Here is a 56,240-nt window from a genome sequence, read left to right as displayed (position 1 = left end):
TTTAACAATTAAAATAGAACAGCTATTTTAGTGTTTTTGAAAAAACTAATTTATGTAAACAGTTAGACTTCTTTTATGATTGAAGTTTTAGGTTCATAAATAAATTGAACGACTAAAATACTAACAGATATTAAAAGTCCTAAAATAGCAACACCTTGCCAACCAAAGTTTTGCCAAGCATAAGCTCCTAAAAAAGTACCAAAAGCACCACCAATAAAAAAGCCAACCATATACACTGTATTCACTCGGTTTCTTGCTTCTGGATTCTTAGAAAAAATAGTAACTTGGTTGGTAATATGTAATACTTGCATCCCTAAATCTACAATAATTACTCCCAAAGCTAAACCTATTAGTGAATATCCAGAAAAGAAGAAAATAACCCAAGAAACCATTAATAATACGGTAGAGAAGATAATCATACTCTTTCTGGTATATTTATCATTCATCTTTCCTACAACGGTTGCTCCAAGTGCTCCAACAATACCAAAGACACCAAAAGCACCAGCAATATCACTATCGTAATTAAAATGATCTTCCATTAAAAAAACAAAGGTGGTCCAAAAAACACTTAATCCGGCAAAACCAAGTCCGCCACGTAAAGCAGCCAATCGTAACGAGGGTTCTGTTTTAAAATAATGCCCTATAGATTTTAATAAGCTTCCATAACTTCCTTTATAATTTGGTTTAATTTTTGGTAATTTATATTGAAGTAAAATAAAAAGCAACACCATAAGTACGGTTGCAGCAGAAAACATAAATCTCCATCCAAACCATTTGCCAATAACACCACTTATTACACGGCTTCCTAAAATACCAATTAGCAATCCGCTCATTACAATACCGATGGCACGACCACGACCTTTATCGTCTGATAATTGTGCAACCATAGGCACAAATAGTTGAGGTATTGCTGATGAAAAGCCAATAAAAAAACTACTGATTATTAAAAGGTATAAAGTACTAGATAAGGATGCAGCAATAAGTGATAATATCATTAAAGCAAAATCGAACTGTAATATTTTTTTGTTAGAAACCTTATCTCCTAAAGGAACAATAAACAACAATCCAAAAGCATACCCCAGTTGTGTAGCTAAAGGGACTTTACTTATAGCAGATTCACTAACTCCAAATTCTAAAACCATTTGGTGCAGCAGTGGTTGGTTGTAATAGAGGTTTGCCACAACAAGTCCTGCAGATATACTCATTAAATAGAGTACGGAATTGGATAAATTTTTACTCATTTTTATAAAAATTAAATGATTTTTTTTTAGTCATTATTTAATAGAATAGCCTAAAAAGGCGGGATCAAATTTAGATATTATAACACCAAATTTATTCATAGTAACTACATTTTATATTGCTTTTTTTTATATATCTAAAAAATTATTAGATTGGATGTTTAACACCCCAAACAGTCTTTTACATTTAACTTAGAAAGCAAATAGTTTTATATTTGAAGTGTTTAGCTCATAAAATAATTACTTACTACTGGCAAAACTATTATGAATATGCAACTGTTTTATACAATAAAGTACAAGTAAACGGAACAAGATTTTATGAAGTAGTTGGTATTATAAATGTAAGCTAACATAAATACATTGGGTAATATCTATTGAAAAATAGGAGGGTAGTTGTAAAATTATCCGCCTATTTATATTCTTTTAGATTATTATTTTAAGTTAGAAAAATTAGAACTACTAGGCAATTCAAAGATTTGTAAATTAAAATAAGGGACTGCAGCTATTACATGGTCAAAAATATCCGACATTATGTATTCATAGTTTTTCCAGCGTTTATCACTACTAAAAGCATAAATTTCAATAGGGATTCCTTGCGTTCCTGGTGCCATTTGACGCACCATAATCATCATTTCTTTATTCGTACCAGAATGATTTTCTATATATGTTTCAATATATTTTCTAAAAACACCAATATTGGTAAGGTTTCTACCGTTTAGCAGTAATTCTTTATTGATATTATTGGTCTCATTATAGGCGTCAATATCTGCTTGACGGTTTTCTAAATAAGTAGTAATGGATTGAATTTTCTTTAAATCATTAACTTCTTGTGTAGATAGATAATGAATGCTTTCTAAGTTAATATTTAAAGACCTTTTTATACGTCTACCATCAGAATTAGTCATTCCGCGCCAGTTTTTAAAAGAATCTGAAATTAAGGCATAAGTAGGAATTGTGGTAATGGTTTTATCAAAATTTTGGACTTTTACGGTTGATAAATTAATTTCAATAACATCTCCGTCTGCACCATATTTTTCAAAAGTAATCCAATCTCCAATTCTTACCATATCATTGATAGAAACCTGAATACTGGCAACAAACCCTAAAATAGTATCTTTAAATACTAAGATTATAACTGCAGAAGCAGCACCAATGGTGGTAATAAATTTAATAAACTCAATACCTGTAATAATAGCAAAAGCAGATAAAATTCCGAATACCCAAGCAAAAATCATAAATACTTGCGTGTAACTATCTATTGGTTTGTCTTTTAAATTGGGTAAGGTTTTAAAATAATCTTTAAGAGAATTTAATAAACTTCTTACAATCCAAAGTATTAAAACAATGGTAAATACCTCTAAACTTTTCTGAATTATATTTTCTATATATGGAAAATCTAAAAATACAGCAGGCACACATTCTAAAGCAAAAATTAACGGAATAATATGCGCTACGTTCCGTGGTACTTTATTTTTAACTAATAAATCATCAAAATTAGTTTTACTTCTTAAAGCAAACTGAGTAAATAATTGTACTATTATTTTTCTAATAATATAATCGATTAAAAACGTAATAATCAATACTACTATTAGCAAAGCAAACATATTTATATATGCAGCGTACGTTTCTGAGATTCCAGTAGTTATTAAGTAATTGTATAATAAATGTGCAAATTTCATAAATGAAGAGTTTTAAGCCTGTCTATTTGTTTAAAAATAGATGTAGTATGTGTAAATGTTTTTAAAACTAAACCTATTAATAAGTTAGCTTTATAATATCAATTTATTTTGATTTTAAAGTTGAATCGAAAAAGGATATTTTACTTAGAGTAAACGCTCTAAAGCAACTAATTTTGACTAAAAAGTATGTCGCTGCTCTTCTGTGGAAGATGCACTTAATAATTGGTTGAATTTTTTGATAGTATCAAAATTGCTTGAAATTTCATCGGAAACAGCAATTCCAGAAACACCTGTTTCTAAAATAGCCGTAACATCTTCTGTCGTTATTTCTCCAGCTCCAATAATAGGCGTTTCAGTTTTTAAAGCTTCAACAATTAAAGAAAACCCATTTAATCCTAAAGCGGTAGGTAAGTTATCTTGGTTTTTGGTATCTCTAAACGGACTTAAAGTAATATAATCTACCTTTTTGCTAATTAAGGCTTTACAATCTTTTAAGGTGTTTGCAGTTCCGCCAACAATTTGCCAAGTATATAAATGTTCTAATGCTGTTGTTGCACAGAAATCTTTATTTTCTAAATGAACGCCATCTGCTTTTACTTCTTTTGCAATTTTATAGTGATTGCTTAAAATTAATCTTGTTTGAAAGTGAGACGTAATTTCTCTAGCTTCTAATGCTAATTTTAGATATTTTTTTTCAGAAATAGCATTTATATGTAATTGCACTAATTCTGCTCCAGCCGAACACGCTTTCTGAATATTTTCTAGATGTTCTTTTGGAGAATTACCTTGAGATATATAATGTAGTTTAGGTATCATTATGAGTTCGTTTTTTAGAGGAGAGTTAAAGCTTTAAAAGCGTATCTTATTTAAGAGATATTGTTTTTGCGTATTGCATAAAATAAGACTCAAATCGTTTTAAAATTGGGTGCATTTTATCTGAATATAATACATATTGACATTTATGAATACTTTGTGTAATTGCCATTAATGCTGCATACGCCGTTTTTTCAATTAAAAATTCAGCATCATCAATGTTAAAAATCTTTAATTGCGTTGTGTTTATTCCTTCTAATAAAAGCAATTTATTCATAGTTTTAGGCGTAGCAATAAGTACGTCTACACCTTCAAATATTTCTGATTTTAACAATTCTATGTGTTCTCTATCATCACAAGCATAAATACGCAAAGCATCATATTTACTAAGTTTTATAAATTCATCATGTAATGCAAGGGCTTTTTCTGAGTTTTCTACTAAAACCAATGCTCTTGGTGCTGTACCAACTTCTTCACATTTTAATTTGTGTAAGGTAGTAAGTACTAAAGTAGTTGTTTTTCCGGCACCTGTTGGAGCTGTACAAAATACGTTTGCACCACTTTTAATAACAGGTATACTTTTACTTTGTAATAGAGTAGGAGTTGTTATTTCTAGAGATTCTAAAATCTCTTTTATATCTGCATGTAATTTTTTAAAAGGCATATCTAAAAAAAGGTAAATGTTTAATGTAAAAAATAAGGGCAAATATACAACTTAATTGACGTACATATTTTTATGTACAAGGTGTTTTTTAGTAGTTCTAGTATAAAAGGTCTTTTTAACATATTCGTGGTAATACTTTATTATTTTAAGTTTTAAAAGCATCTATAATATGGTTTTTATAATTAATCTATTTCTTTTTTTTAAGGAGAAGTTTAAATTGTATCTTCCTACTAATTATAAAATCAGAAAAAAAAGACAAAATTACTTAGGTAATACAAAAGTTATTTGATTTTTTTGCAGTTCAAACCTCATACTAAATGGATAATCTAATAACCTTTGCAATAACTGTCTTTACAGGCTTTTTTGCTATAACCAACCCCATCTCTAACATGACGGTTTTTGTGTCTTTAACACGAGGATTAGATAAAAAGACAAAAAGAGACATTAATAAGCGTAGTAATATTATTGCTTTTGTAATTGTAACTGTTTTTGTTCTTTTAGGTAAATATATTTTTGAGTTGTTTAATATAAGTATTCCTGCATTTAAAATTACAGGTGGTATTTTAATTTTTTATATTGGATTTGAAATGCTACAATCTAAAAAATCTGATGTAAAAAATATAAAAAATGTAGATGTTGATGAAGATATTGCGGTGTCTCCATTGGCAATTCCTATTTTGGCAGGCCCAGGAACCATTGTAACTGCTATGAATTTTGTGGCGAATGTAGAAACCATACATATCATTTTAGTTATTGCTATATTCGGAACTATGAGTTTAATTACTTTTTATACTTTTAGATTAAGTGATTTAATAGTAAAAGTAGTGGGTAATAACGTAATTTCTGTTATTGGTAAAATAATGGGTTTAATAATTGCCATTATTGGTACAGGTATGGTGATTACAGGTATTAAAATTTCTTTTCAATTAATGTCTTTATAATTCTAGACATATCATCATTCAATATTTGAAGGAAACTTAATTTCCGTAAGTTCATATACTTTAATAGGTTTAGTAATACAGCGTTTAATTCTTTTTAGAGCATTTCTTAATTTTATAAAAGGAAATTTGTTTTTTCACAATCTTCTGGGTACTATGTAACTCAGTTATAGGTAATACATAAATTACTAATTGCAATCTTAACCATGTTATTTAAGGTTGCTTTTTTGTTTGATACATCTATTTTTTACGAAACAACAGCACCTAACTTATTTATAATATTACTGTAGCAAATGTTATATTAGTTGATGTACTTAGTTGTAAATGTAGTTTATCATCAAAAGAAATAAGAAACGTATTTACGGCATTATTGTCAACACTTAAAACTGCTTTTTTATTTTCAATTTAAAGAAGTTATTTATGCTTGTATATTCATGATTATTTAGAATATATATTGCTTTTTTTTTCTAATATTATAAAAAAAGCACTTTTAATTTAATCTAATTTTTAACATTCAATTTCTTAAAAAAATAAGTAATTAATTTAATAATCGTGATATCTTTGAACTTAATATAAAGAATTACAACTTTTGCATTTGTAATTATAAAAAGTAACAAAATAAATAAAGTTAAAATATGACAGGAAGTCTACTTTTTATTGCAATTATATTGTTAGCAGGAGCAATTATTTGCGTGTCTATTGCCAAACGATTAGGTTTAAGTTCTGTATTGGGCTATTTAATAGCAGGTGTTGTAATTGGGCCTTATATGCTAGGAGTTATTGGAGAAGAAGGACAAGATATTATGCATATTTCTGAGTTTGGGGTTGTAATAATGTTGTTTTTAATAGGTCTAGAGATTGAGCCTAAGAATTTTTGGAACATGCGAAAAACCATTTTAGGAATGGGAGGTATACAAGTTTCTGTAACCATGTTATTATCTTATTATCTCTTTATATATTTTGATTACGAATCTAAAGTTGCCTTGGTATTATCTATGGCTGTAGCACTTTCTTCTACTGCAATTGTACTACAGACTATAAAAGAAAAAGGATTGATGAATACCACTTCTGGCGCCTCTGCTTTTTCAATTTTATTGTTTCAAGATATCGTTGTTATTTTTATGATTGGTTCTATACCGTTAATGGCTAGTTCTAATCTAAAAACAGTTAACAATAATCATGGTGGGCACGTAAATTTATTAGATGGTTTGCCAATGGAACTGCAAGCCTTAGCCATTATTGCATCTGTAGTTTTTATTATTGTAGCTGGTCGTTATTTAATTGTACCTATGTTACGTAAAGTTGTAAAATCTGGAGTTAGAGAGCTCTTAATTGCAGCTGCTTTTTTAATTGTTTTTGGTATTTCATTTGTTATGGAGTATGTTGGGTTAAGTCCAGCGTTAGGAGCCTTTTTAGGAGGTGTAGTCTTATCTAATAGTGAGTTTAAGCATGAGCTAGAAAGCACTTTAGAACCCTTTAAAAATCTTATGTTAGGGTTGTTTTTTATTGCTGTTGGTGCTTCTATTAACTTTATTGTAATTGCTAATAGTCCTTTTACTATTGGAGGTATTTTAGTTGCTGTTATTTTTATAAAAGCCATTGTTTTATTTATAGTAGGCCTTATTTTTAAATTAAAAATAGATCAGAATTTATTGTTGACTTTTAATTTATCGCAAGTAGGGGAGTTTGCTTTTGTATTGTTGTCCTTTGCTTTTCAATCTAGTATTTTAGACCAAGAACATCTAGACATTATGCTTGTTGTTACCGCCTTAACTATGGCTATTACACCTATTGCTAGTATGATTAATGAGCGTTTAATTCTTCCTAGAATAGGGACAAAAGAGTCTGTAAAAAGACCCATGGACGAACACACAAAATCTGAAAAAATTATATTGGTTGGTTTTGGACAATTTGGAAGTACTATAGGTCGTTTTTTAAAATCTCATGATATAGAAACCACTATTTTAGACCACGACTCTAATCGAGTAGATTATCTTAGAAAATTAGGTTTTGAAGTGTATTATGGTGATGCAACACGTATGGGATTATTAGAGTCTGCCGGTATTGCAGATGCTAAAATTTTAATTTGTGCAGTAGACAATCCAGATGCTGCCCATGAAATAAGCAAACAGGTTAAGAAAAAATATCCGCATGTAGAATTAATGGTTAGAGCAAGAAATAGATATGATGCCTACGAGTTGGTTAATTTAGGAATAGAAAATATATATCGAGAAACTTTAGAGACTTCCTTAACGTTAGCTTGTGATGTTTTAACTAAAGTTGGTTTTCAAAAAGAAACATTAAAAAAACAAGTTACCAACTTTATTAAGTACGACGAAGAAAGTATAAGACGTTTGGCAGCAGAACCTAAAGGAGACGATAATTATATATTTAAAAAGCGTGAAGAATATAAACAGCAAGTAGCATCTCTTAAAGAAGATATTAAAAGAGATAAAATAGGATCATAAACCTATTGTTTAGTTAATATCTTTTAAGTAACTGTAAGTCAATATTTTAACTTTAATTTTTATTACTTTTTTTATTCATTATAATTATAAAATAATTACAATACGGTTATATGCTTTAGATAAAATATTTAATCCTGCTTCGGCAGGATTTTTTTTAGCCTAAATACAAGTAAAAAGAGGAAACTATCTTAGTAAATAGATTAATAAAGATAATATATACACTTAGAATAAGTGAGTTTAAAAGGCTTTAAAACGGATGAAAATACCTTTTATCAATATAAAAAAGAAGAAAAAATTACAAAGAAGCAGGCAAGAAGATGCTAATTTATAAAAAGAAGAAGATAAAAAAAGTGGTTGTCTAAAGTGAAGTTTTACGTTAACCTGAATTTATTTCAGATTCTTATCAATTATAAATTTTGATAAGTTGAAATACTGAAGCAAATTCAGTATTTCAAAATGCAATACTTTTAGACAACCACTTGTACTTAGGTGATAATACTATTATTTACTAGAACCACTAAATTTATAAGTAACTCCAAAATTTAACCCAAAAGAAGAATAAGGAACTTTTTGAGATAATTTTTTGATATGAGTAGCTTCTCCTGCTTGTGATGCTGCTTTTGCTGTTGCTAATTGCTCAATTGCTTCTGCATGAGATAATTCATCTACATAAGTGGTTGTGTTAAAAACATCATTACCAGCACCAGTAGGTTTTGGCAAGCCACTTTCTAAATTGAAATTAGCAACGACTGTACCATCTGCTAAAGCAACATCTGTATTAAATTCTTTAAATTCAGAATCCTTTCTTTTTAAACTAATTCCGTAGTATTCTGCTTCTACAAAAAGAGCAAAATGTTCATTTAAATCATAAGAATATCCTAATGCACCCACAAAACCTAAAGGAAATTGCCCATGAAAGTCTTCTATATAATTTGTTTCAGAATAAGAACCATTAGGTAATCCTTGGGGCGATGGATTTGCATCTGTATAGAAAGATTTGTTATAAACAACAGCTTCTGTTTTACCACCAACTTTAATTAAAGCACCAATACGTCCGTAAAAGTTAGATGAAAAATTATAAATCATAGAAACAGATCCTCCAAACGCACGTGCTCTTGCAATGGCGTTTACTTCTGCAACACCTGGTATAGATGTTTTATTAATTGTTTGGTCTGCACCATGTAAATATCCCAAACCTAATTCAAGCCCAAATTTTTCATTTAAAAAATAAGTTCCTCTTAACTGAAAATTCGAACCTTCACCATAACTACCATAATTGTTTTCTGTACCTGTTGTAGTTGTTGTAGTTCCTGTAAGCATCCCAGCACTACCCATTGCGTAACCACTACTTGCCGATATTTGAAATTGTGCTAAAGAAGCTGTACTCACTAAAATTGCTGCGACTGCTGTAATTAATTGTTTCATACTATTTAATTTTTGAATTATTTATAAAAAGATAGAAATTTTAGGTTTTACCGTATCTCAAATAAAAAGATTTGATTGCTAACTATTAGAGATCATTTTAAGCGCCATAAATTAAAATCGATGGCAAATATACTTTTTTTTTGATAAGGTTGATAAACCTAATTAAAGGTAAATATTTTCAATTTAATAAGATACTTTTTTAGTGAAAATATTGATAAATACTACTAACTACCTGCTAGACATATAGATAGTAAATACGCTAAAAAGAATTGCTTTTTTAGTTTTATTTAAAACCATAAGAATGTGAGGTTACTAATTATCTAATTATAGGTTAAGTTTCTGTAATTTTAGTACCAATAATGGCTACTTTAAAACTAGTTTTCCTAATTTATTGTTACCAGATAACCAAGCGGTTTTTCTATCTACAAACTGTATCGCATAATACGGTTCTTTACTAACCTCTGTCCAGGTAATACCACCATTATTAGAATATGAAATTCCTGTTACACCAACAGCAAAAACTTCTTTTCCTTTGGTTTTAGGCACATACCGCACACAGCTTTTGTAGTTAGGGTTTTGTCTATCGGAAACTAAAGTCCAAGTGAGTCCGCCGTTATTAGTTATGGCTTTATTTGCATTATTTTCTAAAGGTTTAGAGTAGTCACCACCTATTATAATTCCATTATTTTTATCAACAAAATCAATAGAATAAATACCTTGTGGTCCATTTCCTTGCACAATTGGCGTGTTATAAATTTGCCAAGTATTTCCAAAATCATCCGACTTTAAAATGCGTGCTTTTTTTCCTCCAGATGCTATCCAAACTGTACTTCCAATAGTTTTAATATTGGTGTTACTTGCAGCAAAAAAAGCTTCACCATCTTCAAATTTAGGTAAATTAGCACACGGAATTTTATGCCAAGTATCTCCACTATCTGAAGTTAGAAGAATAGACGCACAATTTTCTGTAGGATCTCCAACCGCAATGCCATGTTGGTTATCATTAAAAAACTGCAAAGCATCATAAAAAACTTTCTCGTGATTCTCTGTGTATTTTAAGGTTGCTTTTCCATCTGAAAGTTGATATAATAAAGCAGGATTACCAATACTTAAAGCAAAAATACCTTTATTATTTGAAGCAATACTTCTAAAATTTGGGCGAATAGAATCTTGATATTTAATTTCTAAAACAATAGGTTTTAACTTAGAATTCTCATTATCAGAAAAGAAACCAATATTTCCATTTGAGCCTGCATATACAACTTCATTTTTATTAATAACCTGAATTGCACGTATGCTAACACTGTCTATTTTAAATTCTTTTACGGTAATAGTCTTGATTTCTCTAGGTTGATAAATGTCTGCACAAGACACAAAAGCTAGGAAACCAAAAATAAATATGATTATTCTCTTCATTTTTGATACTTTTATAGCTCTAAAATAGTTGTTTTTTTAAAACTTATTCGCTTATTTATTGGAGAGGTAAGAATATATTTAAATTAAAAAATATTATTTTAGATTCTGCCGGTGTTCGTCTTGATTGAAAAAGATAGGTGGGAATGACAATTTTAAAGGTATTTACTATAAAAATAGTGAGACTTTTTTTTAAAAATAACAAATCGTTTTTAGATAATGAAAAGAGCATTGGTAATTTCAGGAGGAGGAAGTAAAGGGGCATTTGCAGGCGGAGTTGCGCAATACTTAATGAAAAAAGAGCATAAAGATTACGATATATTTATAGGCACATCTACGGGGAGTTTAATGGTTTCTCACTTAGCTTTGGGCAAATTAGATGAACTAAAAGATCTTTACACCAATGTAAATCAGAAAACTATTTTTAGTAATAATCCTTTTAAAATTAAAAAAGTAGCCGGAGAAAAAGTAGTTAGTATTCGACATTTAAATACTTTTTGGAACTTTTTAAACGGAAGAAAAACTTTTGGAGAAAGTAAAAACTTACGAACTTTAATTAAGAAAAAAATTACTAAAGAAATATATCATGAAATTAGAAATAACAACAAAGAAGTTGTTGTAACAGTTTCTAATTTAACAGCCAATCAAATTGAATATAAATCTATAAACGATTGCACCTATGACGATTTTTGTGATTGGATTTGGGGTTCTTGCAATTATGTACCTTTTATGAGTTTGCTAGAAAAAAATAATTGTCAGTATGCAGATGGAGGTTTTGGTTCTTTAGTACCCATTAGAGAAGCTATTTTAAGAGGAGCCACAGAAATTGATGCTATTATTTTAGAAACAGAAGTTACTCAGTTTAATAAATTACCCGCTACAAACCCATTCTCTTTATTGTTTGATGTGTTCGATTTTATGTTGGCACACGTAGAAAGACACAATATTACCATTGGTAAATTAGCGGCTACAAATAAAGGAATTAAATTAAATTTATATTACACCCCAACTGTTTTAACAACTAATTCTTTAGTTTTTGATCAAACTTTAATGCGTAAATGGTGGAAATCTGGTTATAAATATGCAAAGTCTAAGAGAGAAGAATTAATGAGTGAATTTAGACCCGATGTTTTAACTGATCAAGAAATTGAAGAGGGGATAGACGATTTAGAGGACTTAGACTTATAAATTCATTCGGTTTTTTTATGCCTTCGGATATAAAGTTTATGATATTTTATTGATTATTCGCTAGCGCGAGCGTCTCGCTCGTGAAACAACAAATAAAATACAACAAGCAATTTACAAAAAGCTTATATGAGATATTTGCAATGATTTTTTTTTTAATAAAATAGTTGTGTGGGCACGAGCGGGACGCTCGCGCCAGCAGATAAAAATAATAAACTATATAAATGAGCAGAAAATATAAATTTGGAGAAAAATCAGGAGCTTATTTTATCAGTTTTGCTACTGTAAATTGGATTGATGTGTTTACAAGAGACGCTTATTTTTGGTGCATTATAGCATCTTTAGATTATTGTAGAAAGAATAAAGGAATGGAAATTTATGGATATTGTATTATGCCAAGTCATATCCATTTAATTTTTCGTTCTGCTTTAAATGATCCTTCAGGTTTAATTAGAGACTTTAAGGGGTTTACTTCAAAAAAAATGCTGAAAATTATTGAAGAAAATCCTCAAGAAAGCAGAAAAAAATGGATGCTTTGGATGTTTGAGAGAGCTGGGAGAAAGAATAGTAATATTACTAATAGACAGTTTTGGCAACAACATAATCAGCCAATTGAAATTTGGTCCTTGAAGGTATTTGAGCAAAAACTAAAATATATTCATAATAACCCTATAGAAACCGGTTTTGTAACTGATGCTATAGACTGGAAATATAGTAGTGCTAGAAATTATGGCAATAACGATTCCAGTATCTTAGAAATAGATATGAATTAGATTATTAACAAATAAAGTTACATAACGATTGAATTTACATTCACGCTAGCACGAGCGTCCCGCTCGTAACACAACAATAAAAAGTCAATCTGAAATTTACAAAAAGCTTATATGAGATTTTTGTAATGATTAGTTTTTTAATAAAATAACACGTTATATAAATAGGCACGAGCGAGACGCTCGCGACAGCGGAGTCGTTGAATTTCTATCTGTACAAATAATGGTTACTAACCATCGAACATGTATACATGCTAGCGCGAGCATCTCGCTCGTAACACAACAATAAAAAGTCAACAATCAATTTACAAAAAGCTTACATGAGATATTTGTAATGATTAGTTTTTTAATAAAATAACACATTATATAAATAGGCACGAGGGAGACGCTCGCGACAGCGGAGTCGTTGAATTTCTATCTGTACAAATAATGGTTACTAACCATCTAACGTGTATACATGCTAGCGCGAGCGTCCCGCTCGTGACACAACAATAAAAAGTCAACGATCAATTTACAAAAAGCTTAAATGAGATATTTGTAATGATTAGTTTTTTAATAAAATAACACGTTATATAAATAGGCACGAGGGAGACAATCTAGTCAACAAAGGCAAGGTTTAGTTATTATAGATTTACTTTTTAAATTCCACATACATTTCATTAGCAAAAGGTCTTTGCAATTTAGAATTGGTAATTGGTTCTTTTTTAATAGAAACAGGTGTTTTTGCAGAAGGTATTGTTCCTAATTTAATATAATTTATCGTTCTATTTAATAAAGGCTCTGTTCTGTTTCCTAATATCCCTAAATTTATAGTTCCAGAAATTTGACCATAATCTTCCTCAAACGCAACTTCTGGTGTATAACCATTAGGGTTGTTTTCTCCATTAGCATTAGTTATTTCTAGCACAATAGGTTGCATAGCATAGGTATGATTTGTGTTTAAATTAGCACCGTTTCTCTGTAAATTATCAGAATCATATAGAGTTATAGAACCTACTTGTTTACCAACTGTTTTAGTTCCAACTAATTTTACATCAATATATGCACTTAAAGCATTTATAACTAATTCTGAAGCAGATGCAGTATCTTCTGTTACAATAAAATAGACAGTAGGAAGATTTAAACTATTTATTAGTTCTTTTGTACTTGAAATGTTATCTGTAAAATAATCTATAACATTACTAGCATTATTATTTTCCATTACTTTTTTATTCCACATTTGTTTAGAAAAGACAGTTGTGTTAGATTCTGTCGTAATCATACTTCCCAAATAAGTTGCTGTTTGTACAGATCCACCACCATTGTAACGTAAATCTATAATTAAATCTGTAACTCCGCTTGCTTTAAAAGTAGCAAAAGCAGCATTTAATTCACTATCATAAGAACTTGCAAATTGATTGTATAATAAATAACCAATTTTTTTAGTTCCTTCCGTAAAAACTTCAACTTTTGCAATAGGATTTTCTTGTAATTGAGATTTTGTTAAATTAATAGAATTACCGTTTAATATCGGGTTTCCTCCATTAAAATTGGCTAAATTAATAGTGTAACTAATATTGTCACCAAATAGTAAATTTTGAAGATTTTTGTTTGTAATTTGTGTACCATTAACAGCTTTAAAAACCATACCTCTTAACACCCCTTTAGTATCTGCATCTGATCCTGGTACAACGTATCTTACAACACCATAACCATTGGTATTGCTGTCTTTTTCTGAATATAAAACAAATTCCATTCCATTACTTATAATGATTCCTTGAAAAGAGTTTTCTAAAGCTACATAATCATCCACAATCCAAGAAAAACGGTCGTACCCTTTTTCATTTACATCATACCCATTTTCTTTTGTGTATAATAAATTATCAAATAAATTTTTTGGTGATGAAAAGCCTTCTAAATAACTATTTAATTGATTCTGATTGCTAAAACGCAAATCTGCCAAATCAGGAACATCACTTTGCCATAAATAGTAAGCATTTAAACCTCCCAAAATAAAATTTTCAACTTCTAAATCAGTGGGAATGCCATCTTCACTTTTATCACAATTAATAAAGAGTAGGGAAATTATAAAAAAGACAATTACTTTAGGGAATAATTTAAACGTCATGAATTTATGTTTATAGGATACAACGCAATATAAAAAGAAATAGTATTATTTTTAAAATATGTTGTAACAAAAGATATTGTGCATCGTCTTAATTATGTAAACCGATAATAACAACATAAAATTAGTATCAGTTTACAAGAAAAATCAACCAAACCAAATGAACCAGTCAGACTTTTTAAAAGTTGTTTTACCCTTTAAGGATAAAGTATTCCGTTTAGCAAAAAGACTTTTAGTTTCTACAGAAGAAGCTGAAGATGCTACACAAGAGCTGATCTTTAAATTATGGAAAAGCAAAGAAAAGATTGCTGAATATAAAAATGTTGAAGCGTTTGCTATGACCATGACAAAAAACTATTGTTATGATCGTTTAAAAAGTAAACAAGCAAGTAATTTAACATTAATACACAGTAATTATAAAGAAAAAGATACGTCTTTAGATAAGCAAGTAGAACATAGAGATAGTGTAAACCAAGTACACCAATTGATAGAAAACTTGCCAGAGCAACAAAAAATTATTATTCAATTAAGAGATATTGAGCAATATGATTTTGATGAAATCTGCAAAATGGTAGACATGAAGCCAACAGCAGTAAGAGTTGCGCTATCTAGAGCGAGAAAAACAATAAGAGAACAATTAATTAAAAAACACAACTATGGAGTTAGCTAACATAGAAAAATTAGTAGAAAAATACGAAAACGCAGAAACGTCTTTGCAAGAAGAAACAACCTTAAGAAACTATTTTACAGGAGGGTCTGTTGCACCACATTTGCAAGAATACGAATACATGTTTAACTATTTTGCTACTAGCAAAGATGAAACGTACACAAAAACCATTAAGTTAGAACCTAAGAAATCTAAAAATAGAAACTTAAAATGGTTGTCTGTTGCAGCATCTGTAGTCTTATTATTTAGTGTATTTATTGGTAAAAATGAATACGAAAGATATCAAGCTAAAAAACAATTCGATCAAATAAGTAAAGGGTTAATGCTTTTATCATCTAACCTTCAAAAAGGAGAGCAAGCGGTAGCTACCTTATATACTTATGAAGACACCGTAAAAAAAATATTAAAATAAAAACCAAGTAACAATAGTAAACCAAGTAAACACAGAAATTATGAAAAAAATAGCAATATTAATAGCGTTAGTAATTGCCCCAATGGTAACAAGCGCACAGTCCTTTTTTGATACTTTAGAGGATATGAACGGAGTAGATATGGTAGTAGTAACCAAAGATGCTTTTGAGTTAATCTCTAAATTTAAAAACGTACAAGTAGATGATAATGAAGGAATGAAAGTCTTTCAAATGATTCAAGAGTTAAAAGAGTTTAAAATGTTTTCTACAAAAGATACAAACATTGCAAGTAAAATGGAAGCGATGGCAAATGCTGCAATTAAAAAACAGAATTTAACACAGTTAATGCGTATCAAAGACGATAATTCTCATGTAAAAATTTACGTGCAATCTACACAAAACAAAGATTTTGTTAGTGAAGTATTAATGTTTATTAAAGGAGTTGATAAACAAACAAGTGGACAAGCAGAAGCAATCGTAGTTTCTTTAACAGGAAACATAGATATTAATAAAATGTCTGAATTAGCAGATACTTTTTCTAAAAACAAGTAAATTAATGTCTGTTCGAGTGCTGTCGATAAATTTATCAGTACTAAAAGGATAAAGATAATTTAAAACAGGACTCAAAAAGAGACTACTCATTAACAAAAACTTAAAATAAATCATGAAAAATACAACCAAAATACTTTCTCTTTTATTACTTGTTTTTATGATTACTTCATGTAAAAATGAAAAATCATTACAAGGATATTTAGTGGAAAGTCAAGAGAAATCTGGTTTTATCACCGTAGATATTCCTACAAGTTTTTTACAATTAAAATCAGATGCTGTATCAGACGAAGTTAAAGAAACTTTAAAAAGTATACGAAAAGTAAACGTAGTTGCTTTGCCAATTAAAGGAAATGAAGCTGCGTATGAAGTGGAGAGATTAAAATTAAAAAGTATTTTTAAAGATAATGAAGATTATAAATCTTTAATGTCTCTAAAAGCACAAGGAATGAATGTAAGTCTTTATTATACTGGAGATACAGAATCTATAGACGAAGTAATTGCTTTCGGTTATGGTAATGAAATTGGAGTAGGAGTTGCCCGTTTATTAGGTGATAACATGAACCCTGCTAAAATTATAGAGATGATGAACAGCGTTAAATTTGATGGTGATAATCTTAATTTAGAACAATTTAGTGCTATTTTTAAAGGGAAATAGATTTACAGTATTCAATATAAAGTTGGCAGTTCTAGTATTCAGAAGTAGTTTATCACTGAATACTAGGATTGTCAACTTTTTTTATGTCACAAAAACTCAGGAATTGAAGTTTTTTTTTAATGTAAACAGAATCCGAAAACGGTGAGTAAATAAACCAAAGAGAACGTAATTTTTTTAGCAGAGTTCACAATAGATTTTAATTTTTAGAGAACTATACGATTTTCTTTGTGACTTAGTGGTTAAGCTTTTATTAGTGTAAACTACACTGTAAATTGAATGCTATTTTTAACTGCTAATTAACGAATTACGCTCTAATTATTTATTACTTTTGAAACTTTACGAAAATATATTTTATGATGATTAAAAAAGTGCTGTTTATTGTTTTAGTTTTAGTGAGTTCAATCAGTTTTTCGCAAACTTACACTACTTACAAACCAGAAAGAGATAAAATACACAGTTTAGTACATACCAAATTAAAAGTAGATTTTAATTTTAGCAAGAAACAGTTAAATGGTGAAGCTTGGGTTACCGCAAAACCTCATTTTTATGCAACTAATAAAATTACGTTAGATGCAAAAGCAATGATTATTGAACAGGTTTCTTTAGATAATCAGAAATTAGACTATAAGTATGACGATGCTAGCATTGTTATAGATTTACCAAAAGAATATAAAAAAGACGAAGAATTTACGCTTTATATTAAATACATAGCACGTCCTGAAAAAGTAAAACAAAAAGGTAGTGCGGCAATAACGGATGCAAAAGGTTTATATTTTATTAATGCAGATGGTTCAGACAAAAACAAACCAACTCAAATCTGGACGCAAGGAGAAACTGAAGCAAGCAGTTGTTGGTTTCCTACGATAGACAGTCCGAATCAAAAAACTACACAAGAAATTTATATTACGGTTCCTAAAAAGTTTGTTACACTTTCTAACGGAAAGTTAATAAGCCAAATAGAAAATGGAACAAACAGAACCGATTATTGGAAAATGGATCAAAAGCATGCTCCTTACTTATTTTTTATGGGAGTAGGAGCGTATGAAATTATTAAAGATTCGTATAAAAATATTCCTGTAGATTATTATGTAGAAAAAGAATATGCTCCGTATGCAAAAGATATTTTTGGCTTAACTCCAGAAATGATTGGTTTCTTTTCTGATATTTTAGGAGTAGAATATCCTTGGAATAAATATAGCCAAATTGTAGGAAGAGATTATGTTTCTGGTGCCATGGAAAACACAACAGCTGTAATTCATGGAGAACAAGCATACCAAACTCCAGGGCAATTAATTGACGAAAATGTGCAAGAAAACACCATTGCACACGAGCTTTTTCATCATTGGTTTGGAGACTTAGTAACCTCAGAAAGCTGGTCTAATTTAACTTTAAACGAATCTTTTGCAAATTATAGCGAGTATTTATGGAGAGAACATAAATACGGAAAACTAGACGCAGATATGCATTTGTTTGATGATAGTCAGGCGTATTTAAATGGACAAGATATTGATAAACATTTAGTCCGTTTTAACTATGTAGACAAAGAAGATATGTTCGATTTAGTTAGCTATAACAAAGGTGGCGCTATTTTACACATGTTACGTAATTACCTAGGTGATGAAGCTTTTTTCTTAGGATTAAAAACCTATTTAAATGAAAATAAATACCAAGCTGCAGAAGTACATCAGTTAAGATTGGTTTTTGAAAAAATAACAGGTAAAGACTTAAACTGGTTTTTTAACCAATGGTATTTTGGTGCTGGCCACCCAAGAATAGATGTTTCTTACGATTACAATACGATTCAGAAAAAAGTAACTGTAAATCTTTTACAAACAAATGTAAATGAATTTAAATTTCCTTTAGCAATAGATATTTTTGAAAATGGTAAAAAAATAAGACACAACGTTTTTGTTGACGGAAATGACGCATCTTTTACATTTTCTTATACAAAACAACCAACGTTAATTCAAATAAATGCAGATGGTGTTTTATTATGTGAAATTACAGAAAATAAGGTGTTAAGTGATTATATTTTTCAGTTGAAAAATGCTGAAAATTATCAACATAGAAGAGAAGCTTTATTAGAAGTAGCTAAAAAACAAGAAGAAAAAGAGGCATTTAATGCGGTGGAAGCTGCAATGAGTGATGCTTCTTATAAAATTAGAATACTTGCTCTACAAAAGATAGATTTAATTAATAAATCTTCTAAAAAAGATGCTATTAATAAAATAATGAAAATTGCCAATTCAGATGAAAAAACATTGGTGCAAGCAACTGCAATTGAAACTTTAGGTAAATTAACAGATCCAGCATTGAAGTCTATTTTTGAAAAAGGTTTACAAAGTAAATCTTATTCTGTTATAGGAAAATCTTTGGTTGGCATGTATTATATAGATAAACCAACAGCAATTGCTAAAGCTAAAGAATTACCAGACGAAATTAAAAAGATATTAGCAACGCCTTTAACGCGCATTTACATAGAAGAAAACGACAAAAATGAATTACCTTTTATTGCTAAAAGTGTGGTTTCTGGAATGTTTTTATCGGGTGATGATGCTACAAAAAATCTTTATCAAAAAGCATTTAAGCAAATCTCTGAAAGTAATAATTCTGAAGCAATTCAGAATTTAGTAGATGATATGGTGGTAAAAGGAAATCAATACAAGTCTTTTAATTTTGATAAAGTGGTTATTAATTTAATGAAAACCATGATTAATGATCAAAAAGCAAAAAACACGCCAAATAAAGTTAGAAATACAGAAATTATAAAAGAATCAATGGCAAAATTACTATAATTTTTTTTTCAATGAAATGATGAGTAATTGAATATCTTCTGTTTATACGGACAAAAAAGAGGTTTTATTTATGTGTTACACATAGATAAAACCTCTTTTAATTTTTAGAAAGTAAACCCTTTAATTTTGTGTTTCTTTAGGTATTGTAAAGTAAAATATAGTTCCTTTATCAACCTCACTTTCAACCCAAACTTCTCCTTTGTAAAGCTGAATTACTTTTTTTACAATAGAAAGACCAATACCAGATTTCGTTTCACTATCATCAACACTCTGAAAAAGTTCAAATATTTTTTTAAAATACCTTTCTTCAATTCCTTTTCCGTTATCTTTAATGTGAAACTTCCAAAATTGAGGCGTTTCTGTTACGCCAATTTCTATTTCTCCTTTTTCATCAACAATACTTTTAATTGCATTTTGAAGTAAATTTTGAAAAACTTGAAGAATTCTATGTTTATTTCCTTTTATAGTTGGTAAATTTTGATCAACCTTAATTTCTATAGATTTTGGTATAACCATTAACTTTACAAGCTCGTTTACCAAATTGAGTGTATTAATATCATATTCTTCCATTTCATTATTATCAATGCTAGAATATTTTAAAATACCAGTAATTAAAGATTCCATTCTTTCTAGATTTTCTAGAATTAATTGAGTGTACATTTCACTTTCTTCCGTTAGCTTGTTTTCTTTGTCACTTTCAATCCAATTTACTAAAGTATATACGCTTTGTAACGGTGTTTTTAAATCGTGAGAAACAATATGAGCATAGTTGTTTAATTCGGTGTTTTTATGCTCTAAGTTTTTTAAAAGTTCTTCTCTTGCTTTGTTTGCTTTTAAAATATCATCAGATTGTTTTTCTATTTGTTTTACCAAATTTATAGACTCGTTAATTTCTGAGGAATTTTCTATCGAGTCAATATTTAAAACATTTGCTATGTAATTTAAACTCTTTATAACTTTTTTAAGATTCTTAGACTCTTTTTGTGCGTCTTTACGATCTGTAATATCTGTAACAGCACCTATTACATTAATAATTTCATTTTCTTTATTTAGTAATAATGATACATTTAAATCTCCCCAAATAACCGTTTTATCTTTTCTAATATAACGTTTTTCTATATTATAAGAATCAAATTCTCTTTTAATCAGTTTATCAAACTTCTCAAGATCTGTATTTAAATCATCTAAATGTGTAAAATCTGCAAAGGTCATGTTTGTCATTTCCTCTTCAGAATATCCTAAAATATCTAGAAGTTTTTTATTTGTAAATTCTGGTTTTCCTTTTAAATCGACCAAAGTAATACCAATACCAGCATTGTTAAAAATAGAATAGAACTTTCTTTCTGTTAACTTTAATTCGTCTAATTTAATGTTTAGGTTTTTTTGTGTTTTATTTTTTAATCCCTCTAATTCAATATTTTTTTTCTGAAGTTCTTTGTATTGAATTCGTATTCTGTTATTATAATACTGAATACCAATTAGAATAAAAAGTATTAAAATAGCACTAAGAATAAATGATAACCACTTATAAAAATTATAAATAGATTGAGATTTATAAACCTGCTTTAAATCTATTTTATGAATAAGTATAAGTGTTTTATTCTCTTTATAATTACTATTTTTTAAACTAGTGTTATTAATTGTTAATTTATTAAATACGTAAATAACATCTTTATAAGTATCGCTTCCAGCATTGTTTTGCTGTATGTTTTGCCACAACTGTTTATGTGTGTTTTTTAAAGCTAAACTATCTGAATTAGTAGTAATATGACTAAAATTTTTGTATTTATCTTTAGATATTAAAGAGAAACCCTCAGATGTATTTAATTCAAACGAAGTATATTTAAGATTGCTTTGATTAGATAATTTATTAAAAATATCGCTAATAAAATAATTAACAACTATTAAACCTGTCCACTTATTATTAACATTGTATGTTTTTTTAGCAACTCTAAGTACTGGGTTGTATGGAATTTCAATTTTCCCAAAATCCATATTTAAATCTATATTTGAAAAATAGATTTCGTTTTTCTTTAAATTTTTAGCATTTTTAAAGTAATACCTATTGCTTTTATCTTGTAAGTTAATAGAATCCACAACTTTGGCAGAGTTAACGCTATCAAAATCTACCCGAACAACTTCATGACCAAGAGTGTCTATAAAACGAACTTGATCATAAGTAGTTTGTAGGTTAGAAAAATGAAGAAAAAAGTCTTCTAATTTTTCTCTTTTAGGATGTATGTCTTTATTAAAACCTGTTGTATTAAATTGCCAATCAATAATATCAATATCTGTAGCTAGATATTTATAGATTTCATTAATTAAAATTCCTTTTGCGTTTAAATCATTTTCTGCACTATTTTTTATAATTTCTAACTCGTTTTGGGTAATAATTTTATAATAATTATCGATACCTAAATAAGTAACAAGAACCAAAGGGATAAAAAACAGCAGGAGTTTATTTGTTTTAACAAATTTCATTTGAGTTCTATTTTTTCATAACAAATTGATTTGTAATATTTATTACATCTTTTTGTGTAATTTTTATGGCAGATTTCTTTATTTTTTCTAGAAACACTTCTACTTCTTCAGCACTTCCTGGAGCTCCTAAATTCTGACCATTATTATCATTAGAATCTGTAATAAGCGCTAAGTTGTTATCTAAAATTAACCAAAAGGGTAAGCCAGCTTTATCTCCATCATACTTTTTTAATAAATCTAGAGAACCTGGGTTTTCTAAATTTTTATTTTTTGAAGATTCTAGCACAACAATAGGTACAATTACATAATTATCATCAAAAAACTTTTTAGTCTTTTTAGAATGCATGTCTTTGGTCATTTTATGGCACCAACTACACCAAGAAGCCTCAAATTTTATAAAAATAGATTTCCCTTCTTTTTTTGCTTTCTTTTGTGCTTTTTCTAATAAAACTTTTGTACTTTCTTGTGCTGATGTTTGATAATTAACAGCCAATAAAGCGGTTATAAAAAGTACTAAAAATTTAACTTTCATAGATTGGTTTTTAATGTGTTAAAATACTACTATTTACATAGTCTTAATAGTTTACTAAGATAACTTTTTTAAAGCCTCAATAATCTCATTAGGTTCAGAACGTGTTCTATAATCAACATTTACATAATTCCAAGCAACAACGCCATTTTTACTTAATATAAATGTAGCAGGAATTGGCAATATACTGCCATTACCATTGTTTATCTTTTCTAAATCAAGATTACGATCTACTCGCATGTGCTCTGCCATAAACTCAGGTACTTCCCAAGCAACTCCATATTTAGATGCTACTTTTGCATTTTGGTCAGACAATACTATAAAATCCATTTCATTAATCTCGCTTTTTGTTAAAGAACCATCTGGTACTTGCGGACTAATAGCAACTAATGAAGCTCCCAAAGCTTTAATTTCGTTTAACTTTGCTTGCAAGGCTCTTAGTTGTAAGTTGCAATACGGACACCAATCACCTCTATAAAATGTAATTACAAGAGGACCTTTTTCTAATAAAACATCTAATGAAATTAAATTCCCTTCAGCATTAGGCAACTCAAAACTTGGTGCTTTTTCACCTACTTTAAGCGCATTTTTACCTTCTTCAAAATCTTTTGCTTTTGCTATAATTTCATCAATCCCTTTCATAAAGTTAGGGTTATTCTTTCTTCCTGCTGCAATTTTAGCGTCTGTTTGTGCTCTTAGGTTTTTCATTATTTTCTGTAATTAGTTTTTACTGATATTTCAAATGTAAATATTTATTAGGCTGTTTTAAGGAAAATCAATATTAAAGTTTAAAAAATAAAATTCTTATTTTTTTAAGAGAGTACTTGTTTGATAAATAAAAGTTGTTTACAAGCAAACATCCAGCATTGTATAGAATGTTAGATATTTGTTTTATTAGTTGCTAATTTTTTAAGATAGATTAGCAAGAATTATTGTACTAGGCGAGAAGTAGTCTATAAATTATATACGGTATTGGCAATTGTTATTTAACGCTTTCTCCTAACAAGGTTACTTTATTTAACCACTTTGCTCTAAAAGCAGAAGTTGAATTTTTTATTGAAGCTATATAAGTTGTTTTTACAGGGTTTATTCCACAAAATTTTAGTGTTCCGTTTTTTAACTGGTTTATTGCCGGACTTTTCATTACCAGAAAATCATACCATTTTGGTGTATCTGCGGTAATAATTAAACGTGCAGATTTTCCTTTCAGTAGTTTTTCGGGTAATGCTTTTCCCTTAATCGGTAAATATGTAATTGATGGTAAAAATGTTCTGTCTATAAAGCCTTTCATAAGTGCAGGATAACCATACCACCACATTGGAAACACCCAAACAATATGATCTGCTTTTTTAATTTTTTCAATGGCTAAAACTAAATCAGGCTCCAATTCCATTCTTTTGCGATACCCAAATTGCAGATTAGGATTAAACTCCAATTCTGCAATGTTAATTTTAGAAATTATAGCATTTGTTTTATTTGCTCCTTTTAGGTAAGCTTCTGATAAGGCATAATTAAAACTCTCTTTATCAGGATGTCCATTTATTATTAGTACTTGTTTCATAATTGTTCTTTGTTTTGTGCAAAGAACAATACTTCTGTACTTTTTTAAAAGGACATATGTCTAATTCGTAATTGACTTTCTTATTCTACTTAAATGTCTTTGGGTGATGCCTAAATAGGAAGACAAAAAGTTTAAAGGAATTGCTTGCAAATATTCTGGCTGATTTATAAGTAAATCTTTATATTTTTTTTCTGCAGATTCTTTTTGCAACAAGAAAACTCTTTTTTCCATTTTAATGTATTCTTGCTCCGTAATTAACTTAAAAAATTTTAGCCAATTGGTACTCGATTTCTCTAATAGTAAAATTTCTTCTCTAGATATTGTTAATAATTCTATAGCTGTTAATGCCTGAATATTTTCAATTGTTTTTGTTTGAGACAAGAAAGAAGAGTAGGCGCTAACAAATGAATTAGAAAAGGTAAAACAGTAGGTAACTTCTTCTTCTGATGAAGTGTAATAAAACGACCTGAACAAACCAGAAACTACAAATGCGACTTCTTTAGATGTCTGACCTTCTTTAATGAAAAAATCGCCTTTTTTTAATTGCTTTTTCTGAACCTTACTTTCAAAAAGATCGATTTCTTTTTCGGTTAAAATGCCAAATGTTTGTAGGTAGTTTCTCATTTTTTTTTTGTTACCGGCAAGGATTTATTATAAGAAAATTAGTGAACAAGTACTAGCGGGCCTTATTACGTGTTTAAATAGGAATTTAAAATATCAATATTTTTTTTTAAAAAATTATTTTTTTTCAATAAGGTTTGTTATAAATAAAAAACCATAATAATCTAATAAGAAAATAGGGAATGAATTAAGTACAGAAACAGTATTATCAATATTAATATATTTTTCTAGTTGTTTTTCAAAAATATTAAATTGAGAAATATTATTTAAAGGCAAAATGTATTTGTCATTTGTAATAAAATTTGCTTTCATTATATGTAAATTAATAACTTGAAGCCATAATTTTTCAGAGTAATTATTTATTTGTTTATATTCATTTCTAGATTCAAAGTTTACTAATTCTTTATATCTAATATTTTCCTTTGCATTTACTTTTGAATCTTTAAAACTTTCAATAGATTTAATATGCTTCAATGACTCAACCATTGGATAATTTATATATAATTTTCCTTTCTCAGTTTCTTCGTTAAAAAGATTCAATAAATTTATAATTTTGTTATCATCGGCTAATGTTGAATGTCCATCATAATCAAAAAACATATAAATTTCAGCAAAATCATTTCTAGAATATTGAGCAAGAACTTCTTTGTTAGCTTTAATTTTTTTCAACAAGGTAAAAGTATCTAAATCTATATCTTTAGATATCTCATCGTATAATTGATAAATTTCCGCACAATAAGCACACGTAATTAAAGTATTATTTTGCTCATTTATAAAATATTTTGTAAGATTTTTTATTATAAACTGTTCAGTTTTCTCACCTTCAAAAATGAATAGTATGTTAGACATCGAAGGAACCGGCTTTATACATTTTTTCGATGTTATGAGCTTCTCTGAGTTCTTTATTAGTGCTTTTAGCTAATGATTTAATAGAATCTTTATACATTAAAAAATAACAATCAGGCCTTAATAAATCATTACTCATAACAGAAGTATTGTGAGTGGTTAATATAAATTGAACACCTGTTTCTTTTAATTCTTCGATTATTATTTCAGATAGTTCATGATGATAAAAAGCATCAAACTCATCTATAAATAAAAAAGAAACTACAGAATTCTCTTTTAACCTTTGTAGCCAAAAATAAAAAATAGCTAAAGCTTTAGTTCCTTGAGATGCTATTTCTGCAAAAGGGATCGTTTTATCACCAAATTTAAATGTAAGTATATCGTTATCAAATTCTTTAATTACACTTAAATTACATTTTATCCCAGCTTTATTTAAAAAAAGTTCTAAATCAGGTACATTTTTTCTATTTATAATATCTTGTTGAACACTTACTGCTCCAACTTCCAAACCAATATATTTTTTATCTTCAAGAGACCTAAATAGAAGCATCTTATCAATAAAATTATAAAATTCTAATAGAGTTGAATTTTCTTTGTTTTCATCTAGAAGAGAGTTGTTTTTTATATATTTTAATAGAGACAAATTGTTGTTAGTTAACTCTTTTTTTAAATTTTCTGTACCTTTAAAATTAATTTTTGCATGTTCACTATTTCTCTTATCTATCGAAGCAAGCAAATTATCATTTATAAAAAACTTTTCTGAAATAACAGTTTTGTTGTCTTTTTTTTCATATTCATAGACTACAATACTATTATTTAAAAGCAATTCATAACGGAAAGTTGCTAAATCAGAATTATTATTTGCATTTAAATAAAAATCATATTCATGTTGATTTATGTTTTTATCAGTTAATTGACCTACAATGTCAAAAAGAGCAAGACCTAAATTTGATTTACCAACACCATTATGTCCATATACTAAGGCATTGTTAACTACACCGTCCTTAATACTAGCTTTATTAAAATTATAACCATTGGTATTCTTTAAATCAAAAATAAATTCTTGATTAAAGCCTTTAAAATTAGTTACAGAGAATTTAGTTATCACAATTTATTTTTTTGTCAAATATATAATAAAAAATGTGTTCCGTAATTTTTTTACGGCAAGTTTTTGTTTTGAGTCAATATTGTTGCTAACTATAATAATATAAAATAGTTTCAATATTTTATATCAGAAGTTCGTGAAAATATGTTTTTTGATGTAAAAAGTATAAAATAAAAATATCTTTTTAAGATATTCTTATTTTATACAAGGTTTAACCTACTGTTTAAACGACAAAAAAACAAATGTTGTTAATTCTGTTTGATAAAGTATTATAAACAGTGAGTTTATTAAGAGATAAATGTTTGGGGAAAACCGAGAAAATTTACAAAGTGATAAAAAGCTAGTAATTAATTACCGACATTATTTACTTATTGCTTTTAATATTCTTTCTTCGTTTATAATAATATCTCTGAATAATACGTGTGGAAATTCAGTGTATTTTGAATTTTTAAAGGCTTCCGAAATATTAGATAGAGTAGATGCAGTAATTAAAGATAAATTCATTTCTGTATCCATTTCACAATCTGTTACAAAATCATCACTAAATTCAGGTGCAATAAGTAATATTTTCACAATTCGTAAATCATTTTTTAATGCTAAATTTTGATAAGATTTTAATTGTCTAGAAACTGCACTAAATTTATTGTAACCTCTTTCTTTACTTGTTTTACATTCAACAATTATAATTTCTTGGTTTCCTAAATTTAAAAGAATATCCATCATATCCTTTTTAGTATTTAATTGATTTTTAAATTTGTCATCGACATTAAATCCAATTCCTTTAAAAATGATACTTGTAAGTTCTTCAAATTTTAAACCGAGTTCACTTTCCTTTATTGTAATTCCGTTTTCTTTTAATAGGTTTAAGTTTCTGTAAGCTACATTTTCATAATTTTCTAAATATAGATTTTCTACATCTTTATAATGTTCTAAAATATTTAAAATATCATCACCTCTTTGTTTAATTCCGTTATCTTTTATGAATTTTGTTCTATCCTCTTTTATTATTAAATCTAAAATATCTCTTGGTTTGATATTATAATCAAGTAAAAAGTCAGCCTTTAAAACAAATTCGTCTTGTAGTTCAAATTGTTCTTTTATTTGCTTATTTAATTTAGGTAACGTAATATTTAGTTCAGAAAGTAGTTTCTCAAAACCGTCAAGAGAAATTCCAACTTTTTCGTCTCGTTCAATATTTTCAAAATATTCAATTAAACTATTTATTTTTTCATCTAAAGTACTTCCTTTTAGGTTATTAATATCAAGACCTTTTTCACAAAGTTCATTCAGAGTTTTTTTCTTTTCAGTAAGAGTACTTCCTGTTTTATAAATTCCAGAAAATAATAAATCTGTATATGAAACCCCTTCTTTAATAATTCCTTCTATTTTTTCTGAATAAGACAATTTTCTGTCTATGTTATGGTCTTTTGAAATTTGATTTATTATAGGTTCTCTTAAAAGTTTTAATGTTCTACGGTAATATTTTGTTGCTATTTCTTTTTTACGAGTTTTTCTTAAAAGTCTAACCATTTCGTCTGCAACATAGATAGTACTTTCTTTATTTGAGTAAAAAATAATACCAATATTTTTTAACCCTTTTATTACTTCTTGAATATCAACCTTTTTAATAGGTAAAATAGAGTAATTTATTAATTTAATTTCTTCTTGAGAAAGTCCTAACTGTTTTGATAGTGTTAAAATTATAGAAAGTTCATCTGAAGAAACTTTAGCTTCACGATTGTTTTCTTCATCATTATAATATGCGGTATGTAAGCAAAATTTATAAATTCTGTAATCTCTTTTTCTAGTTTCACTTAATTCTGATTTGTCATTATCAAAATCTGTATTTAGAACTTTAATTTTACCTTTTAAATTCTTTATTTCATTGTCATATAACCTTGAAAACCAATCTTGTTTCATTATACAGTTTCCGTCCCGAATTATAATATCAATTAAAACATCTAATTGAGTATTTATTTCTTGAAATTCAGATTTTATATGCTCTTGAAATTCATCTGAAATTAGAGCAAATACTTTATTGATATTTCTATTATCTACTGACTTTAAACCTTTATCAGATGAACTTAAAATCACATCAATTTCCTTGCTGTTTTTTGGTTTTTTTGAGATGATATTATCAATTACTTTAATAAACGAGTTTTTTTCAAGTGAGCCAAGTTTATCTAATATCTTTTCTAATTTCATAGTTTTTCTTTTTTATTCTAATTTTTGTTTTGCTTATATTTAAGCGAATGATATAAAATAGTTTCAATGTTTTATATCAGAAGTTAGCTAAGTTAGTTTTTTTGTGCTAAAAAATCAATAAGAAAAACAGCTTTTTAAAATATATTTATCATTGTTTTACAAAGGTTTAACCTACCGCTTAAACAACAAAAACAAACGTATAAATAAAAAACCTTTTAAGTTTACGGGTTTCAGTAATTAGTTTTATTTTATAATAATTTATAAAGTTTTAAAAGAGTTATAATAGTAAGAAAACCCATTTTTATTTACAGAATAATTTTAAATGATAACCATTTTTACCTTTCTATACATTAGAATAAAAATGCATCTTTGCACTTTATTTTATTTATGTCTATAAACACACTTTTAATAACGCCACCATTTACACAATTAAATACTGCGTACCCTGCAACCGCATATATTAAAGGATTCTTAGATTCTAAAGACGTGCAAACAACACAGATGGATTTAAGTATAGAGTTGTTTACGGCGGTATTTACAAAAGAATTTATAGACGCAATTTTTAAGCAAGCAGCAATGCTAGGCAACAAAGAATTGCCTTTAGTTTGGCAACAAAAAGAAGAATACATAAATAAGGTAGATTCTGTAATGGATTATTTGAGAGTGCAAGAAGTAACGGCAGCGTATCAAATTGTGCATAAAGACTATTTACCACACGGACACAGACGTGTAAAATTAAAAAACGATTTAAGTACAGAATTTGGTAAACTAGGTATTTTAGACAAAGCCAAACACATTGCCACGTTATTTGTAGAAGAATTAGGCGATTTTATAAACACCAATGTAGATGAGTTTTTCTCGTTTACACGTTATGCAGAACAAATTGGTAGAGCCGCTTCTAGTTTCGATGAACTAGACGAATGTTTACAGTTCGAAACCACGTTAATAGAAGACGAAATGCTGTACTTGTTAGACGAGAAAATACAACAAGACACTTATGATTTAGTTTGTTTTACGGTTCCTTTTCCGGGAAACTTGTTTTCTGCGTTGCGTTGTGCTCAGTTTATAAAACAAAACTATCCAGATATAAAAATTGCCATGGGCGGTGGTTATTGCAACACCGAATTAAGACGTTTGTCTGATCCTAGAATTTTCGATTTTGTAGATTTTATTACGCTAGATGATGGCGAAGGTCCGTTGTTAAGAATTACCGAATTTATTGCAGGTAAAATAGGCGAGGACAAGCTAGAAAGAACTTATATCTGTAGAGATAATAAGGTTGTGTATGCTAATAAAATTCCGAATACCATTTTTCATCATAAAAATTTACCCGCACCAAGTTACATTGGTTTGCCAACGGAAAAATACTTATCTTTTTTAGATGTTATGAATCCGATGCACAGAATGTGGTCTGACGGAAAGTGGAATAAACTCACCATTTCTCATGGTTGTTATTGGAAACAATGTTCTTTTTGCGACGTTACACTAGATTATATTAGCAATTACGAAAACACCACAGCAGACGATTTAGTCAATAAAATAGAGAAAATAATTTCAGAAACCGGAGTAACAGGTTTCCATTTTGTAGATGAAGCTGCACCGCCAAAAATGTTAAGAGCCTTGGCTAATAAATTGATGGAACGCAAAGTGTACATTACTTGGTGGACCAACATTCGTTTCGAAAAAACATTTACGCCAGAATTGTGTGCTTTATTATCTAAATCTGGTTGTATTGCTGTAACTGGCGGATTAGAAGTTGCTTCAGATAGGTTATTAGCAAAGATGAAAAAAGGGGTGGATATTGGGCAAGTAGCAAGAGTAACCAAAGCTTTTTCTGATGAAAACATTATGGTACATGCCTATTTAATGTTCGGTTTTCCTACAGAAACAGCACAAGAAACCATCGATTCTTTAGAAGTTGTACGTCAGTTATTTTATCATAATTGTATTCAATCTGCTTTTTGGCATCAATTTGCGTGTACAAGCCACAGTCCGGTTGGTAAAAACCCAGACGAGTTTGAAATTAACATTATTGGTCCGGAATTTAAAGGCTTTGCAGAAAACGATTTATATCACGAAGATCCAACAGGAGCAGAGCATCATTTGTACAGCCAAGGATTAAATACCGCTTTAAATAATTACTTAAATCACAAAGGGTTTGAAATTCCATTAGAAGATTATTTTAATTTTAAGGTTCCAAAAATCACTTTAGAAAACAACTTAATAGCAGGATATTTAAAAGTGTAAAAATGCTATTTTTTTTAGAAGCTATTTCCAGCTTTCCACTATATCTTTTTTTTCGTACCTCAAAAAAAGGATGCCGTTTCAATCTGGGCTAGACTTGTTTGTTGGCTGTTGTTCGAGCTCGTTTGTAACGAGTGCCAATAACATATAAAACATTAGGCTCTGTACTCGTTACAAACGAGCACTAGCAGAGCAATTTAATTACCGCAAACAGATTGCTTCGTACCTCGCAATGACGCTTATTAAATAACAATTAAAAAGGATGCCGTTTCAATCTGGGCTAGAATTATTTGTTAGCTTTTGTTCGTGCTCATTTGTAAAGAGTGCCAATAACATATAAAACATTAGGCTCTGTACTCGTTACAAACGAGCACTAGCAGAGCAATTTAATTACCGCAAACAGATTGCTTCGTATCTCGCAATGACGCTTATTAAATAACAATTAAAAAGGATGCCGTTTCAGTCTGGGCTAGACTTGTTTGTTAGCTTTTGTTCGCGCTCGTTTGTAACGAGTGCCAATAACATATAAAACATTAGGCTCTATATTCGTTACAAACGAGCACTAGCAGAGCAATTTATTTATCGCAAATAGATTGCTTCGTACCTCGCAATGACGCTTATTAAATAACAATTAAAAAGGATGCCGTTTCAATCTGGTCTAGACTTGTTTGTTGGCTGTTGTTCGCGCTCATTTGTAACGAGTGCCAATAACATATAGAACACCAGCTTCTGTACTTGTTACAAACGAGCACTAGCAGAGAGTAGTGAAAGCAGGAAAAAGCTTCTAAAAGAAAATGTTAGTCAATATAGCAGTAATCAACTAACATTTTAAGTTTTTATTGCAATTTTTAAAACGTACTTAAACTTTATTTAGCATACGCTCCAGAAGAATAGGTTAACTCGTAACTATGTGTGTACACTTCAAAAACGATACCGAAAGGATCTTCTACATAACACATTTTAAAAGGCTTGTCTTTTGGATAATATTCTCTAATTGGCATTCTTTGTTTCCCTCCGTACGCCACAATTTTATTTACCAATGCTTCAATATTTGGGTCTTGAATACAAAAGTGAAAAAGGCCTGTATTAAAAGGACTAAATTCTGGTGCTTCTTTTATGCCTTTCGGAAAAGAAAATAACTCAACCCCAATTCCGTCTGAAGTAGATAAATGTGCAATTTCAAATTCTGTCCAATCTTCGCCAAAAACATCAATACACATAATTCCAATTGCGGTGTCTGCTTCTTTTTTAACAGTAGAAGGCTCCATAATAATGTACCAGCCCATTACTTCTGAATAAAATTTTACAGCTTCTTTAATATTTGGAACGGTAAGACCTATGTGTGAAAATGATTTAGGATACTCTTGTTTTGTTTTCATAATATTTAATTTACGTTGCAAAATTAAATTATATTTGCCTATTTGGCAATAACTTACCTAAAAGTAGTATAGTTACCAAAACGAGTAAAATAATGATTATCAATACAATAAAATTATAAATTTGATAGAAAAAGTTACATGTCCTTTAAATTATACTATGAATTTAATAGGTACAAAATGGAAGCCTTTAATTTTATTCCATTTATTAGAAGGTGGTTTAAGGTCTGGAGTTTTACAAAAACACATAATAGGTGTTTCTAACAAAATGTTTACACAGACGGTTAGAGAGTTAGAAAAAGATGGACTTATTTCTAGGAAAGTCTACCCTGTTGTTCCGCCAAAAGTAGAATATAAATTGACTAAAAGAGGACAATCTTTAGAAAGTATTTTAAGGAATTTAGATAAATGGGGATTAGAAGACATTAGTTAAAATAAAAAACTATTCGTTATTAAGTTGCTTTAATTTATTGTAATTAAAAAACCAAATAGCTAAAACTATTGTTACAGCAGCAATTAATATACCGCTTGTTCGTTCAGAAAAACTAGTAACAGACCTATAATCAACAACATAAAAAGTTGCACAAATAGCTGTTAAAGAGTAAATAGATAAAATAGTTTTATGTTTCCATATTGGTAATTTAGCATTTAAACTACTTTGAATCCACCAAAAAACAACCATTGTTGGTACAGATAAAACTGCTCCAAAAAGCATCATCATAAAAGTAATTTTAAATGAATTTAAGATGCTATCTAAACTAGAATCATTAATAAAATCTACAGAAATGAACGCTAAAAGTAGAGGAGAGGTAATAATTGTAAATAACCAAACCTTTAAAGTATAACTCATTTTTAGTTTTAAATAAACAATAAAATAATTGTTAGAAGTACACCGCCAACAGCAAAATACATTCCTTTTTTAAAAACAGGCATTTTTGGTGCGTACATCCAAAAAGCAGAAAAAACAAAAAAGAGCAACGCAACTCCAAAAAAGATGTTTAAAAAATAAAGAGGACTGCTGGTATTTGCTTTATGTAGTTTTTCCATTTTATCAAGCACAAAGGGCAATTGCATTTTTTTTATCGTTGCAACACCTGTTGTTTGGTTGTAATTTCCATTTCTTAAATATAAAACAGCACCTTCTTGTTTTATTACTTTTGCTCCTTTTTTAAATATGGGCGCTAAGTCTAGTTCAGATAAATTTGGAGCTAATTTTTTTTCAGTGATTACTTCTGTTTTTAAGAAATCTGTATTTCTGTAAACCATTATAATTCCGCTTAATGCATACACAAACATAATTCCTGCTAAGAAAAAGCCTAAATACCTGTGAATAATTCTAATTTGAAATGAGAATGGAGTCTTTCTTTTAGTCATGATATTATTTAATTTAAAAAGTATATAGTTTGGACTTATATTTCTACTAAGGGTTTAATATAAAAGTTGCATTTTTTATGATTTTTTTTAACTATTTAGTTTTGTTTTACATGCACATCCATTTGTGGAAAAGGAATAGCAATGTTATTTTCAACAAACTTACGTCTTATAACTCTGCGGATATCACTTTTCATTCTATCTGAACCAAAGATAGAACTACTATAAAATAAGAGTTGAAAATCTAAAGAAGAATCTCCAAACCCTACTAATCTAGCTTCTATAGGTTTTTTATGATCTACTTCTGGATGTTCTTTACCGCTTTCATTAAGAATTTTAATAACAAACTCTACATCACTTTCATAAGAAACACCAATATTAATTCTAAAACGATTTAAGTGTGTTTGATGGCTCCAGTTAATCACTTTATTCGTTGTAATTAAAGAGTTAGGGATAATTATAGAAATATCATCTGTATTTAATCCTTTTGATGTTCGCAAACCAATTTCTTGTATTTTTACAATATCTCCATCTATTTCTAAAATATCAGAAATTCTAATAGACCTTTCAGAAAGTAAAATAATTCCAGAAATAACGTCGTTAAAGGTTTGTTGTAATCCAAGACCAACACCCACTAACAAAGCTGCAGAACCTGCAATTAATATGGTTACCTTAATACCTAAAGTTTCTAAAATTAATCCGAAAGAAACAATCCAAACTACATATTTTATAATTTGAAATAACGAATACGTGTTACCTTCATTAAATTCATTTACACCTTTGTTTCTAAACATGGACTTTTTTAAAATCCCTAAAACAATTTTTGTGAATATTATAATAAGAAACACCATACAAAGCGTGCTTACTTTTAAACTATACGCTCCAAGACTAAAGAGTTCGAATTCTAAAATTTTCTTTAATAAATCCATTCTGATTTTATACTAATTTTAATCTTTAAAAAGGTGATTTTCTATTTTTACAAAACATATTTTTCAAAAATATCATTCAATTCTTTCTCAGGCTCATTACATAAACCAGGGTGTGTTTTAGAACTCTGTATAATGGTGCTTCTGCAGGCCGCCAACCATCTAAAACGATCTGACGTTTCAAAGGATCCAATTTTTCCTCCCGCAGCTTTTCCTTCACAAATTAATTTCCAAGCATTTAAATAATTGTTTAAAGTATCTAATTCTAATTCTGGCGCCAATGCTTTTAGCTTATCCGCATTAATGTGGAATTTAATATCTAAGAATTTTTTACGTTTAGAAAATAAAATAACACCCACATTAAAGAATTCTTCGCGTTCTACTTTTGGTACCAATCTAATAATAGCATATTCAAATGTAACTTTATCTTGCATCTTCCGCTTCTTTTACTAATTCATCAATCATAGAAAGTTTTGCGTTTAAAAAACGATTATAAGCTGCTCTCATTTCAGTAGGATTTAAAACATCTCCTTCGTTTATCAACCAATCTTCCGGTATATTTGCCACAATTTCATTAATTACATCTGCATTTATCATCGTTTTAATTTCTAATGAAGCTTGTTGTAAAAGCGAAGCTTTTGGTAAAAGGACATGGTCTTTTATTAAAGGAAAAGTTCTTGTTAAATGGTTTTCCCAAGTCGCCCAATTATGATGAAAGTAAAAACTGGCTCCATTATCAATAATCCAAAGTTCATTATGCCAATTCAACAAGTTGGTGTTTTTAGCGGTTCTGTCAATATTGCTTATCAAACTATCTAAAATAACTACTTTAGAAGCCGTAAGCGCATCTGCAACAGAAACCAAAGGATCATACGTAATTGCGCTCGATAAGAAATGTAATCCTAAATTTAAACCGACACTAAATTTTAATAAATCCTGAATTTCTTCATCAGGTTCTGTTTTACTAAAAGAATCATCTAAATTCATAAAAACCAACTCTGGCACTTTTAAACCAATCGCTCTTGCGAGTTCGCCTCCTATAAATTCTGAAATTAATGCTTTTTTACCTTGACCTGCACCTCTAAACTTAAGTACGTATAAAAAGCCATCGTCAGCTTTTACGATTGCAGGCAAAGATCCGCCTTCTCGTAAAGGTTGCAAATATTGTACAACATTTACGGTTCTAATATCAATTGTGTTCATAAATACTAAATTATACTAATTCTATAACTTCAAGTTTATTTAAAGAGAATTTGTTTTAAACAATCTGTGTTTAATAAATTTTTATCATTTCTGATATTCATCAAAAGTACCATCAGAATAAAAAACAACAATACGTTGTATTTTTTTCCCAACCTTTTCAGAAGAAGAATCATTAAAAAAAGTTGGAGCATTAGCTGCTTTCGTTTCTGCATTTTTAGGAAAACTACCTTTTCCGTTTAACAACCAATACATATCTACGTCATTAAATTCTGTAGTTACTTTTAGAATAAAATCTAAACTTGGTTTATTTCTTCCGGATAGGATATGGGAAATACTGGAGCGTTGTACGCCAACCTTATCTGCAAACATAGAGGCAGATAATTGATGAAATTCCATCACTTGTTTTAAACGTGTAGTAAATTCAGATATGTTTACCATTGTAATATTGTTTCTTTATACAAATGTATACAATCTAATTGTCGTGACAAAAGATATAATTGTAAACAGTTTTAACAGTTCTTTTACATATAAAGTAAAGGTTTATGTAAACTATATAAAGCTCTAAAAGGTAGTTGTTTGAATTTAAGTTATAAAAGATTACTATACAATTTTACTCAATACTATTTAGTATCGGCTTGATTACAGAATGCAATTTACAAAGGTAACATCCGTAACCGAAAGAAGTCTTTACATTTGTAACAATTGGTCAATTTACAATTGTAACTTGTAAACTATTAACAAATGTAAATGTGTAAATAGCAACCAATTATTCCATAAATTAAAATTAGAGAACGGTACTTCAATTAATTTTTAAGCCTATTAATTTTTACAAATAATATGTATATGATTAAATTTATATGATAGCTAGCTTTTAAAAATTCTTTATTTTTGAAAAAAAATATCAGCATACATGAATACTTTACCTATCGATTTTTTAGAAAATATTTATTCCGCAGAAAAAGAAAATGCGTTACAAGGAAAATGGATTACTTATAAAGACATCGAAAACTTGTTTTCTAAATACACTTCTAAATTTGAGGTTTCTAAAATTGGTACTTCAGAAGAAGACAGACCTATTCATCAATTAAAAATTGGTACGGGTTCTAAAAAAATATTATTATGGTCTCAAATGCACGGAAACGAAAGCACAGGTACAAGAGCATTGTTTGATCTTTTTAACTGTATCTTAAATTCTACAGAGAGCACTTTTACAAAAATACTAGAAGAGTGTACGTTGGTTTTTATACCAATGTTAAACCCCGATGGCGCATTAGCATACACTAGAGTTAATGCCAATAATGTTGATTTAAACAGAGATGCCGTTAACAGAGAAGCAAAGGAAAGTAAGCTTTTACGCAGTATTTTAGAAGATTTTAATCCGCAGTTTTGCTTTAATCTACACGACCAAAGAACTATTTTTAGCGTAGAGGGAACTAAGAACCCAGCAACGATATCTTTTTTAGCTCCTTCGGAAGAAATTACAAGAGGTCTTACAAAGGGAAGAATAGCAACAATGGATGTAATTGTAAGTATGAATACGATGTTGCAAAACGTGATTCCTAATTTTGTCGGTAGATATACTGATGAATTTTACCCAACAGCAACGGGAGATAATTTTCAAAAATTAGGTTACAATACTATTTTAATTGAATCAGGCCATTATCCAGATGATTATAATAGAGAGGAAGCTAGAAAATATACCTTCTTTTCGATACTACAAGGATTGCATCACATTGCAAACTCAACTACGTTTATTAATTACGAGGATTATTTTAACATTCCGAATAATGATAAAATTTTCTACGATGTTATTCATAGATATTCAGACTCAAAAAAGGATGTTGCCTATCAATATGAAGACAAAATAATAGAGGGTAAGTTTGTTTCAAAATTAAACAAAGTAGATGAAAATCGTTTAAATTCTAAAATTGGACACTCCGAAATCGTTTTCGGAGGAGAAAAAGTTTAAGTATTTATTAGTTTTATGTTAGTTTAATTAAATTAAATTCATAAATTTGCGTAGTAATTTGAATAATACGTAAAAAATGAAAAAATTTATATTAGACGAAATTGATCATCAAATTTTAGATGTGTTAATTGAAAACGCAAGAACTCCTTTTACGGATATTGCAAAACAATTATTAGTATCGGCAGGTACAATTCACGTACGTGTAAAAAAGATGGAAGACGAAGGTATTATTCAAGGCTCTACACTTACATTAAACTATGAGAAAATGGGCTATTCTTTTATAGCACACGTAGGTGTGTATTTAGAGAAAACATCTATGACTCAGAATGTTATTTCAGATCTAAGAAATATACCTAACGTTACTGTAGCCTATGTAACTGCTGGAAAATACAATATTTTTTGCAAGGTTAGAGCAAAAGGTACTAATGATGCAAAAGACATTATTTACAGAATAGATGACATTCCTGGAGTAAATAGAACAGAAACAATGATTGCTTTAGAAGAAAGCATCAATGATAAAAAGAGAATGATGCATGAGATTTTTCAACAATTGTAAGCTTCTTTTTTAAACACTATTTAAAAAACCTTATCTGTAAAAAGATAAGGTTTTTTTTATGGATTCTATCTCTTTATCTGTATGTTTGTTAGCATAAGTATAAAATCTATATATTATGTCTTCAAAAATTGATTTTATTAAACCTCCTTCCATTCATAACGAAACGTTATTAAGTCTCTATAAAAGCATGTTAAAACCTCGATTAATTGAGGAAAAAATGCTAATACTCTTAAGGCAAGGAAAAATATCTAAATGGTTTTCTGGAATTGGTCAAGAAGCAATTTCTGTTGGCATTACCGCTGCCTTAGAAAAAGAGGAATATATTTTACCAATGCACAGAAATTTAGGTGTATTTACTACTAGAGAAATTCCTTTATATAAATTATTTTCTCAATGGCAGGGAAAAATGAATGGATTTACAAAAGGTAGAGACAGAAGCTTTCATTTTGGTACACAAGCCTACAACATTATAGGCATGATCTCTCATTTAGGCCCACAATTAGGCGTTGCAGACGGAATTGCACTCGCTAACTTGTTAAAGAAAAACAATAAGGTATGTGCTGTTTTTTCTGGTGATGGCGCTACTAGTGAAGGTGATTTTCATGAAGCCCTAAATGTAGCCGCTGTTTGGAGTTTACCTGTGCTATTTTGTATTGAAAACAATGGCTATGGCTTATCTACACCGTCTTTAGAGCAATTTAAATGTAAACATATTGCAGATAAAGGTATCGGTTACGGAATGGAAAGCCACATTATTGATGGTAATAATATTTTAGAGGTATACACTAAAGTTAGTGAATTTGCAGAAAGTGTTCGAAAAAATCCAAGACCAATTTTATTAGAATTTAAAACGTTTAGAATGCGTGGGCACGAAGAGGCGAGTGGTACTAAATATGTTCCGCAAGCAGACTTAGATTTTTGGGCAACTAAAGATCCAGTAGAAAACTATCAAGAATTTCTTAAAAATGAAGGTATTTTATCCGATGAATTTGAGGTTTCTCTTAAAAAAGAAATAGTTCACGAAATAAATGAACATTTACAAATAGCTTTTGATGAAGAAAAAATAACTCCTAATTTAGAAACTGAATTAAATGATGTGTATCAGAATTATGTACCAGACAAAATTCTACCTTCAATAGAAAAGAAAAAAATACGATTTGTAGATGCCGTTTCTGAAGGCTTAGAACAATCTATGATAAAACACCCCGACTTAGTAGTTATGGGGCAAGATGTTGCCGAATATGGTGGTGTTTTTAAAATAACAGATGGTTTTGTTGCTAAATTTGGAAAAGAACGGGTTAGAAATACACCTATTTGTGAATCTGCAATTGTTTCTGCTGCATACGGTTTGTCTGTAAACGGAATAAAATCTGTCGTAGAAATGCAATTTGCAGATTTTGCTTCTTCTGGCTTTAATCCAATTGTAAATTTATTGGCAAAATCTTATTATAGATGGCAGCAAAAAGCTGATGTAGTAATTAGAATGCCTTGTGGTGCAGACATTGGAGCAGGTCCTTTTCATAGTCAAACCAATGAGGCTTGGTTTACTAAAACGCCTGGGTTAAAAGTTGTGTACCCTGCATTTCCGCAAGATGCAAAAGGGTTGTTAATTGCAGCTATTAACGATCCCAATCCAGTGCTTTTCTTTGAACACAAAACGTTGTATAGATCTGTTTACCAAGATGTTTCAGAGAATTATTTTACCACAGAAATAGGTAAAGCTGCACTTTTAAAAGAAGGTAAACAACTTACAATTATCAGTTACGGAGCAGCAATACATTGGGTTTTAGATGTTTTAGAAAAGAATAAAAATATCTGTGCAGATGTTATAGATCTAAGAAGCCTACAGCCTTTAGATATAGAAACTATATATAGATCTGTTAAAAAAACGGGTAAAGCCATTATAGTACAAGAAGATTCTTTGTTTGGTGGAATTTCAAGTGATATTTCTGCTTTAATCAATGAAAATTGTTTTGAACACTTAGATGCCCCCGTAAAGAGAGTCGCTAGTTTAGAAACCCCAATTCCGTTTGATAAAAATTTAGAAAATCAATATTTAGGGAAAAATAGATTAGAAAAAATGCTTTTAAATTTGATAGATTATTAAAAATTGCTATTTTTAGATCTTAAACACTTACTAATGAACAACAAACAAATCACCTTAAAAAACCGTCCACTAGGAGCACCAGATAAAAATACTTGGCAATTTGAAGAAACCCCAATTCCTGCTTTAGAAGATGGAGAAATTTTAATTCAACAACATTATATTTCTTTAGATCCGGCAATGCGGGGTTGGATGAATGACACCAAATCATATATTCCGCCAGTAGCATTAGATAGTGTAATGAGAGCAGGTTCTATTGGTAAAGTGATTCAGAATAATAACAATCCTAATTTTCAAATTGGTGATTGTGTTTCTGGATGGGGAGGCGTACAACAATATATTGTTTCAGACGGAGAAGGCTGTTTTAAAGTAGATGAAAAAGTGGCTTCAATGCCAACTTTTTTAGGCATTTTAGGAATGCCAGGAATGACTGCTTATTTTGGTATTTTAGAGGTAGCCAAAATAAAAGAAGGCGATATTGTATTGGTTTCTGGTGCAGCAGGAGCTGTTGGTAGTATTGTTGGCCAGATTGCAAAAATTAAAGGCTGTACCGTGATTGGTATTGCGGGCGGAAAAGAAAAATGCGATTATATTGTAAATGAGTTAGGTTTTGATGCTGCCATCGATTATAAATCAGAAAATATTTATACTGCACTAAAACAAAAATGCCCAAAAGGAATTGATGTTTATTTTGATAATGTAGGCGGAAAAATTTTAGATGCTGCTTTAAGTAAATTACGAATGAGAGCAACCGTAGTAATTTGCGGTGCAATTTCTCAATACAATAACAAAAGGAAAGTAGCCGGACCAAGTAATTACCTGTCTTTATTAGTTACTCGTTCTACAATGAAAGGCATGGTAGTAACAGATTATTCTAAAGATTTTGGTAAAGCGGCAAAACAAATGGCAGTTTGGTTACAAGAAGGTAAATTAAAGTCTCGCGAAGATATCTATGAAGGAATTGAAAATTTTCATGAAACCTACAACAGATTATTTTCTGGTGAGAAAAAAGGTAAATTAGTGCTAAAAGTAATAGAATAGTGGAAGTAGAGCATTTTTTTCAGTGCCCACATTGCTGGGAAGAAATTTCAATGATTTTAGACCAAAGTGTTTATCAACAAACTTATATAGAAGATTGCGAAGTCTGTTGTAATCCTATAGAAATTACGCCAATTTTTGAAGAAGGAGAGTTGGTTAGTTTTAATGCACAATCTATAGAGCAATAATATTACACAGAGATGCGTAGAGTTTATCGCTGAGACTCGCAAAGATTTTTTTTGATATTTTCTCTGTGAATCTCTGCGAAATAACTTTTTCAATTAGAGCTAGAATTGTTTTCTAACATTTTTTAATTCTTCAGAAATACACCGTTTGTAAAAATGAACTGTAGATTATAGTTTTCACAGGAATAAAAAAGTAAAATACTTTTTTAAGTAAATTATTTTAAAATAAAACTCCGTGAAACTCTGTGTTTTTACTCCGTGAATCTCTGCGAAACAACTTTTTTACCCAACAGGATTCATCCAAGAAAAAGCTTTAAATAAACTATTCCAATCATCAGGAAAAGAAGCTTTTAAAACAAGCTCTTCTTCTGTAAACGGATGTTTAAATTCTAGTTTCCCTGCATGTAAAAACATATTTTTCCAACCAAAATTTTCTTCAAACATTACATCGTGATTCTTGTCTCCATATTTTGTATCACCAATTAAAGGGTGACTTATTTTATTTGAATGCACACGTAATTGATGCATTCGTCCTGTTTTTGGAGATAATTCGACCAAGCTATAACGAGAAGAATCATACGGTTTTACAGGAATATCTAAAGTTACTTGCGCTAACGTTTTTAAATGAGTTAATGCCTCTTTGTGCACATTAGAATCTCTTCCTTTTACAGGAGAATCTATAATTTTAGATTCTGGAGAAAAACCACGAACAACCCCATAATAAGTTTTCTGAATTTGATCTGCCGTAAACAAATCTTGAAACTTAGAGACATGATACGTTTCCTTTGCAAGTAAAATAATACCAGATGTTTTTCGATCCAATCGATGAATTGGGTAAAATTTACCACCTACTTGTTCATCTAATAGCTGTAAAAGAGATTTTTCATCAGCAACATTTCTAGAATGATGTGCATGGTGTACAAGTACATTATTGGGTTTCGCAACGCAAATAATATACTCATCCTGATAAATTATAGGGATTTCCATAAATAATTATAATAATTTTTGAAGTTGATACTCTAGTTCTGTTACTGAAATTTTTTCTTTAATAATGCCGCCGTTTCCATCAATCAACACCATATAAGGTATTGCTTTAACACCATACATAGAAGAAATTCTACCAAAATCATCAAAGATATGATGCCAACTTAGCATCTTATCTTGTTCAATTCCTTTTTTCCAAGCCTCTCTTGTTTTATCCTCAGAAACAGTAAGAATTGTAAAGCCTTTGTTTTTATACCTATCGTAAAGTTGCTTAACTCTAGGCGTTACTACTCTACAAGGTCCACACCAGCTTGCCCAAAAATCGATTAGCACTATTTTTTTCCCTTTAATTATCGATTTTAAGGAAATTAACTCTCTATTTATTCCATCTCCAGAAAACATAATTGCAGGTTTTCTATATTTTTTTTTAGCATTCGCTTCAACTACTATTGCCTTTTTTGCCAATGCATCATCAGTAATTTTTTGTAACTTTTTAATCTCTTTAGTTAAAACACTTTTTAACACTGTCGCTTTAGCAACCGCTGTATTACTTAATAAATCCTTAAGTTCCTTTAAATTAAAGTGCTGTGTTGTTGAAAAAAGGGTAGCAGATAATAGATTGTCTGCATTTGAAATGATGTACTCTGTAGTTAATTCTTTTTGATCAATCTCAATTTTATTTACAGCGTTCTGTAAGCTATCCAATTGTATTTCACCAGACATAAATGCATCTAAAACATCTAATTTCTTTGTGTTTAAATTACTCTGTAAATTATTAAAAGCAAGTTGTTTTGTGTTTAAATCTCCGCCAGAAACAAATGTATTGTCATCACCTAAAACAACTGTATACTTCGTGTTTTCTAGAATGATTGTATGTTTTTTTCTTTGATTTCTTAATTGTAATTGATGTAACGTTGGTAAAGCTACAAAACCTTTAAAATGAAATGTGTTATTGATAACTTTAGAAGAATCTATTTTTTTGTTTTGCTCATTAATTAAATAAACCAAAGCACTATTGCTTGTGTTTGGTAAAGCACCGTAAATAGTGTATCCTTTATAAACTTTTTCTTTCTTATCTGTTAAATTACAAGAAGTTAGCAATATAAAAACACAACAGAAGAGTAATTTAGACATACAATATATTTATCATTCATTTAAAATTAGCAATCGTGCAAAATACTATTATTCCGACAACTTTAAATGCTCTTTTTAACCTTTTATATTAAATAAAGTAACAAGATGTATTATTGAACGTTTAGCATTAAGTTTTCCTTAATTTAAGAAGTAGCATTAAAAGTAAAGAAATAACTCCACAAACAAAAAAGCCAATAAATAGAGGTAGTGCAGTATCGGTTATGTAGCTACCAATAAAAGTAGCAATTGGTACTGCCATAATAGTAGAAACAAACCCATTAATTGCGGCTCCAACACCTGCAATATGTCCTATTGGTTCCATTGCTAAAGCTCTAGTATTACCAAACAAAAACCCAATTGAAAAGAATTGTAATCCGAAGAAAATTAATAAAATATAAATATTAGGATTAGACTCTCCATAGAAAAATAAGATATAAATAAATGAAACTACAGTAAACATTACCGTAAAAAAGGAAACTAATTTAAACATTCCCATTTTAACAACTAGCTTTCCGTTTAAAAAAGTTGCCATTCCAATACTAATTGCCAAACTAGCAAATATAAAAGGAAATTCTTCTTCTAAATTGTATTGTTCTACAAAAATGTGCTGGCTAGCACTTAAATACACCATAAAAGACCCCGTAATAAAACCAGAAAATATAGTAAAAATTACAGCATATTTATACTTTAGAAACTCTTTTACACCTTCTATAAATAGGGCTAATTTAAATTCCTTTCTTTTCTCTATATCTAAAGTTTCTGGTTGCCTTTTCCAAACCCAAAGCATTATAAAAACTCCTATAATTAATTGACTATAAAAAATAGATTTCCAGCCATAAGCGTCTAATAATAACTTACCTAAAGCAGGAGAAATAACAGGTACTAAAAGAAATATCACCGTAATAAAAGACATTACTCTTGCCATATAATTACCGTTAAAACGATCTCTAACCATAGCAATACTTATAGTTCTTGGCGCAGACAAACCAATTCCTTGTAAAAACCGACCAACAATCATCATTTCTAAATTGGTTGCAAAAAGGCAAATAAAACTAGCGAATACAAAAACGCTAAAACCAACATAGATAATAGGTTTTCGACCAAAACTATCGGATAATGGCCCTGAAATAAGTTGTCCAAAACCAATCCCTAAAAAGATCATGGTAATAAATAATTGATTGTTTTTTGGGTCTATAATATGTATGCTTTTACCAATATCTGCTACTGCAGGCAACAATGCATCTATTGCAAAAGCAACCAACGACATTAAAGATGCCATTACAATTATAAATTCTGATTCTGATTTTTGTCTAATTTTCACGAGGCAAAAGTAGTTTTATTTAGGGGTTAAAGATGGTTAAATTTAAAAAAAATAAACAAAAAAAAGGTTGCTAAATAAGCAACCTTCTATAGTATTTTAATATTTAAAAGAGTTATTCTCTCCCAATTTCATTTATAGCAGAATTGTTTCCAATTCCTTTTGGGTTTTCTCCCCATTTATTAGCACCACTTTCTGAGTCTGTACAGAATAAAACTAAAAGCCAAATCGATCCAACTAAAGGAATAAGGACAATAAAAATGAACCATCCACTTTTTCCAACATCATGTAACCTTCTAGCTACAAGTGCTAAACTCGGTACTAAAATAGCTAAAGTATAAATATAGCTTAAACCTCCTAATAATGGAGACTCTAAAGCGATACCGATCCCTGCAAACACAATACTTATTACAATAGAAATTATTGCATTAAATAATGTAAACATCCAATATTCTTCTCTTCTTGCTCTTCCATTAAAATCTGCGTAATGTTCTTTTAAAACTTTTAAATACCAATTCATTTTTTATAAGTGTTTCGTTAGTTTGATAAGCGGCAAATATATATTATTTAAAATAATCCTCTAGACTTTAACTCTAAATACTTGTTAATGGTATCTCCTGTTAAGTTCTCTGGCTTTGTTAAAACAGCCTGAATTCCGTATTTCTTCAATTCTTTTACAATACTTTTCTTTTCATACATAAATTTTTCTGCAATAATACTGTCGTAAATCCCTAAAACATCTTCACTTTTTGTTGTGGTTAAGGCTTCTAAAGCCGTGTTTTCAAAAAAGACAACCAACACCAAATGGCTTTTAGCCAACGCTCTTAAATAGGGTAGTTGCCTATTTAAACCGTCCATAGTTTCAAAATTTGTATAAAGAATTAGTAAACTTCTTTGTGTAATTTTTCTTTTAACAACGGCATATAAAGTGCTAAAATCCGATTCTGAGAAATCTGTTTTAATATTGTGTAAGGCTTCCGAAATTAAACTCATTTGAGAGTTTCTTTTTTCTGCAACCACCCAATCTTCCAACTTTGTTGAAAACGACAACATACCTGCTTTGTCTTGCTTTCTTAAAATAACATTACTAATAGCCAATGTAGAATTGATGGCATAATCTAACAAACTTAAATTGTTAAAATGCATTTGCATAGCGCGTCCTTTATCAATAATAGAGTATACAGGTTGCGATTTTTCTTCTACATATTGATTGATCATTAACTGATTTCTCTTTGCAGTTGCTTTCCAGTTTAAAGACCGAATATCATCACCCGAAACATATTCTTTAATTTGCTCAAATTCTAAAGAATGCCCAATTCTACGTACTTTTTTTGTTCCATAAGAAACAGCATCATTGTTAAAAGCTCTAAAATCGAATTCTCTTAACTTTAAAAAGGATGGATAACATTTTAGCTCTTTTTCTTCTCCTAAAACATGTTTTTTAGTGGCTAATTGCAATGGAGAACTTACATATACATTGATATTACCAAATAAATAAACACCTCTTTCAGTTGGAATTAAATCGTAATGAATTGTTTTTTCTTCTTTTTTTGATAAAATAATATTGAAGATAAAATCTCTCTTTTGAAACTGAAACGGAATTTCTTCTATAATAGAAAGATGTGCTTTAAACTTGTATGAACTTTGTAATTGCATCGATATTTTATTTACATCTCCATTAGACAATCGTTCTGGTAAACACCTATTTACCGCAATTGCATTCTGGGTATTGTACAAAATAAAAATATCTATCAACACCAAAACAACTAACATAAAAAGCAACACTTTAGAAACTTCAAAAAAGAAAGGAATAAAAAAACCAACCACAAAAAGAGCTGCAATGCTTCCTAAAATATAGAAAAATCGATTGTTTAAAAATAATGTGTTGTAAAAGTGTTTCAATGTTGTTTGCTTTTAGCTTGTTAGCTTTTAGCTCTTAGCAAAATGCTAAAGGCTAAAGCATGTTTTTACCTCGGAATTTCTACTGCCTCAATAATTTGCTCAATAATTTGTTTACTCGTTAAACCTTCCATTTCTCTTTCTGGCGTTACAATTACCCTATGTTGCAATACGGGTATTGTTGCTCTTTTAATATCTTCTGGTGTAACAAAATCACGTCCTTCAATAGCTGCAAATGCTTTTGAAGCTCCTAAAATAGCAATACTTGCTCTTGGTGAAGCTCCTAAATATAAAAAGGAATTTGTTCTTGTATTTACTACAATATTGGCAATGTATTTTAATAGATTTTCTTCAATTTTAATCTGATTGACTAAATTTCTAAACTGAACTATTTTAGCTCCAGAAATAACCGTTTCAATTTTACTCGCTTTTGTCGTATTTTCTAAAGCTTGTTCTTTTAAAAGAATTTGTAATTCTTCATCTGCATTTGGGTAATCTACATTAATCTTGAATAAAAAACGATCTAATTGTGCTTCTGGTAAACGATACGTTCCTTCTTGCTCTATAGGGTTTTGCGTTGCTAAAACTACAAAAGGCTCTTGCAATTTAAACGTTTGTCCGTCTATAGTAATTTGTTTTTCTTCCATGACTTCAAACAAAGCAGCTTGTGTTTTTGCAGGCGCTCTATTTATTTCATCGATTAAAATCATACTCGAAAAAATAGGTCCTTTTTTAAACTCAAAATCAGATGTTTTTGCATTAAAAACAGAAGTTCCTAAAATATCTGAAGGCATTAAATCTGGTGTAAACTGAATTCGACTAAAGCCAACATCAATCGTTTTTGCTAGTAATTTAGCGGTAATGGTTTTGGCAACTCCAGGTACACCTTCTATTAAAACATGACCATCTGCAAGCAATGCAACGATTAATAAATCCATCATGTCTTTTTGACCTACAATTACTTTTTGTAGCTCTTTTTTTATCTTAAAAACACACTCTTGTAATTCAGATAAATCTATTCTATTTTCAAAAGAAATTCCTTGTTGTACTTCTTCGCTGTTTGGTGTTTCCATATCTTATTTATTTAAGAAATTTTCTATCATTTTATGCAAGACAATAAGCTCTCTTTCAAAGCATTCTATCTTATTATTTAAAGTGATAATTGTATTGATTAAATATTTTGTTTTCTGTAAATCATTACCAGATTTAGCCGCTAATTTCTCTATAAAATCAGCATTTAAATTAGTGGTATCTAAAAGGTATTTAGAGCGAACCTTTTCTAAAAAGTAAGCTATTTTTTTATCAACCAAATTGGTATGATCGTCTTCTTTTAAATACAAATTGGCAATGGTTTGTGTAAATTCTACTGTCGAATTTTTTAAGGGTTCTATAATAGGAATTGCTCGTTGTTTTCTTCGTGCATTAAAAAGCATAAACAATAATAACCCAATTAAGGAAACAAATAAAAACCACGTTAACGTTGGATGCTCTAAAAAGAATTTAAACACATTATGATCATCTTCTTTTTTATCTTCATATTTACTAGATTTTATCTGCGGATCCCAAATAATGGCTGCATTTGGCAAATACGAAAATACATTGGCCGCATATTCTTCTTTACCGTTTAACAAATAATAATTGGTAAAGGCGATAGGTTGGGTGTGTAGATAAAAAGCCCCTTTGCCATGATGTATTTTAATAAAATTAGGAACTTTTTCTCCATCTACAGCAAAGGTTCCTAAGATACTAGTGGTATTTTTATTGTATTGTAGAAAGTAATTTCTTCTAATATTTCTATCAAAAGAAAAAGACGTTTTAGAAAAAGCATTGTTATTTAACTCAAAAGTTCCGTCTAACTTTTTTAAATCTTTTACCTCATAAACGTCTTTATCTAAATTATTGGTGGTAAATTTTAAGGAAGATTTTAAACTGTCTTTAAAACTATTAAAGGCTAAAAACACATTATTTCCCTTAGAAACAAAGTCTAAAAGTTTTGCAACTCCTGTATTAGTCAATTTATAACCACCGTCTTTTATAGTAATATAATTGTGCGTTTTGGTGCTATCAAAAGCAGTATTGAGTTCTAAATAATCATAAATATTTTCCTTTAACAAGGTTACTTTTTGATTTTTAAACAACGTTTCAGCTTCATTATAAACAATATAATTACCAAACGGACTTTTCTCTTTCTCTTTAAAGTTTTCTGTCCAATCTGTTTTATTACAGCTTATTATAATGAACAAGAGCAGGAGTGGAGTATATTTTTTTAGTTGTTGAAATATCATTATTTTAAAGATTTTTTAAAAGATTGATACTTGCTTTCTGCCAATTTAAAATTGATTTCATCTATCGGAAAATCTCCATACCAAACATAAGAATATACGTACGATAAATACGAAAAATCAGTTCTTGTAGTGGTGTTTTCAATCTCGAAAAGGTATTCTGAATTGGTTTTATCTTTATGATAATCAATTAAATTTTTATCAGACAATATTTTTAAAACCGATAAATAATAATACCGAATTGCCAATCTGTATTCTTTTTCATTGATGGCTTTTTGTAGAAATCCATCGATATCCGTTTCATGAATATCTTCATCTTCATAAATTAACTTTTTCGACACTTTCTTTTTAGACTTTTTAAAATTCCAAAAATTAGTTTCTGTACCTAACAAGGTTTTTAAAATAATAATTATAATAATTCCTCCTAATAAATAAGGAAAAATAGTACTGATAAAAAACAAAAAGGCTGCAATAATTGCAGATTCTCCTTTAGAGAGTTCTTCAGACACCGGCTCTTCAATTTCTTCTTCTGTATATTGAAACTCTTTGTCGTTATATTTTTCTTTTACATTGTCTGTAAACGTTCTTTTTTCTGCATAATCAATAGATTTCTCATAATGAACAGTGTCTTTTTCTAAGAAAAGAAGACTGTCATTTTTAACCTGTCCAAAAGCAATGGAAGTAAAAAATAAGACGAAAAGAAATACCTTTTTCTGCATTAACGTAAATGATGTTTATTAGCTACCTTAAAAGGTAAAATTAAATAGTAATAACTAATTGAAGCTAAACTAACACCAATAATTGAAAAACATAAAATTGTAGGCATAACATTAGAATATCTGGTAATGTAACCTTCTAAAAAAGCGGCTACTAAGGTAAACGGAATGGTGCTTATAAAAATATAAAATGCTGCTTTCATGCCTATTTTAAAAGATTCGAAACGTTTGTATGCTCCTGGAAACAAAATACTAGCACCAATAATATAACCCGCTGCAGCTTCTATAATCATACCAAAAATCTCGTAAGTTCCATGAATCCAAATTCCTTTTAAACTGTCAAATAAACTATTATTTTGATAAAAAAATGCTTGAAAAACCGCTACCATAATGGCATTATAGACAACATAAAAGCCGGTTCCGATGCCTAAAAACAAACCAGATAAAAACATGTTTAAACCTACACGTTGGTTATTATCGTAAATACCAATAAAAGTTCCCCAATTGCTGCCACCTTTATAAATTGCCATGGCATCTCCACTTTCTATGTTTTCTAGTGTTTGATCTATATAATTGTTGCCTAAAATCTGTCTTGCAAATGAATTATCATTTAATGTTGATAATAAACCGATGAAAAAACAAACAAAAAAGATAATAAAAGACAAATAAATATATTTTCTGTATTGGTAGGCGAGTAGTGGTACTTTGTCAAAAAAGAAGTATAATAAAACATTTTTATTGCGTCTTTTTGAGTGATAAACCTTGTCGAAGCTAGACTTAGCCAACTTATTTAAATACTGAGTAACTTTACTTTTTGGGTAATAGGTTTGCGCATATACCAAATCATTCATGATTTTTATATGCAGGTTTGCAATGTCATCTGGACTTTTTTTCTCTTTATTTGAAAAACCTTGTTCAAATTCGAGCCATTTTTCTTTATTTTGCTTTATAAAAGCGACCTCTCTCATACAGAGCGAATTTAACCATTGCATGAAAAGACTCCAAATAAAAACGGCACAAAATGTAAACATCAATTTTACCCTTGCAAATGTTGGCCAACGGCTATTTGCTTTTGGAATAGATAATGTTATAAAGTTTGCATATTTCTATTTTGCTATTAAATTTTTAGATTTTAGTATGTTTCAAAACGTACTGGATGGAGATTCTTGGTCTTTACGCGCCATAGATGTATTTATTCTGTTGCCAGTTACATTTTATTCTTTATACTCTGAATTACTGCTAGACGGACAAACCGTTGGTAAAAAATTATTGCATTTAAAAGTTATTAATATTGATGGTTTTAAGCCTTCTACAACAGATTTTATTATCCGTTGGTTTTTAAGAATGGTAGATTTTAACCTTTTTACATTGCTATTTGTTTATGTAGCTTCATTAGGATTAGATGGAGAAATAGCTTTTTTAATATTACTTTTTTTCATAGGAAAAATGATTGGTTTCTTTTTAATTTTATTTACTAAAAATTACCAACGTTTTGGAGATATTATTGCCAATACAGTTGTTATTTATTTAAAAGATGATGTAAAATTTTCTGAAACTATTTTAGAAAATATTTCCAACGCATACGTACCAACATATCCAAATGTTATTAAACTGTCTGATAACGATGTGCGTATTATTAAAAACACATTTAATTCCGCAAAAAAATATAATGATTTTAAAACTCTAATTAAACTTAGATCTAAAGTTTTAGAAGTAACTGGAATTAAATCGATCCATAAAACAGATATTGAGTTTATAGATGTTGTTTTAAAGGATTATAATTTTTATACTCAGAGTATGTAATATTATTAATTAGTCTTTGGAAAAGAGGATGATTTGTTGTTTTTAAAAAACCTATTTAACATAATATAAATTATAATACAGTTTATGCAAACATACAAATTATATTTAATATCAGTATTTACATTTATTTAAATACTGTAAAACCTTTAGAATTTAGCTTACGCAGTCATTCCATCAATAAAGATGTTTATGTATTTTTTCATCTTTATGATGATTCTTTCACCAATTTCACGAGCTTTTAAAATACTTGGTCTATTATCCAAACACTTAAAAATGTCTTGTCTAATTGGCTCTTGTCCGTTATAAATATAGCTTTCAATTAAAGAGTTGAATTGTTGTTGGTCTAAATTTTCTTCTTCACAGATTCTAGATAAAGCTAATACTTTTTCTTGATGCCAATATTTTTCAAATTCATCTTGAATTTTATCTACATTATCTATATGTGGTAAATTTTCTTCTATAAACTTTTCTATTAGTTCTTTTTTACTTCTTAATTTAACATCACCACCTAATAAGTCTATAATTGCTTTTTTCTGTTTTTGAGCTTCTGTTTTATCTTTTACTTTTATTTTAGATAATAACTGTAAAATGTAAACGATATTTATTTCGTCTCTATGAATTAACTCTAACTCAAAATCTACATCATTCAAAATAGATGTTTTATGTGTTCTTCGCCCTTCATCTACAACATCTTTAATATCTAAATATTCGCTTTTATAGTTTTCAAATGTTTGCTCGTCAATTCCTAAATTTTTCCAGTCGAAATCAACATAAGATTCTAGAACGTTTTTTGCTCTTAAAAGCCTTCTGAATGCTTGTACAAATTGAAATTGCTGCTCCTCTCCTATTAAATTATCGACACTTTGGTGTGTTGGTGTAATTGTTAATAAAGCCTTTAAAGTTTCATCAAATTTTAAAGCAATATCTTCATAAGGTGGCACAATTATAGTTTCATTGGCATCTTTATTAGAAAACAACGTAATTGCTTCATCTGTAGCCTTTTTTAGGTTTCTAAAGCATACAATGTTACCTTGGGATTTCTTTTCTCCTAATATTCTATTGGTTCTAGAAAAGGCTTGTATTAAACCATGTTGTTTTAAATTTTTGTCTACATACAACGTATTTACTTTTTTGGCATCAAAGCCAGTAAGCATCATATTTACAACAATAACAAGGTCTAAGCGGTCAGCATCTTTACAATTTATCTTTTCTCGTTCTTTTAAACGTTTACTAATGTCTTTAAAATAATCTTCAAATAATTTGCTGTCTTTTGTGGAAAAACTAGTGTTGTACATTTGATTATAATCTACAATGTATTCGTCTAATTTTTCCCTAGAATGGCTAGATTTATAACTTAATTCGCTTTCTGCAGCAACATCAAATTCAACGTCTGGTAAATTATCTTGTGCATCTTCATTAGCTTCATTTGCTCCATAAGAAAAAATAGTTGCAATCCTTAAATTGTGCTCACCAGCTAATTTCTTAGCTTTAAAAATATCGTAATATTTAATTAAATTTTTAATATTACTTACTGCAAACAACGCAGAAAAATGTTTGTTATCTGTTTTTGTACTATGGTATCTAATAATATAATCAGCAATTTTTTCTAAGCGTTTTTCATCTTTAAAAACCTCTGTTTTATCAATATCTTCTACATCAATATCTAGTAATGTGTTGCTTTTCTTTTTATAACGACCAATATATTCTATTCCAAATTTTAATACATTACCATCACCAATGGCATCCGTAATTACATATTTGTGCAAACATTTTCCAAATAAGTCTTTGGTGGTTCTTTTTCCTAAATCGTTTTTAGAGGCATTGTCTGCAAAAATTGGTGTTCCAGTAAAACCAAATAATTGTGAATTTGTAAAATAGTCGGTAATTAGTTTGTGCGTTTCTCCAAACTGACTTCTATGGCATTCATCAAAAATAATGACGACTCGCTTATTTTTTAGGGTTGCTAACTTATTTTTATACTGCTCTTTAGAAATAGCATTGTTTAATTTCTGAATAGTTGTTAATACTAATTTAGAATCGCTTGCGAGTTGTTTTACTAAGCTATTGGTGTTTTTGGTAACGTCTACACTATCTTTTTTAAAAGAGTTAAATTCTTTCATGGTTTGATAGTCTAAATCTTTTCTATCAACCACAAAAAGCACTTTATCTACTGTAGGCAAATCCATAATAATCTGACTTGCTTTAAAAGAGGTTAATGTTTTACCAGAACCCGTTGTGTGCCATATATACGCGTTTTCTGAATTGTTTTGTACTTGTGTTACTAGTTTTTCTACGGCATAAAATTGGTACGGTCTTAACACCATTAAAATTTTATGTGTTTGGTTTCTTACAATGTACTTTGCAATCATTAACCCTAAATGCTTTGTATTTAAAAAAGCAGTTGTAAAATGGGTTAAATCTTTAATGTTTTTATTATCTACATCAGACCAGAAAAAGGTTTGTTTTACAGATTGTAACTCATTATTAGCCAAATATTTTGTGTTTACTCCATTACTAATTATAAATAATTGTACGTACTGAAATAAGCCATGATTAGACCAAAATGAATGCTTCTGATACCTATTAATTTGATTAAATGCTTCTTTAATTTCTAAACCTGGTCTTTTTAGTTCTATTTGTATTAAAGGCAAACCATTAACCAATAAAGTAACATCATATCTGTTTTTATACGTGCCTTCTTGGGTAATTTGATTGGTTACTTGATACAGATTTTTAGAAGTATCTTCATTATTAAAAAAACGAATATAGGTAGCTTCTCCTCTATCGTTTTCAAATTGAAAACGACCTCTTAAAGTCTTTGCTTTTTCAAAAACATTTCCTTTTTCTAAATGGTTTAAAATCTTGTCAAACTCTTTATCTGAAAACGTACAATTATTAAATTTCTCTAATTGATTTTTAAGATTCAATACTAAGTTAATGCCGTCTAAAACAGATACCTTATCGTATCCTAAATCAACTAATTGTTTAATTAGGTTGTTTTCTAATTGTAATTCAGATTGTTTACTCATATTCTTTTTCTTGTCATTGCGAGGCACGAAGCAATCTGTTTATTTAACTCTCTATTCTTTGTGTTCTCCTTTTTATGTTCTCACTCTTACGTGGGTTTGCTTCACTATCGTTCGCAATGACGGATTCGAGTGTCATTGCGAGGCTCCCATCCAATTCGTCATTGCGAGGGACGAAGCAATCTGTAAATGTTACTCTCTACTCTTTTTTTTCTCACTGTTATGTGCTCACTCTTGTGTGGGTTTGCCACGTCGAGTTTACTTCGTAGCTCGCAACAGGCTGTTCCTCCTCGCAATGACTAAAGTAACTCCACCCAATTAGGATTCTCGCTTTCTATCAACGCAATTTTTTTCGCTCTATTTCCTGCTTTTAATTGTTTTTCTCTTGCAATGGCATCGCCTATCATTTGAAAGGATTCAAAGTACACCAATTTATCTAAATTATAACGCGCAGTAAACGATTTTTTATCAACTTTACTTCTGTGTTGTTTTATGCGTTGTTCTAAATTAGCTGTTACACCAACGTATAATGTGGTGTTATTTTTATTAGTTAATATGTATACAAATCCTGGTTTCATAATAGGTTCCGTCATTGCCTTACTCTTCGTCATTGCGAGGCCTTTTTCGGCCGCGGCAATCTGTTAATTGTTACGCTCTACTCTCTGTCTTCTCCTCTTTACGTTCTCACTCTTACGTGAGATTGCTTCATACTTCGCAATGACACTCGAACTCTTCTCCTCTTTGTGTCCTCACTCTTGCGTGGGTTTGCTTCACTATCGTTCGCAATGACGGATTCGAGTGTCATTACCTTCAAACTCGTCATTGCAAGACCACTGTTGCGAGGTACAGCCTGTTGCGAGGGTACGAAGCAAAAGCAATCTAGCCGTGGCAATCTGTTAGTTACAATAAACAGATTGCTTCAATCGTTCCTCTTTCGCAATGACTTACAAAACGCAATGACACTTTACACAAACATCTGTTG

Annotated in this window: 52 protein-coding genes (1 of these 52 only partly in view); 18 read left to right on the top strand and 34 right to left on the bottom strand. The window is 29.3% G+C overall.

The features are described 5' to 3' along the window. Positions 1-62 precede the first annotated feature (62 nt). Positions 63-1,241 carry an MFS transporter gene (locus GQS58_RS14775; protein ID WP_166387262.1) on the bottom strand — a complete coding sequence of 393 codons (1,179 nt, stop codon included), beginning with the start codon at positions 1,239-1,241 and terminating at the stop codon, positions 63-65. Positions 1,242-1,453: 212 nt separating this feature from the next. On the opposite strand from GQS58_RS14775, the gene GQS58_RS17310 reads away from it, so the two are divergent. Continuing rightward, on the top strand, positions 1,454-1,588 hold the full coding sequence (locus GQS58_RS17310; RefSeq protein WP_262887963.1) for a hypothetical protein: 135 nt from the start codon (positions 1,454-1,456) through the stop codon (positions 1,586-1,588). Between the two features lie 81 nt (positions 1,589-1,669). Here GQS58_RS17310 and GQS58_RS14770 read toward each other — a convergent pair whose 3' ends face one another. The 3 genes from GQS58_RS14770 to GQS58_RS14760 all read right to left on the bottom strand — a co-directional run bounded on the left by GQS58_RS14770 (position 1,670) and on the right by GQS58_RS14760 (position 4,394). After that, entirely contained in the window at positions 1,670-2,917 is a 1,248-nt protein-coding gene (locus GQS58_RS14770; protein ID WP_166387260.1) for a mechanosensitive ion channel family protein, read from the bottom strand. 177 nt (positions 2,918-3,094) lie between these two features. Further along, a complete protein-coding gene (locus tag GQS58_RS14765; RefSeq protein ID WP_166387258.1) occupies positions 3,095-3,733 on the bottom strand; it encodes a thiamine phosphate synthase in 639 nt (212 codons plus the stop codon). Positions 3,734-3,779: 46 nt separating this feature from the next. Next, positions 3,780-4,394, bottom strand: a complete 615-nt coding sequence (locus GQS58_RS14760; protein WP_166387256.1) for a DEAD/DEAH box helicase — start codon at positions 4,392-4,394, stop codon at positions 3,780-3,782. 317 nt (positions 4,395-4,711) lie between these two features. Here GQS58_RS14760 and GQS58_RS14755 point away from each other — a divergent pair, with 317 nt between their 5' ends. Further along, the gene (locus GQS58_RS14755) at positions 4,712-5,335 is read left to right on the top strand and encodes a MarC family protein (protein WP_166387254.1); all 624 of its coding nucleotides are present in this window, start codon (positions 4,712-4,714) and stop codon (positions 5,333-5,335) included. A gap of 632 nt (positions 5,336-5,967) precedes the next feature. Further along, entirely contained in the window at positions 5,968-7,800 is a 1,833-nt protein-coding gene (locus GQS58_RS14750; protein WP_166387252.1) for a cation:proton antiporter, read from the top strand. A gap of 501 nt (positions 7,801-8,301) precedes the next feature. Here GQS58_RS14750 and GQS58_RS14745 read toward each other — a convergent pair. Then, positions 8,302-9,225, bottom strand: a complete 924-nt coding sequence (locus GQS58_RS14745) for an outer membrane beta-barrel protein (RefSeq protein WP_166387250.1) — start codon at positions 9,223-9,225, stop codon at positions 8,302-8,304. A 363-nt stretch (positions 9,226-9,588) separates the two neighbouring features. Next, positions 9,589-10,641 carry a WD40/YVTN/BNR-like repeat-containing protein gene (locus GQS58_RS14740; protein WP_166387248.1) on the bottom strand — a complete coding sequence of 351 codons (1,053 nt, stop codon included), beginning with the start codon at positions 10,639-10,641 and terminating at the stop codon, positions 9,589-9,591. 216 nt (positions 10,642-10,857) lie between these two features. Here GQS58_RS14740 and GQS58_RS14735 point away from each other — a divergent pair, with 216 nt between their 5' ends. Both GQS58_RS14735 and GQS58_RS14730 read left to right on the top strand, forming a co-directional pair. Continuing rightward, the gene (locus tag GQS58_RS14735; RefSeq protein ID WP_166387246.1) at positions 10,858-11,826 is read left to right on the top strand and encodes a patatin family protein; all 969 of its coding nucleotides are present in this window, start codon (positions 10,858-10,860) and stop codon (positions 11,824-11,826) included. Between the two features lie 221 nt (positions 11,827-12,047). Continuing rightward, a complete protein-coding gene (locus GQS58_RS14730) occupies positions 12,048-12,596 on the top strand; it encodes an REP-associated tyrosine transposase (protein ID WP_166387244.1) in 549 nt (182 codons plus the stop codon). A 628-nt stretch (positions 12,597-13,224) separates the two neighbouring features. Here GQS58_RS14730 and GQS58_RS14725 read toward each other — a convergent pair. Beyond that, positions 13,225-14,700: a S41 family peptidase gene (locus GQS58_RS14725; protein ID WP_166387242.1), complete on the bottom strand. Its 1,476-nt coding sequence runs from the start codon at positions 14,698-14,700 to the stop codon at positions 13,225-13,227. Between the two features lie 157 nt (positions 14,701-14,857). Here GQS58_RS14725 and GQS58_RS14720 point away from each other — a divergent pair, with 157 nt between their 5' ends. From GQS58_RS14720 to GQS58_RS14700, 5 genes are all read left to right on the top strand, one after another. Beyond that, the gene (locus GQS58_RS14720) at positions 14,858-15,367 is read left to right on the top strand and encodes an RNA polymerase sigma factor (protein WP_166387240.1); all 510 of its coding nucleotides are present in this window, start codon (positions 14,858-14,860) and stop codon (positions 15,365-15,367) included. Next, the gene (locus tag GQS58_RS14715; RefSeq protein WP_166387239.1) at positions 15,354-15,776 is read left to right on the top strand and encodes a hypothetical protein; all 423 of its coding nucleotides are present in this window, start codon (positions 15,354-15,356) and stop codon (positions 15,774-15,776) included. Before GQS58_RS14720 ends, GQS58_RS14715 begins: the two co-directional genes overlap by 14 nt. 40 nt (positions 15,777-15,816) lie before the next feature. Beyond that, a complete protein-coding gene (locus GQS58_RS14710) occupies positions 15,817-16,326 on the top strand; it encodes a DUF4252 domain-containing protein (RefSeq protein ID WP_166387237.1) in 510 nt (169 codons plus the stop codon). A 112-nt stretch (positions 16,327-16,438) separates the two neighbouring features. Beyond that, positions 16,439-16,981 carry a DUF4252 domain-containing protein gene (locus GQS58_RS14705; RefSeq protein ID WP_166387235.1) on the top strand — a complete coding sequence of 181 codons (543 nt, stop codon included), beginning with the start codon at positions 16,439-16,441 and terminating at the stop codon, positions 16,979-16,981. A 353-nt stretch (positions 16,982-17,334) separates the two neighbouring features. Next, on the top strand, positions 17,335-19,776 hold the full coding sequence (locus GQS58_RS14700; protein WP_166387233.1) for a M1 family metallopeptidase: 2,442 nt from the start codon (positions 17,335-17,337) through the stop codon (positions 19,774-19,776). A gap of 120 nt (positions 19,777-19,896) precedes the next feature. Here the strand turns inward: GQS58_RS14700 and GQS58_RS14695 are convergent, their stop codons facing one another. The 8 genes from GQS58_RS14695 to GQS58_RS14660 all read right to left on the bottom strand — a co-directional run bounded on the left by GQS58_RS14695 (position 19,897) and on the right by GQS58_RS14660 (position 29,124). Continuing rightward, complete coding sequence (locus GQS58_RS14695) at positions 19,897-22,257, bottom strand: sensor histidine kinase (protein WP_166387231.1); 2,361 nt, start codon at positions 22,255-22,257, stop codon at positions 19,897-19,899. Positions 22,258-22,264: 7 nt separating this feature from the next. Next, complete coding sequence (locus tag GQS58_RS14690; protein ID WP_166387229.1) at positions 22,265-22,789, bottom strand: thioredoxin family protein; 525 nt, start codon at positions 22,787-22,789, stop codon at positions 22,265-22,267. A 54-nt stretch (positions 22,790-22,843) separates the two neighbouring features. Then, positions 22,844-23,494 carry a peroxiredoxin-like family protein gene (locus tag GQS58_RS14685; protein ID WP_166387227.1) on the bottom strand — a complete coding sequence of 217 codons (651 nt, stop codon included), beginning with the start codon at positions 23,492-23,494 and terminating at the stop codon, positions 22,844-22,846. Between the two features lie 274 nt (positions 23,495-23,768). Then, complete coding sequence (locus GQS58_RS14680; RefSeq protein WP_166387225.1) at positions 23,769-24,347, bottom strand: NAD(P)H-dependent oxidoreductase; 579 nt, start codon at positions 24,345-24,347, stop codon at positions 23,769-23,771. A gap of 60 nt (positions 24,348-24,407) precedes the next feature. Then, positions 24,408-24,971, bottom strand: a complete 564-nt coding sequence (locus GQS58_RS14675; RefSeq protein ID WP_166387223.1) for a Crp/Fnr family transcriptional regulator — start codon at positions 24,969-24,971, stop codon at positions 24,408-24,410. 114 nt (positions 24,972-25,085) lie between these two features. Next, a complete protein-coding gene (locus GQS58_RS14670) occupies positions 25,086-25,817 on the bottom strand; it encodes a hypothetical protein (RefSeq protein ID WP_166387221.1) in 732 nt (243 codons plus the stop codon). Continuing rightward, on the bottom strand, positions 25,810-26,922 hold the full coding sequence (locus GQS58_RS14665) for an AAA family ATPase (protein ID WP_205860446.1): 1,113 nt from the start codon (positions 26,920-26,922) through the stop codon (positions 25,810-25,812). Before GQS58_RS14665 ends, GQS58_RS14670 begins: the two co-directional genes overlap by 8 nt. A gap of 357 nt (positions 26,923-27,279) precedes the next feature. Next, entirely contained in the window at positions 27,280-29,124 is a 1,845-nt protein-coding gene (locus GQS58_RS14660) for a hypothetical protein (protein WP_166387219.1), read from the bottom strand. Positions 29,125-29,493: 369 nt separating this feature from the next. Between GQS58_RS14660 and GQS58_RS14655 the strand changes: the two genes are divergently transcribed. Then, positions 29,494-31,371, top strand: a complete 1,878-nt coding sequence (locus GQS58_RS14655) for a B12-binding domain-containing radical SAM protein (protein ID WP_240914634.1) — start codon at positions 29,494-29,496, stop codon at positions 31,369-31,371. A gap of 863 nt (positions 31,372-32,234) precedes the next feature. On the opposite strand, the gene GQS58_RS14650 is transcribed toward GQS58_RS14655, so the two are convergent. Beyond that, positions 32,235-32,747 carry a VOC family protein gene (locus GQS58_RS14650; protein WP_166387217.1) on the bottom strand — a complete coding sequence of 171 codons (513 nt, stop codon included), beginning with the start codon at positions 32,745-32,747 and terminating at the stop codon, positions 32,235-32,237. A gap of 157 nt (positions 32,748-32,904) precedes the next feature. Here GQS58_RS14650 and GQS58_RS14645 point away from each other — a divergent pair, with 157 nt between their 5' ends. Next, positions 32,905-33,177, top strand: a complete 273-nt coding sequence (locus tag GQS58_RS14645; RefSeq protein WP_166387274.1) for a winged helix-turn-helix transcriptional regulator — start codon at positions 32,905-32,907, stop codon at positions 33,175-33,177. A gap of 9 nt (positions 33,178-33,186) precedes the next feature. Here the strand turns inward: GQS58_RS14645 and GQS58_RS14640 are convergent, their stop codons facing one another. From GQS58_RS14640 to GQS58_RS14615, 6 genes are all read right to left on the bottom strand, one after another. Beyond that, positions 33,187-33,594 (bottom strand): hypothetical protein, encoded by a 408-nt coding sequence (locus tag GQS58_RS14640; RefSeq protein WP_166387215.1) that lies wholly within the window; start codon positions 33,592-33,594, stop codon positions 33,187-33,189. An 8-nt stretch (positions 33,595-33,602) separates the two neighbouring features. Next, the gene (locus GQS58_RS14635; protein WP_166387213.1) at positions 33,603-34,118 is read right to left on the bottom strand and encodes a hypothetical protein; all 516 of its coding nucleotides are present in this window, start codon (positions 34,116-34,118) and stop codon (positions 33,603-33,605) included. A gap of 95 nt (positions 34,119-34,213) precedes the next feature. Then, the gene (locus GQS58_RS14630) at positions 34,214-34,909 is read right to left on the bottom strand and encodes a mechanosensitive ion channel family protein (protein ID WP_240914632.1); all 696 of its coding nucleotides are present in this window, start codon (positions 34,907-34,909) and stop codon (positions 34,214-34,216) included. 182 nt (positions 34,910-35,091) lie between these two features. Continuing rightward, positions 35,092-35,475 carry a DUF3037 domain-containing protein gene (locus GQS58_RS14625; RefSeq protein WP_166387208.1) on the bottom strand — a complete coding sequence of 128 codons (384 nt, stop codon included), beginning with the start codon at positions 35,473-35,475 and terminating at the stop codon, positions 35,092-35,094. After that, the gene (locus GQS58_RS14620; protein WP_166387206.1) at positions 35,465-36,244 is read right to left on the bottom strand and encodes a HipA family kinase; all 780 of its coding nucleotides are present in this window, start codon (positions 36,242-36,244) and stop codon (positions 35,465-35,467) included. The genes GQS58_RS14625 and GQS58_RS14620 overlap by 11 nt, the downstream gene beginning before the upstream one ends. An 84-nt stretch (positions 36,245-36,328) precedes the next feature. Then, the gene (locus GQS58_RS14615; protein WP_166387204.1) at positions 36,329-36,682 is read right to left on the bottom strand and encodes a helix-turn-helix domain-containing protein; all 354 of its coding nucleotides are present in this window, start codon (positions 36,680-36,682) and stop codon (positions 36,329-36,331) included. 472 nt (positions 36,683-37,154) lie between these two features. Between GQS58_RS14615 and GQS58_RS14610 the strand changes: the two genes are divergently transcribed. The 5 genes from GQS58_RS14610 to GQS58_RS14590 all read left to right on the top strand — a co-directional run bounded on the left by GQS58_RS14610 (position 37,155) and on the right by GQS58_RS14590 (position 42,099). Further along, the gene (locus GQS58_RS14610; protein ID WP_166387202.1) at positions 37,155-38,213 is read left to right on the top strand and encodes a M14 family zinc carboxypeptidase; all 1,059 of its coding nucleotides are present in this window, start codon (positions 37,155-37,157) and stop codon (positions 38,211-38,213) included. 76 nt (positions 38,214-38,289) lie between these two features. After that, complete coding sequence (locus GQS58_RS14605; protein ID WP_166387200.1) at positions 38,290-38,769, top strand: Lrp/AsnC family transcriptional regulator; 480 nt, start codon at positions 38,290-38,292, stop codon at positions 38,767-38,769. Positions 38,770-38,884: 115 nt separating this feature from the next. Continuing rightward, positions 38,885-40,876, top strand: a complete 1,992-nt coding sequence (locus GQS58_RS14600; RefSeq protein WP_166387198.1) for a thiamine pyrophosphate-dependent enzyme — start codon at positions 38,885-38,887, stop codon at positions 40,874-40,876. Positions 40,877-40,909: 33 nt separating this feature from the next. Then, a complete protein-coding gene (locus GQS58_RS14595; protein ID WP_166387196.1) occupies positions 40,910-41,914 on the top strand; it encodes an NADP-dependent oxidoreductase in 1,005 nt (334 codons plus the stop codon). Further along, positions 41,914-42,099: a CPXCG motif-containing cysteine-rich protein gene (locus tag GQS58_RS14590; protein WP_166387194.1), complete on the top strand. Its 186-nt coding sequence runs from the start codon at positions 41,914-41,916 to the stop codon at positions 42,097-42,099. Before GQS58_RS14595 ends, GQS58_RS14590 begins: the two co-directional genes overlap by 1 nt. Positions 42,100-42,378: 279 nt before the next feature. On the opposite strand, the gene GQS58_RS14585 is transcribed toward GQS58_RS14590, so the two are convergent. The 9 genes from GQS58_RS14585 to GQS58_RS14545 form a co-directional block, all read right to left on the bottom strand. Continuing rightward, complete coding sequence (locus GQS58_RS14585; RefSeq protein WP_166387192.1) at positions 42,379-43,083, bottom strand: pseudouridine synthase; 705 nt, start codon at positions 43,081-43,083, stop codon at positions 42,379-42,381. A gap of 6 nt (positions 43,084-43,089) precedes the next feature. Beyond that, complete coding sequence (locus GQS58_RS14580; RefSeq protein ID WP_166387190.1) at positions 43,090-44,214, bottom strand: TlpA disulfide reductase family protein; 1,125 nt, start codon at positions 44,212-44,214, stop codon at positions 43,090-43,092. A gap of 127 nt (positions 44,215-44,341) precedes the next feature. Continuing rightward, on the bottom strand, positions 44,342-45,535 hold the full coding sequence (locus GQS58_RS14575) for a multidrug effflux MFS transporter (RefSeq protein WP_166387188.1): 1,194 nt from the start codon (positions 45,533-45,535) through the stop codon (positions 44,342-44,344). A 112-nt stretch (positions 45,536-45,647) separates the two neighbouring features. Further along, complete coding sequence (locus tag GQS58_RS14570; RefSeq protein WP_166387186.1) at positions 45,648-46,052, bottom strand: DUF805 domain-containing protein; 405 nt, start codon at positions 46,050-46,052, stop codon at positions 45,648-45,650. A 47-nt stretch (positions 46,053-46,099) separates the two neighbouring features. Then, positions 46,100-47,434 carry a DUF58 domain-containing protein gene (locus GQS58_RS14565; RefSeq protein ID WP_166387184.1) on the bottom strand — a complete coding sequence of 445 codons (1,335 nt, stop codon included), beginning with the start codon at positions 47,432-47,434 and terminating at the stop codon, positions 46,100-46,102. Between the two features lie 65 nt (positions 47,435-47,499). Beyond that, on the bottom strand, positions 47,500-48,504 hold the full coding sequence (locus GQS58_RS14560; protein WP_166387182.1) for an AAA family ATPase: 1,005 nt from the start codon (positions 48,502-48,504) through the stop codon (positions 47,500-47,502). A 3-nt stretch (positions 48,505-48,507) separates the two neighbouring features. Beyond that, positions 48,508-49,716, bottom strand: coding sequence for a DUF4350 domain-containing protein (locus GQS58_RS14555; protein ID WP_166387180.1), 1,209 nt, complete (start codon positions 49,714-49,716; stop codon positions 48,508-48,510). Beyond that, a complete protein-coding gene (locus GQS58_RS14550; RefSeq protein ID WP_166387178.1) occupies positions 49,716-50,432 on the bottom strand; it encodes a hypothetical protein in 717 nt (238 codons plus the stop codon). The genes GQS58_RS14555 and GQS58_RS14550 overlap by 1 nt, the downstream gene beginning before the upstream one ends. After that, positions 50,432-51,397, bottom strand: a complete 966-nt coding sequence (locus tag GQS58_RS14545) for a stage II sporulation protein M (protein ID WP_166387176.1) — start codon at positions 51,395-51,397, stop codon at positions 50,432-50,434. The genes GQS58_RS14550 and GQS58_RS14545 overlap by 1 nt, the downstream gene beginning before the upstream one ends. 22 nt (positions 51,398-51,419) lie before the next feature. Here GQS58_RS14545 and GQS58_RS14540 point away from each other — a divergent pair, with 22 nt between their 5' ends. Further along, positions 51,420-52,232 (top strand): RDD family protein, encoded by an 813-nt coding sequence (locus tag GQS58_RS14540; protein ID WP_166387174.1) that lies wholly within the window; start codon positions 51,420-51,422, stop codon positions 52,230-52,232. 158 nt (positions 52,233-52,390) lie between these two features. Here GQS58_RS14540 and GQS58_RS14535 read toward each other — a convergent pair whose 3' ends face one another. From GQS58_RS14535 to GQS58_RS14525, 3 genes are all read right to left on the bottom strand, one after another. Further along, complete coding sequence (locus GQS58_RS14535; protein WP_166387172.1) at positions 52,391-55,261, bottom strand: type I restriction endonuclease subunit R; 2,871 nt, start codon at positions 55,259-55,261, stop codon at positions 52,391-52,393. A gap of 296 nt (positions 55,262-55,557) precedes the next feature. Continuing rightward, positions 55,558-55,836: a GIY-YIG nuclease family protein gene (locus GQS58_RS14530; RefSeq protein WP_166387272.1), complete on the bottom strand. Its 279-nt coding sequence runs from the start codon at positions 55,834-55,836 to the stop codon at positions 55,558-55,560. 386 nt (positions 55,837-56,222) lie between these two features. Beyond that, on the bottom strand, positions 56,223-56,240 hold the 3' portion of the coding sequence (locus GQS58_RS14525; protein WP_166387170.1) for a restriction endonuclease subunit S. It continues 1,236 nt past the right edge of the window; the window shows 18 of its 1,254 coding nt (coding positions 1,237-1,254); its start codon lies beyond the right edge, outside the window; the stop codon is at positions 56,223-56,225.

Origin of the sequence: Polaribacter sp. 11A2H (assembly GCF_011379025.1) — a bacterium.
Taxonomy (GTDB): domain Bacteria; phylum Bacteroidota; class Bacteroidia; order Flavobacteriales; family Flavobacteriaceae; genus Polaribacter.
This window is presented reverse-complemented; position numbering and strand designations above follow the sequence as displayed.

Bases quoted from the DNA above. Each gene is read 5' to 3' on its own strand.
- GQS58_RS14775 (WP_166387262.1), bottom strand. From the start codon at position 1,241: ATGAGTAAAAATTTATCCAATTCCGTACTCTATTTAATGAGTATATCT.
- GQS58_RS14770 (WP_166387260.1), bottom strand. From the start codon at position 2,917: ATGAAATTTGCACATTTATTATACAATTACTTAATAACTACTGGAATC.
- GQS58_RS14765 (WP_166387258.1), bottom strand. From the start codon at position 3,733: ATGATACCTAAACTACATTATATATCTCAAGGTAATTCTCCAAAAGAA.
- GQS58_RS14760 (WP_166387256.1), bottom strand. From the start codon at position 4,394: ATGCCTTTTAAAAAATTACATGCAGATATAAAAGAGATTTTAGAATCT.
- GQS58_RS14755 (WP_166387254.1), top strand. From the start codon at position 4,712: ATGGATAATCTAATAACCTTTGCAATAACTGTCTTTACAGGCTTTTTT.
- GQS58_RS14750 (WP_166387252.1), top strand. From the start codon at position 5,968: ATGACAGGAAGTCTACTTTTTATTGCAATTATATTGTTAGCAGGAGCA.
- GQS58_RS14745 (WP_166387250.1), bottom strand. From the start codon at position 9,225: ATGAAACAATTAATTACAGCAGTCGCAGCAATTTTAGTGAGTACAGCT.
- GQS58_RS14740 (WP_166387248.1), bottom strand. From the start codon at position 10,641: ATGAAGAGAATAATCATATTTATTTTTGGTTTCCTAGCTTTTGTGTCT.
- GQS58_RS14735 (WP_166387246.1), top strand. From the start codon at position 10,858: ATGAAAAGAGCATTGGTAATTTCAGGAGGAGGAAGTAAAGGGGCATTT.
- GQS58_RS14730 (WP_166387244.1), top strand. From the start codon at position 12,048: ATGAGCAGAAAATATAAATTTGGAGAAAAATCAGGAGCTTATTTTATC.
- GQS58_RS14725 (WP_166387242.1), bottom strand. From the start codon at position 14,700: ATGACGTTTAAATTATTCCCTAAAGTAATTGTCTTTTTTATAATTTCC.
- GQS58_RS14720 (WP_166387240.1), top strand. From the start codon at position 14,858: ATGAACCAGTCAGACTTTTTAAAAGTTGTTTTACCCTTTAAGGATAAA.
- GQS58_RS14715 (WP_166387239.1), top strand. From the start codon at position 15,354: ATGGAGTTAGCTAACATAGAAAAATTAGTAGAAAAATACGAAAACGCA.
- GQS58_RS14710 (WP_166387237.1), top strand. From the start codon at position 15,817: ATGAAAAAAATAGCAATATTAATAGCGTTAGTAATTGCCCCAATGGTA.
- GQS58_RS14705 (WP_166387235.1), top strand. From the start codon at position 16,439: ATGAAAAATACAACCAAAATACTTTCTCTTTTATTACTTGTTTTTATG.
- GQS58_RS14700 (WP_166387233.1), top strand. From the start codon at position 17,335: ATGATGATTAAAAAAGTGCTGTTTATTGTTTTAGTTTTAGTGAGTTCA.
- GQS58_RS14695 (WP_166387231.1), bottom strand. From the start codon at position 22,257: ATGAAATTTGTTAAAACAAATAAACTCCTGCTGTTTTTTATCCCTTTG.
- GQS58_RS14690 (WP_166387229.1), bottom strand. From the start codon at position 22,789: ATGAAAGTTAAATTTTTAGTACTTTTTATAACCGCTTTATTGGCTGTT.
- GQS58_RS14685 (WP_166387227.1), bottom strand. From the start codon at position 23,494: ATGAAAAACCTAAGAGCACAAACAGACGCTAAAATTGCAGCAGGAAGA.
- GQS58_RS14680 (WP_166387225.1), bottom strand. From the start codon at position 24,347: ATGAAACAAGTACTAATAATAAATGGACATCCTGATAAAGAGAGTTTT.
- GQS58_RS14675 (WP_166387223.1), bottom strand. From the start codon at position 24,971: ATGAGAAACTACCTACAAACATTTGGCATTTTAACCGAAAAAGAAATC.
- GQS58_RS14670 (WP_166387221.1), bottom strand. From the start codon at position 25,817: ATGTCTAACATACTATTCATTTTTGAAGGTGAGAAAACTGAACAGTTT.
- GQS58_RS14660 (WP_166387219.1), bottom strand. From the start codon at position 29,124: ATGAAATTAGAAAAGATATTAGATAAACTTGGCTCACTTGAAAAAAAC.
- GQS58_RS14650 (WP_166387217.1), bottom strand. From the start codon at position 32,747: ATGAAAACAAAACAAGAGTATCCTAAATCATTTTCACACATAGGTCTT.
- GQS58_RS14645 (WP_166387274.1), top strand. From the start codon at position 32,905: ATGAATTTAATAGGTACAAAATGGAAGCCTTTAATTTTATTCCATTTA.
- GQS58_RS14640 (WP_166387215.1), bottom strand. From the start codon at position 33,594: ATGAGTTATACTTTAAAGGTTTGGTTATTTACAATTATTACCTCTCCT.
- GQS58_RS14635 (WP_166387213.1), bottom strand. From the start codon at position 34,118: ATGACTAAAAGAAAGACTCCATTCTCATTTCAAATTAGAATTATTCAC.
- GQS58_RS14630 (WP_240914632.1), bottom strand. From the start codon at position 34,909: ATGTTTAGAAACAAAGGTGTAAATGAATTTAATGAAGGTAACACGTAT.
- GQS58_RS14625 (WP_166387208.1), bottom strand. From the start codon at position 35,475: ATGCAAGATAAAGTTACATTTGAATATGCTATTATTAGATTGGTACCA.
- GQS58_RS14620 (WP_166387206.1), bottom strand. From the start codon at position 36,244: ATGAACACAATTGATATTAGAACCGTAAATGTTGTACAATATTTGCAA.
- GQS58_RS14615 (WP_166387204.1), bottom strand. From the start codon at position 36,682: ATGGTAAACATATCTGAATTTACTACACGTTTAAAACAAGTGATGGAA.
- GQS58_RS14610 (WP_166387202.1), top strand. From the start codon at position 37,155: ATGAATACTTTACCTATCGATTTTTTAGAAAATATTTATTCCGCAGAA.
- GQS58_RS14605 (WP_166387200.1), top strand. From the start codon at position 38,290: ATGAAAAAATTTATATTAGACGAAATTGATCATCAAATTTTAGATGTG.
- GQS58_RS14600 (WP_166387198.1), top strand. From the start codon at position 38,885: ATGTCTTCAAAAATTGATTTTATTAAACCTCCTTCCATTCATAACGAA.
- GQS58_RS14595 (WP_166387196.1), top strand. From the start codon at position 40,910: ATGAACAACAAACAAATCACCTTAAAAAACCGTCCACTAGGAGCACCA.
- GQS58_RS14585 (WP_166387192.1), bottom strand. From the start codon at position 43,083: ATGGAAATCCCTATAATTTATCAGGATGAGTATATTATTTGCGTTGCG.
- GQS58_RS14580 (WP_166387190.1), bottom strand. From the start codon at position 44,214: ATGTCTAAATTACTCTTCTGTTGTGTTTTTATATTGCTAACTTCTTGT.
- GQS58_RS14570 (WP_166387186.1), bottom strand. From the start codon at position 46,052: ATGAATTGGTATTTAAAAGTTTTAAAAGAACATTACGCAGATTTTAAT.
- GQS58_RS14560 (WP_166387182.1), bottom strand. From the start codon at position 48,504: ATGGAAACACCAAACAGCGAAGAAGTACAACAAGGAATTTCTTTTGAA.
- GQS58_RS14555 (WP_166387180.1), bottom strand. From the start codon at position 49,716: ATGATATTTCAACAACTAAAAAAATATACTCCACTCCTGCTCTTGTTC.
- GQS58_RS14550 (WP_166387178.1), bottom strand. From the start codon at position 50,432: ATGCAGAAAAAGGTATTTCTTTTCGTCTTATTTTTTACTTCCATTGCT.
- GQS58_RS14545 (WP_166387176.1), bottom strand. From the start codon at position 51,397: ATGAGAGAGGTCGCTTTTATAAAGCAAAATAAAGAAAAATGGCTCGAA.
- GQS58_RS14540 (WP_166387174.1), top strand. From the start codon at position 51,420: ATGAAAAGACTCCAAATAAAAACGGCACAAAATGTAAACATCAATTTT.
- GQS58_RS14535 (WP_166387172.1), bottom strand. From the start codon at position 55,261: ATGAGTAAACAATCTGAATTACAATTAGAAAACAACCTAATTAAACAA.
- GQS58_RS14530 (WP_166387272.1), bottom strand. From the start codon at position 55,836: ATGAAACCAGGATTTGTATACATATTAACTAATAAAAATAACACCACA.